At 70.2% G+C, this 57,671-nt stretch carries 52 protein-coding genes and 1 pseudogene (1 of these 53 running past the window's edge); 29 read left to right on the top strand and 24 right to left on the bottom strand.

Annotated elements, in window-relative coordinates; translation table 11 throughout:
* The 7 genes from polA to IMZ11_RS07730 form a co-directional block, all read left to right on the top strand.
* Positions 1-2,092, top strand: partial view of a DNA polymerase I gene (polA, locus tag IMZ11_RS07760; RefSeq protein WP_228639020.1) — the 3' portion only. 587 nt of this gene lie to the left of the window's left edge; the window shows 2,092 of its 2,679 coding nt (coding positions 588-2,679); its start codon lies off the left edge, out of view; its stop codon occupies positions 2,090-2,092.
* A 95-nt stretch (positions 2,093-2,187) separates the two neighbouring features.
* Positions 2,188-3,258, top strand: a complete 1,071-nt coding sequence (locus IMZ11_RS07755; protein ID WP_228639018.1) for a polysaccharide deacetylase family protein — start codon at positions 2,188-2,190, stop codon at positions 3,256-3,258.
* A gap of 179 nt (positions 3,259-3,437) precedes the next feature.
* Positions 3,438-4,907 (top strand): 30S ribosomal protein S1, encoded by a 1,470-nt coding sequence (gene rpsA / locus IMZ11_RS07750; RefSeq protein WP_228639016.1) that lies wholly within the window; start codon positions 3,438-3,440, stop codon positions 4,905-4,907.
* Positions 4,908-5,041: 134 nt separating this feature from the next.
* The gene (locus IMZ11_RS07745) at positions 5,042-5,578 is read left to right on the top strand and encodes a GNAT family N-acetyltransferase (protein WP_228639014.1); all 537 of its coding nucleotides are present in this window, start codon (positions 5,042-5,044) and stop codon (positions 5,576-5,578) included.
* Between the two features lie 66 nt (positions 5,579-5,644).
* On the top strand, positions 5,645-6,241 hold the full coding sequence (coaE, locus tag IMZ11_RS07740; protein WP_228639012.1) for a dephospho-CoA kinase: 597 nt from the start codon (positions 5,645-5,647) through the stop codon (positions 6,239-6,241).
* Positions 6,242-6,372: 131 nt separating this feature from the next.
* Entirely contained in the window at positions 6,373-8,484 is a 2,112-nt protein-coding gene (uvrB, locus tag IMZ11_RS07735; RefSeq protein ID WP_061252416.1) for an excinuclease ABC subunit UvrB, read from the top strand.
* Between the two features lie 51 nt (positions 8,485-8,535).
* Complete coding sequence (locus IMZ11_RS07730; protein ID WP_228639010.1) at positions 8,536-9,126, top strand: hypothetical protein; 591 nt, start codon at positions 8,536-8,538, stop codon at positions 9,124-9,126.
* Positions 9,127-9,142: 16 nt separating this feature from the next.
* Here the strand turns inward: IMZ11_RS07730 and IMZ11_RS07725 are convergent, their stop codons facing one another.
* Complete coding sequence (locus IMZ11_RS07725; protein WP_061252417.1) at positions 9,143-9,748, bottom strand: DUF4126 domain-containing protein; 606 nt, start codon at positions 9,746-9,748, stop codon at positions 9,143-9,145.
* A 129-nt stretch (positions 9,749-9,877) separates the two neighbouring features.
* A complete protein-coding gene (locus IMZ11_RS07720; RefSeq protein ID WP_228639008.1) occupies positions 9,878-10,774 on the bottom strand; it encodes a hypothetical protein in 897 nt (298 codons plus the stop codon).
* Positions 10,775-10,808: 34 nt separating this feature from the next.
* Here IMZ11_RS07720 and IMZ11_RS07715 point away from each other — a divergent pair, with 34 nt between their 5' ends.
* Positions 10,809-12,773: a histidine kinase gene (locus IMZ11_RS07715; protein WP_228639005.1), complete on the top strand. Its 1,965-nt coding sequence runs from the start codon at positions 10,809-10,811 to the stop codon at positions 12,771-12,773.
* On the top strand, positions 12,770-13,435 hold the full coding sequence (locus tag IMZ11_RS07710; protein WP_228639003.1) for a response regulator transcription factor: 666 nt from the start codon (positions 12,770-12,772) through the stop codon (positions 13,433-13,435). The genes IMZ11_RS07715 and IMZ11_RS07710 overlap by 4 nt, the downstream gene beginning before the upstream one ends.
* Positions 13,436-13,600: 165 nt before the next feature.
* Here the strand turns inward: IMZ11_RS07710 and IMZ11_RS07705 are convergent, their stop codons facing one another.
* Entirely contained in the window at positions 13,601-14,728 is a 1,128-nt protein-coding gene (locus IMZ11_RS07705; protein ID WP_228639001.1) for a nitronate monooxygenase, read from the bottom strand.
* A 147-nt stretch (positions 14,729-14,875) separates the two neighbouring features.
* The gene (locus IMZ11_RS07700; RefSeq protein WP_228638999.1) at positions 14,876-15,616 is read right to left on the bottom strand and encodes an acyltransferase; all 741 of its coding nucleotides are present in this window, start codon (positions 15,614-15,616) and stop codon (positions 14,876-14,878) included.
* A gap of 146 nt (positions 15,617-15,762) precedes the next feature.
* On the opposite strand from IMZ11_RS07700, the gene IMZ11_RS07695 reads away from it, so the two are divergent.
* The 13 genes from IMZ11_RS07695 to IMZ11_RS07635 all read left to right on the top strand — a co-directional run bounded on the left by IMZ11_RS07695 (position 15,763) and on the right by IMZ11_RS07635 (position 29,386).
* Positions 15,763-17,433, top strand: a complete 1,671-nt coding sequence (locus IMZ11_RS07695) for a CTP synthase (RefSeq protein WP_228638997.1) — start codon at positions 15,763-15,765, stop codon at positions 17,431-17,433.
* On the top strand, positions 17,430-18,041 hold the full coding sequence (locus IMZ11_RS07690; protein ID WP_061252423.1) for an NUDIX hydrolase: 612 nt from the start codon (positions 17,430-17,432) through the stop codon (positions 18,039-18,041). The genes IMZ11_RS07695 and IMZ11_RS07690 overlap by 4 nt, the downstream gene beginning before the upstream one ends.
* Positions 18,042-18,058: 17 nt before the next feature.
* The gene (locus IMZ11_RS07685) at positions 18,059-19,009 is read left to right on the top strand and encodes a site-specific tyrosine recombinase XerD (protein ID WP_228639147.1); all 951 of its coding nucleotides are present in this window, start codon (positions 18,059-18,061) and stop codon (positions 19,007-19,009) included.
* Positions 19,010-19,162: 153 nt separating this feature from the next.
* Positions 19,163-20,005 carry an AAA family ATPase gene (locus IMZ11_RS07680; protein ID WP_308066767.1) on the top strand — a complete coding sequence of 281 codons (843 nt, stop codon included), beginning with the start codon at positions 19,163-19,165 and terminating at the stop codon, positions 20,003-20,005.
* Between the two features lie 69 nt (positions 20,006-20,074).
* Complete coding sequence (locus IMZ11_RS07675) at positions 20,075-20,899, top strand: segregation/condensation protein A (protein ID WP_061252426.1); 825 nt, start codon at positions 20,075-20,077, stop codon at positions 20,897-20,899.
* On the top strand, positions 20,886-21,473 hold the full coding sequence (scpB, locus tag IMZ11_RS07670) for an SMC-Scp complex subunit ScpB (RefSeq protein ID WP_228638993.1): 588 nt from the start codon (positions 20,886-20,888) through the stop codon (positions 21,471-21,473). Before IMZ11_RS07675 ends, scpB begins: the two co-directional genes overlap by 14 nt.
* An 872-nt stretch (positions 21,474-22,345) precedes the next feature.
* On the top strand, positions 22,346-23,320 hold the full coding sequence (locus IMZ11_RS07665) for a pseudouridine synthase (protein WP_228638991.1): 975 nt from the start codon (positions 22,346-22,348) through the stop codon (positions 23,318-23,320).
* A 71-nt stretch (positions 23,321-23,391) separates the two neighbouring features.
* The gene (gene aroH / locus IMZ11_RS07660; protein ID WP_061252428.1) at positions 23,392-23,751 is read left to right on the top strand and encodes a chorismate mutase; all 360 of its coding nucleotides are present in this window, start codon (positions 23,392-23,394) and stop codon (positions 23,749-23,751) included.
* A 207-nt stretch (positions 23,752-23,958) separates the two neighbouring features.
* Positions 23,959-25,050: a prephenate dehydrogenase gene (locus tag IMZ11_RS07655; protein WP_228638989.1), complete on the top strand. Its 1,092-nt coding sequence runs from the start codon at positions 23,959-23,961 to the stop codon at positions 25,048-25,050.
* A 201-nt stretch (positions 25,051-25,251) separates the two neighbouring features.
* Positions 25,252-25,899, top strand: coding sequence for a (d)CMP kinase (gene cmk, locus IMZ11_RS07650; RefSeq protein ID WP_228639142.1), 648 nt, complete (start codon positions 25,252-25,254; stop codon positions 25,897-25,899).
* 85 nt (positions 25,900-25,984) lie between these two features.
* Entirely contained in the window at positions 25,985-27,406 is a 1,422-nt protein-coding gene (gene der, locus IMZ11_RS07645; RefSeq protein WP_061252430.1) for a ribosome biogenesis GTPase Der, read from the top strand.
* A gap of 94 nt (positions 27,407-27,500) precedes the next feature.
* Positions 27,501-28,748: a sensor histidine kinase gene (locus IMZ11_RS07640; RefSeq protein WP_228638987.1), complete on the top strand. Its 1,248-nt coding sequence runs from the start codon at positions 27,501-27,503 to the stop codon at positions 28,746-28,748.
* Positions 28,739-29,386, top strand: coding sequence for a response regulator transcription factor (locus IMZ11_RS07635; protein WP_228638985.1), 648 nt, complete (start codon positions 28,739-28,741; stop codon positions 29,384-29,386). The genes IMZ11_RS07640 and IMZ11_RS07635 overlap by 10 nt, the downstream gene beginning before the upstream one ends.
* A gap of 16 nt (positions 29,387-29,402) precedes the next feature.
* On the opposite strand, the gene IMZ11_RS07630 is transcribed toward IMZ11_RS07635, so the two are convergent.
* The 12 genes from IMZ11_RS07630 to IMZ11_RS07575 form a co-directional block, all read right to left on the bottom strand.
* The gene (locus IMZ11_RS07630) at positions 29,403-31,307 is read right to left on the bottom strand and encodes a multicopper oxidase family protein (RefSeq protein ID WP_228638983.1); all 1,905 of its coding nucleotides are present in this window, start codon (positions 31,305-31,307) and stop codon (positions 29,403-29,405) included.
* Positions 31,304-31,771 (bottom strand): DUF6220 domain-containing protein, encoded by a 468-nt coding sequence (locus IMZ11_RS07625; protein ID WP_228638981.1) that lies wholly within the window; start codon positions 31,769-31,771, stop codon positions 31,304-31,306. Before IMZ11_RS07625 ends, IMZ11_RS07630 begins: the two co-directional genes overlap by 4 nt.
* A 156-nt stretch (positions 31,772-31,927) precedes the next feature.
* A complete protein-coding gene (locus tag IMZ11_RS07620) occupies positions 31,928-33,511 on the bottom strand; it encodes an MFS transporter (RefSeq protein WP_228638979.1) in 1,584 nt (527 codons plus the stop codon).
* A 4-nt stretch (positions 33,512-33,515) separates the two neighbouring features.
* Positions 33,516-34,187: an LppX_LprAFG lipoprotein gene (locus IMZ11_RS07615; RefSeq protein ID WP_228638977.1), complete on the bottom strand. Its 672-nt coding sequence runs from the start codon at positions 34,185-34,187 to the stop codon at positions 33,516-33,518.
* A 91-nt stretch (positions 34,188-34,278) separates the two neighbouring features.
* Positions 34,279-34,752 (bottom strand): MarR family winged helix-turn-helix transcriptional regulator, encoded by a 474-nt coding sequence (locus IMZ11_RS07610; RefSeq protein ID WP_228638975.1) that lies wholly within the window; start codon positions 34,750-34,752, stop codon positions 34,279-34,281.
* 43 nt (positions 34,753-34,795) lie between these two features.
* Complete coding sequence (locus tag IMZ11_RS07605; protein ID WP_228638973.1) at positions 34,796-35,461, bottom strand: 4'-phosphopantetheinyl transferase superfamily protein; 666 nt, start codon at positions 35,459-35,461, stop codon at positions 34,796-34,798.
* Positions 35,462-35,510: 49 nt separating this feature from the next.
* Entirely contained in the window at positions 35,511-36,902 is a 1,392-nt protein-coding gene (locus IMZ11_RS07600; protein ID WP_228638971.1) for an aminopeptidase P family protein, read from the bottom strand.
* 94 nt (positions 36,903-36,996) lie between these two features.
* A complete protein-coding gene (locus tag IMZ11_RS07595) occupies positions 36,997-38,259 on the bottom strand; it encodes an ABC transporter substrate-binding protein (protein WP_228638969.1) in 1,263 nt (420 codons plus the stop codon).
* Positions 38,260-38,303: 44 nt separating this feature from the next.
* Positions 38,304-39,443 carry a branched-chain amino acid ABC transporter permease gene (locus tag IMZ11_RS07590; RefSeq protein ID WP_228638967.1) on the bottom strand — a complete coding sequence of 380 codons (1,140 nt, stop codon included), beginning with the start codon at positions 39,441-39,443 and terminating at the stop codon, positions 38,304-38,306.
* Positions 39,436-40,326 carry a branched-chain amino acid ABC transporter permease gene (locus tag IMZ11_RS07585; protein ID WP_228638965.1) on the bottom strand — a complete coding sequence of 297 codons (891 nt, stop codon included), beginning with the start codon at positions 40,324-40,326 and terminating at the stop codon, positions 39,436-39,438. The genes IMZ11_RS07590 and IMZ11_RS07585 overlap by 8 nt, the downstream gene beginning before the upstream one ends.
* Positions 40,323-41,246 carry an ABC transporter ATP-binding protein gene (locus IMZ11_RS07580; RefSeq protein WP_228638964.1) on the bottom strand — a complete coding sequence of 308 codons (924 nt, stop codon included), beginning with the start codon at positions 41,244-41,246 and terminating at the stop codon, positions 40,323-40,325. The genes IMZ11_RS07585 and IMZ11_RS07580 overlap by 4 nt, the downstream gene beginning before the upstream one ends.
* Positions 41,243-42,091, bottom strand: a complete 849-nt coding sequence (locus IMZ11_RS07575; RefSeq protein ID WP_228638962.1) for an ABC transporter ATP-binding protein — start codon at positions 42,089-42,091, stop codon at positions 41,243-41,245. Before IMZ11_RS07575 ends, IMZ11_RS07580 begins: the two co-directional genes overlap by 4 nt.
* 186 nt (positions 42,092-42,277) lie before the next feature.
* Here IMZ11_RS07575 and IMZ11_RS07570 point away from each other — a divergent pair, with 186 nt between their 5' ends.
* Both IMZ11_RS07570 and IMZ11_RS07565 read left to right on the top strand, forming a co-directional pair.
* Entirely contained in the window at positions 42,278-43,477 is a 1,200-nt protein-coding gene (locus tag IMZ11_RS07570) for a CdaR family transcriptional regulator (RefSeq protein WP_228638960.1), read from the top strand.
* 91 nt (positions 43,478-43,568) lie between these two features.
* Positions 43,569-43,997, top strand: a complete 429-nt coding sequence (locus IMZ11_RS07565) for a CBS domain-containing protein (protein ID WP_228638958.1) — start codon at positions 43,569-43,571, stop codon at positions 43,995-43,997.
* A 101-nt stretch (positions 43,998-44,098) separates the two neighbouring features.
* On the opposite strand, the gene IMZ11_RS07560 is transcribed toward IMZ11_RS07565, so the two are convergent.
* Positions 44,099-47,440: a S8 family serine peptidase gene (locus IMZ11_RS07560; protein WP_228638956.1), complete on the bottom strand. Its 3,342-nt coding sequence runs from the start codon at positions 47,438-47,440 to the stop codon at positions 44,099-44,101.
* 242 nt (positions 47,441-47,682) lie between these two features.
* Between IMZ11_RS07560 and IMZ11_RS07555 the strand changes: the two genes are divergently transcribed.
* Positions 47,683-47,937: a Smr/MutS family protein gene (locus IMZ11_RS07555; protein WP_228638954.1), complete on the top strand. Its 255-nt coding sequence runs from the start codon at positions 47,683-47,685 to the stop codon at positions 47,935-47,937.
* A 136-nt stretch (positions 47,938-48,073) separates the two neighbouring features.
* Here IMZ11_RS07555 and IMZ11_RS07550 read toward each other — a convergent pair whose 3' ends face one another.
* The gene (locus IMZ11_RS07550) at positions 48,074-48,322 is read right to left on the bottom strand and encodes a transposase (RefSeq protein WP_374462248.1); all 249 of its coding nucleotides are present in this window, start codon (positions 48,320-48,322) and stop codon (positions 48,074-48,076) included.
* A gap of 737 nt (positions 48,323-49,059) precedes the next feature.
* Between IMZ11_RS07550 and IMZ11_RS07545 the strand changes: the two genes are divergently transcribed.
* The gene (locus IMZ11_RS07545) at positions 49,060-49,314 is read left to right on the top strand and encodes a hypothetical protein (protein WP_228638952.1); all 255 of its coding nucleotides are present in this window, start codon (positions 49,060-49,062) and stop codon (positions 49,312-49,314) included.
* 111 nt (positions 49,315-49,425) lie between these two features.
* Here the strand turns inward: IMZ11_RS07545 and IMZ11_RS07540 are convergent.
* From IMZ11_RS07540 to IMZ11_RS07530, 3 genes and pseudogenes are all read right to left on the bottom strand, one after another.
* A pseudogene (locus IMZ11_RS07540) lies at positions 49,426-50,109 on the bottom strand (helix-turn-helix domain-containing protein); the annotation flags it as partial.
* 70 nt (positions 50,110-50,179) lie between these two features.
* Positions 50,180-51,082: an alpha/beta fold hydrolase gene (locus IMZ11_RS07535; RefSeq protein ID WP_228638950.1), complete on the bottom strand. Its 903-nt coding sequence runs from the start codon at positions 51,080-51,082 to the stop codon at positions 50,180-50,182.
* On the bottom strand, positions 51,079-51,777 hold the full coding sequence (locus IMZ11_RS07530; protein ID WP_228638948.1) for a TetR/AcrR family transcriptional regulator: 699 nt from the start codon (positions 51,775-51,777) through the stop codon (positions 51,079-51,081). The genes IMZ11_RS07535 and IMZ11_RS07530 overlap by 4 nt, the downstream gene beginning before the upstream one ends.
* A gap of 221 nt (positions 51,778-51,998) precedes the next feature.
* Between IMZ11_RS07530 and IMZ11_RS07525 the strand changes: the two genes are divergently transcribed.
* The gene (locus tag IMZ11_RS07525) at positions 51,999-52,379 is read left to right on the top strand and encodes a hypothetical protein (protein ID WP_228638946.1); all 381 of its coding nucleotides are present in this window, start codon (positions 51,999-52,001) and stop codon (positions 52,377-52,379) included.
* Positions 52,380-52,613: 234 nt separating this feature from the next.
* Here the strand turns inward: IMZ11_RS07525 and IMZ11_RS07520 are convergent, their stop codons facing one another.
* The gene (locus tag IMZ11_RS07520) at positions 52,614-53,213 is read right to left on the bottom strand and encodes an SMI1/KNR4 family protein (protein WP_228638944.1); all 600 of its coding nucleotides are present in this window, start codon (positions 53,211-53,213) and stop codon (positions 52,614-52,616) included.
* A gap of 658 nt (positions 53,214-53,871) precedes the next feature.
* Here IMZ11_RS07520 and IMZ11_RS07515 point away from each other — a divergent pair.
* Positions 53,872-54,504 carry a hypothetical protein gene (locus IMZ11_RS07515; protein WP_228638942.1) on the top strand — a complete coding sequence of 211 codons (633 nt, stop codon included), beginning with the start codon at positions 53,872-53,874 and terminating at the stop codon, positions 54,502-54,504.
* A 164-nt stretch (positions 54,505-54,668) separates the two neighbouring features.
* Here IMZ11_RS07515 and IMZ11_RS07510 read toward each other — a convergent pair whose 3' ends face one another.
* On the bottom strand, positions 54,669-55,118 hold the full coding sequence (locus IMZ11_RS07510) for a hypothetical protein (protein WP_228638940.1): 450 nt from the start codon (positions 55,116-55,118) through the stop codon (positions 54,669-54,671).
* Between the two features lie 685 nt (positions 55,119-55,803).
* Entirely contained in the window at positions 55,804-56,079 is a 276-nt protein-coding gene (locus tag IMZ11_RS07505; RefSeq protein WP_228638938.1) for a hypothetical protein, read from the bottom strand.
* A 710-nt stretch (positions 56,080-56,789) separates the two neighbouring features.
* On the opposite strand from IMZ11_RS07505, the gene IMZ11_RS07500 reads away from it, so the two are divergent.
* Positions 56,790-57,617 (top strand): hypothetical protein, encoded by an 828-nt coding sequence (locus IMZ11_RS07500; protein WP_228638936.1) that lies wholly within the window; start codon positions 56,790-56,792, stop codon positions 57,615-57,617.
* Positions 57,618-57,671 lie beyond the last annotated feature (54 nt).

The following is a 57,671-nucleotide window of genomic DNA, read 5'->3' as shown; positions in this document are numbered from 1 at the left end:
GAGCGACAACCTGCCGAGCGTTCCCAGCGTGGGCGAGAAGACCGCGACCAAGTGGATCTCGGAGTACGGCTCGCTCGACGAGCTGGTCCGGCGGGCCGACGAGGTCAAGGGCAAGGTCGGCGAGAAGCTGCGCGAGCACCTCGGCCAGGTGATCCACAACCGGATGCTGACCGAGCTGCGGCGCGACGTCCCCCTCGATGCCGCCCCTGGCGAGCTGCTGATGGGCCAGTGGGACCGCGAGGAGATCAACAAGCTGCTCGACACCCTCCAGATCCGCGGCGAGCTGCGTGACCGGCTCTTCAAGACCCTCGGCACCGCCGAGCCCGAGGTGAGCGAGGGCTTCGAGGTCGAGGTGACCGTGCTCGGCCCCGGAGAGGTGGGCGCGTGGCTGGCCGCGCTGCCCGAGGGCCGTGCCGGTCTGGAGTTCCGCGGCGCGTACGGCAGCGGCACCGGGCGGCTGGACGCCATCGCCGTCTCCGGCGAGTCGGGCGCCGCCTACGTGGACCCCACCCAGCTCACGCCGGAGGACCAGGCGGCCCTCGGGGCGTGGCTGGCCGACGAGACGAAGCCGAAGGCCGTCCACGACGCGAAGGGGCCGCTGCTCGCCCTGTGGGACCTCGGCATGGACCTGCGCGGCCTGACCTGTGACACGGCGCTGGCGGCCTACCTGGCGATGCCGGGGCAGAGCTCGTTCCCGCTGAACGACCTCGTGCTGCGCTATCTCCATCGCGAGCTGCGCAGCGAGACCGGTGCCAACGGTCAGACCAGCCTGTTCGAGGAGGACGACGCCGCCGCGGCCGAGCTCGCCCTGCGGGCCCACGCCGTACGGGACCTCGCGGACGAGCTGGAGAAGCGCCTGTCGAGCCGGGGCGGCACCCGGCTGGTCACCGAGGTCGAGCTGCCCCTGCTGCGGGTGCTCGCGACGATGGAGCGGGCCGGCATCGCCGCCGACGGGCAGTACTTCGCGGCGCTGGAGGCCGAGTTCGGCGCGGCGGTGAAGCAGGCCGTCGAGGCGGCGCACGCGGCGGTGGGCGAGCAGTTCAACCTGGGCTCGCCCAAGCAGCTCCAGGAGATCCTCTTCGTCCGGCTGAACCTGCCCAAGACGAAGAAGACCAAGACGGGCTACACCACGGACGCCGACGCGCTGGCCTGGCTGGCCGGGCAGACCGAGCACGAGCTGCCGACGATCATGCTCAGGCACCGTGACCAGATGAAGCTGCGCACCACCGTCGAGGGCCTGATCAAGGAGATCGGCGACGACGGGCGGATCCACACCACGTTCAACCAGATCAAGGCGGCGACCGGGCGGCTCAGCTCCGAGAAGCCCAACCTGCAGAACGTGCCGATCCGCACCGCCGAGGGCCGCCGGATCCGCAAGGGGTTCGTCGTGGGCGAGGGCTACGAGACGCTGCTCACCGCCGACTACAGCCAGATCGAGCTGCGGATCATGGCGCACCTGTCCGGTGACGAGTCGCTGATCGCGGCCTTCGAGTCAGGTCACGACTTCCACCAGGCGACGGCCGCGCGGGTCTTCGACCTTCCGCCCGAGCAGGTGGACGCCGATCTGCGGGCCCGGATCAAGGCGATGAACTACGGCCTGGCGTACGGCCTGTCCGACTTCGGGTTGTCCGGCCAGCTCGGCATCCCGGTCTCGGAGGCGCGGGCGCTCAAGGACGAGTACTTCCAGGAGTTCGGCGGGGTCCGCGACTACCTGGAGGAGCTGGTCTCGCGGGCGCGCAAGGACGGCTACACCGAGACCATCCTCGGCCGCCGCCGCTACCTGCCGGATCTCACCAGCGACAACCGGCAGCGCCGCGAGATGGCGGAGCGGATGGCGCTGAACGCGCCGATCCAGGGCTCGGCCGCCGACGTGATCAAGGTCGCGATGCTCGACGTCCAGAAGGCGATCGAGGGCATGCGCTCCCGCATGCTGCTCCAGGTCCATGACGAACTCGTCTTCGAGGTCGCCCCGGGCGAGTTGGAGGAGCTCAAGAGCGCGGTCGTCGGGCAGATGTGCGCGGCGTTCGAGTTCCGCGTGCCGCTCGACGTGTCCGTGGGCGTCGGCCCGACCTGGGAGGACGCCGGCCACTGACGGGTGGCGGGATCCTCCGCCGGTATGCCGTGATTCATCAGGAAGTAGAGCACAGATGACCTTCTGCAAAATTCGGGCAGTAAGGTCAAATGACTGTGCGAAAAATTGCTCGGGCGACGTTGGTCGCCAATGCGGCGGTGATCGCGGTGGGTCTGGTGGCGTTGACGCTGCTGCCCTCCGCGGGCGATGACGAGTCCGGAGACAGGAGGGTTTCGGCCAGAGCGGCGCCGGAGGCGCCGAGTCACACGCCGCCGCCGGTCACCGCGACGGTGGAGTCGGCCCGCGCGGTCGGGGCCAACGAGCTCGGCCTGGTGCCGGTGATCATGTACCACCGGCTGCTGAAGAAGCGCATCGCCTCGATCGACCGGACGCCCTCCCAGCTCCGGTCCGAGCTGGAGAAGCTGGCCAAGTCCGGCTACGTGCCCATCACGGCGGCCGAGTTCGTGACCGGGAAGATCGACATCCCCGCGGGCGCGCATCCGGTCGTGCTCACCTTCGACGACGGCCACCCCTCGCACTTCGCGTTCGACGCGAACGGGATGCCCAAGAAGGACACCGCGGTGGGGATCATCTACGAGGTCGCGGCGAAATATCCCGATTTCCGGCCGGCCGCGACCTTCTGGGTGAACCGGGCCCCGTTCGGCCTGCCCGACCGGGCGCGGCAGGAGGCGGCGGTGAAGTGGCTGGTCGATCACGGATTCGAGGTGGCCAACCACACCTACTCGCACCCCGACCTGCGCCGGCTGTCCAAGGGGGGCGTCGGTGAGCAGATCGTCCGGCAGGAGCGGCTGCTGAAGAAGCTCGGCGCCCCGCCGTCCCTCACCCTCGCCCTGCCGTACGGCTCCCGCCCGAGGAAGCCCAAGACGGCACGAGAGGGCAAGTGGGACGGCACCCCGTACCGGTTCGAGGGGGTCTTCCTCGCCGGGGCGGAGCCCTCGGTTCCGCCGTTCGCGAAAAGCTTTGACCGTTCCGCGATCTGGCGCATCCAGTCCAACGGAAAGAAGGGGGAGTGCCGCCGCTGGTGTTCGGCCTACTGGCTGGGTTGGCTGGACAAGCATCCGGGGGAGCGGTACACGTCCGATGGGGATCCTGAGCACATCTCCATACCGAAGAGGCTTCGAGGTAATATCATTTCAAAGGCGGCGAAAAGGGTCATCGCTTACTAGCATCGCGGCCGGATTGACCTGGGACGCGTCGTCTCATATGCTGATCGCTGCGCCGTGGGCTCGCGTGCGCCTCGGACGGAGCGGGCTCGCGCTCGATCACCATCACCGTGGTTGAACGGAAACAAGCCCATCGCGCCTCGGTCACAACGACATCTGTCCGGTTCGGAGCAATTCCACACATGACGAGCAGCACTGAGGCCACCTCGAGCACCCCGCAGGTAGCGGTCAACGACATCGGTTCCGAGGAGGCCTTCCTCGCCGCGATCGACGAGACCATCAAGTACTTCAACGACGGCGACATCGTTGAGGGCACCGTTGTCAAGGTCGATCGAGACGAGGTCTTGCTCGACATCGGTTACAAGACCGAGGGTGTCATCCCTTCGCGTGAGCTCTCGATCAAGCACGATGTCGATCCTGCCGACGTCGTCGAAGTCGGCGAGCACGTCGAGGCCCTTGTCCTCCAGAAGGAGGACAAGGAAGGCCGCCTCATCCTGTCCAAGAAGCGCGCTCAGTACGAGCGGGCCTGGGGCACGATCGAGAAGATCAAGGACGAGGACGGCATCGTCACCGGCACGGTCATCGAGGTCGTCAAGGGTGGTCTCATCCTCGACATCGGCCTCCGCGGCTTCCTGCCGGCCTCCCTGGTCGAGATGCGCCGCGTCCGCGACCTGCAGCCGTACGTCGGCCGCGAGCTCGAGGCGAAGATCATAGAGCTGGACAAGAACCGCAACAACGTGGTCCTGTCCCGCCGTGCCTGGCTGGAGCAGACCCAGTCCGAGGTTCGCCAGACGTTCCTCAACACCCTGCAGAAGGGTCAGGTCCGCAAGGGCGTCGTGTCCTCGATCGTCAACTTCGGTGCGTTCGTGGACCTCGGCGGCGTCGACGGACTGGTGCACGTCTCCGAGCTCTCCTGGAAGCACATCGACCACCCGTCCGAGGTCGTCGAGGTCGGCCAGGAGGTCACGGTCGAGGTTCTCGACGTCGACATGGAGCGCGAGCGCGTCTCCCTCTCGCTCAAGGCGACGCAGGAAGACCCGTGGCAGCAGTTCGCCCGCACCCACCAGATCGGCCAGGTCGTCCCGGGTCGCGTCACCAAGCTGGTGCCGTTCGGTGCGTTCGTCCGCGTCGAGGAGGGCATCGAGGGCCTGGTCCACATCTCCGAGCTGGCCGAGCGCCACGTGGAGATCCCGGAGCAGGTCGTGCAGGTCGGCGACGAGATCTTCGTCAAGATCATCGACATCGACCTGGACCGCCGCCGCATCTCCCTCTCGCTGAAGCAGGCGAACGAGGGCGCGATGGGCGCCGACGTCGAGTTCGACCCCACGCTGTACGGCATGGCGGCGACCTACGACGACCAGGGCAACTACATCTACCCCGAGGGCTTCGACGCCGAGACCGGCGAGTGGCTCGAGGGCTTCGACAAGCAGCGCGAGGAGTGGGAGCGGCAGTACGCCGAGGCCCAGGCTCGCTTCGAGGCCCACAAGTCGCAGGTCGAGAAGGCTCGCCAGGAGGAGGCGGAGGCCAGCGAGGCCGCTCCGTCGTCCTACTCCGGCGAGACCTCCACCCCGACCCAGACCGGTGGTGGCGCGCTCGCCTCCGACGAGGCGCTCGCCGCCCTGCGCGAGAAGCTGGCCGGCGGCCAGAGCTGACCGCTCGGGATGTGAAGTAAGCACGGGAAGGCCCCGCTTCGGCGGGGCCTTCTCGCGTTCTCCTCCTTCTCTCGCGTTTCCCGCCGTCTTCTCCGTGATCTTCTTCACCGCCCCGCTGCCGATAGGGTGACGGCGTGGCGGACATCGAGAGGGCGTCGGCCGCCGACGCCGGGGAGATCCTCACCCTGCAACGCGCGGCGTACGTGACCGAGGCCCAGATGTACGGCGATCCCTTCATCGCCCCCCTCGTCGAGTCGTTCGAACAGCTCCGCAAGGTGATCGAGACCGGCGTGGTGCTCAAGGCCGTCGAGGGCACGCGCATCGTCGGCTCCGTGCGCGGACGGATGCCTGACGGAGCCCAGGACGGCGGTGCGGGGCGGGGACCCACGAGAAGGTCGGAGCACGAGATGGGTGGGCGGCCCGGCCGTGCGTGCCTCGTGGGCCGCCTCGTGGTCGCTCCGGACCGGCAGGGGATGGGCATCGGCACCGCCCTGCTCGAGGCTCTCCACGCGGCGGTGCCCGAGGCCGCCGCGTTCGACCTCTTCACCGGGCACCTGTCGGAGGGCAACCTGCGGCTCTATCGCCGCCTGGGGTACCGGGAGACCCGCAGGGAGCGCGTCCAGGATCACCTCACCCTGATCCACTTGCGGCGCGAGGCGATCTCCCGATAAATCGCCATTCTTTGCCCAATGCGGGGCCGCCTGCCGGAGGCGGAAGGCTCCCGATAGGCTGCGGGCGTGGTGAAGGTGGGCCTCACGGGCGGCATCGGGTCGGGTAAGAGCGAGGTCTCCAGGCGCCTCGCGGAGTACGGGGCGGTCGTCATCGACGCCGACAAGATCGCGCGTGAGGTGGTGGAGCCCGGAACCGAGGGGCTCAAGGAGATCGTCGAGGCGTTCGGCGAGACCGTGCTCCGCCCGGACGGCGGTCTCGACCGCGAGAGGCTCGGTTCCATCGTCTTCGCGGACGCGGGGAAGCTGGCCGTGCTCAACGGGATCGTCCACCCCAGGGTCGGCGAACGGGTGAGTGAACTCCAGGAGGCCGCGTCCGAGGACGCGATCGTGGTCTACGACGTCCCGCTGCTCGCGGAGAACAACCTCGCGTCGATGTACGACGTCGTCGTCGTCGTGGACGCGTCCGACGAGATCCGCCTGGATCGCCTCACGCGATGCCGCGGCATGTCCGAGCGGGACGCGCGGGCGCGCATCGCCGCGCAGGCCGCCAGGGAGGACCGGCTGAAGATCGCCGATGTGGTGATCGGTAACGAGGGCCCTCTTGAGGATCTCGACGCCCGGGTGGCCGAGCTCTGGGAGGACCTGCGGGCCAGGGCCGTGTAGCCCTCCCAAGGCGGCGTAGCCCCTGCCCGGGGCCATGTGAGGGCCGGGTGAGGGCCGCCCGCGCGGTGGTCGGCGGGGAAGGCCCGGCTCGGGTACGGAAATGTCGGTGGCCCGGCGTAGGTTATGCAGACGTGAGGCCCGTAACCGACTTGCAGCGTAAAGTGGCGCCCTTCGAGGTGGTCACCGACATGACGCCCTCCGGCGACCAACCGTCCGCGATCGCGGACCTGGAGCGCCGGGTCAAGGCGGGAGACAAGGACAACGTCCTGCTGGGTGCCACCGGCACCGGCAAGACCGCGACGGTCGCCTGGCTGATCGAGCGTCTGCAGCGCCCGGCGCTGGTCATGCAGCCGAACAAGACGCTCGCCGCGCAGTTCGCCAACGAGCTGCGCGAGATGTTGCCGAACAACGCCGTCGAATATTTCGTGTCGTATTACGACTACTACCAGCCCGAGGCGTACGTTCCGCAGAGCGACACCTACATCGAGAAGGACTCCTCGATCAACGAGGAGGTCGAGCGGCTGCGTCACTCGGCGACCAACTCGCTGCTGACCCGCCGTGACACCGTCGTGGTGGCCTCGGTGTCGTGCATCTACGGCCTGGGCACCCCGCAGGAGTACGTCGACCGCATGGTCCGGCTCAAGGTCGGCCAGGAGATCGAGCGCGACCAGCTCCTGCGCAAGCTCGTCGACATGCAGTACGCGCGCAACGACCTGTCCTTCACGCGGGGCACGTTCCGGGTGCGCGGCGACACGATCGAGATCATCCCGCAGTACGAGGAGCTCGCCGTCCGCATCGAGATGTTCGGCGACGAGATCGAGAAGCTCGCCACACTGCACCCGCTGACCGGCGAGGTGATCACCGAGGACCCGGAGCTGTACATCTTCCCGGCCTCGCACTACGTCGCGGGTCCCGAGCGGATGGAGCGGGCCGTCCGCGACATCGAGGCGGAGCTGGCCGAGTCCCTCAGCCGGATGGAGCAGCAGGGCAAGCTGCTGGAGGCCCAGCGGCTGCGGATGCGCACGACCTACGACATCGAGATGATGCGCCAGATCGGCACCTGCTCCGGCATCGAGAACTACTCCCGCCACATCGACGGGCGGGGGCCGGGGACCGCTCCGCACACCCTGCTCGACTACTTCCCCGAGGACTTCCTGCTCGTCCTGGACGAGTCGCACCAGACCGTGCCGCAGATCGGCGCGATGTACGAGGGAGACGCCTCGCGCAAGCGCACCCTCGTCGAGCACGGGTTCCGGCTGCCGTCCGCGATGGACAACCGCCCGCTCAAGTGGGAGGAGTTCCTGGAGCGGATCGGGCAGACCGTCTACCTGTCCGCCACGCCGGGGCCGTACGAGCTGGGCCGCAGCAAGGGCGACGTGGTCGAGCAGGTCATCCGCCCGACCGGGCTGGTCGACCCCGAGGTCGTCGTCAAGCCGACCAAGGGCCAGATCGACGACCTGATGCACGAGATCCGGGTGCGCACGGAGAAGGACGAGCGGGTCCTGGTCACCACCCTGACCAAGAAGATGGCGGAGGACCTCACCGACTACCTCCTGGAGAACGGCATCCGCGTGCGTTACCTGCACAGCGAGGTCGACACCCTCAGGCGGATCGAGCTGCTGCGCGAGCTGCGCATGGGCGAGTTCGACGTGCTGGTCGGCATCAACCTGCTCCGTGAGGGCCTCGACCTGCCCGAGGTGTCCCTGGTGGCCATCCTGGACGCCGACAAGGAGGGATTCCTGCGCTCGGAGACCTCGCTGATCCAGACGATCGGCCGCGCCGCGCGAAACGTGTCCGGCCAGGTCCACATGTACGCCGACAAGGTCACCCCGAGCATGGAGCGGGCCATCGAGGAGACCAACCGGCGGCGGGCCAAGCAGATGGCCTACAACTCCGCGAACGGGCTCGACCCCCAGCCGCTGCGCAAGAAGATCGCCGACATCCTGGACAGCCTCGCCAGGGAGGACGCCGACACGGCCCAACTGCTCGGCGGCGGAGGGCGCCAGCAGTCGCGCGGCAAGGCGCCGGTGCCCGGGCTCGCGTCCCGCACGGCCGGCCAGCACGCCAAGGCGATCGTCGGGGAGATGCCCCGGTCCCAGCTGGAGGCCCTGGTCGAGTCCCTCACCGAGCAGATGCACACGGCGGCCGCCGACCTGCAGTTCGAGGTCGCGGCCCGGCTGCGCGACGAGATCAAGGAGCTCAAGCGCGAGCTTCGCGACATGCGCGAAGCCGGGGTGAAATGACCGATCCGATACGGTACGTCCGCAGGTGATCTACAGGACGGGGTGACGGACATGCGGCCGGCGGTGGGTGAGCGGCTCCGGCGTTGCTCGGCGTGCGGCTGTTGGGAGTACGGCGGGGCTCCGGACTGCGCGCGGTGCCGGGTGCTGGTCGACGAGATCGTGGACGACGGCTGGCGGGAGTTCGTCTCCCGGGAGTTCGGCATGATCACGCCCAAGGAGGAGCTCGGCATCGCCGCGATGGTCGTGGACGAGCCCGACCGGCACGACTGGCGGGTGGTGGACGCCGCCATGGACCGGCTGGTCTGCGCCGACTGCGGGAGCAGCCTGGGCGGGGGGCCGGTCGGCTGCCCCACCTGTGACCGGTCTCACGGCTTCCGCTATTCGGCCGTCGAGACCGACCGCCCCGGCGTCCACTGGGGCAACGAGCACGCCATCCGGGTCAGCGTCTCGATCGTCCGCAACCCGCACCGCACCTCGGCTGCCGATCTGCTGGGCCGCCGGGCGGCGCTGGCGCCCGCGCTGGCCGGTCACCACTTCACGACGGAGGCCGCCCAGCGTATGGGCGCGCTGATCAAGAAGGGCGCGACGTACGCGGAGCTGGCCCGTCTCTTCGACTTCCTGGCGGACACGGCCGACCTCTGAGCGCGTCCGAGCGCTCTCAGGTCGGCTCCGCCGTACGGGCGGCCCTGCGCGAGGCGCGATACCGGCGGACGCGACGGGTGAGGCGCCAGCCGACGAAGGCCAGCACCGCGACCGCCACGACGACCAGCACCGGCAGGAAGATCGCGATGAGGCTCATGCCGAGCGCGCCCGCGTCCTCCACCGTGCTGACGACAGGGGCGCCCACCCCGGCGGTGGTGACGTTCACGACCGGGCGGGCGCTCGCCTTCACGGCGTGGACCGCGAGGGCGACGGCGATGCCGAGGATCCAGCCGACGGCGGGATGCTCGGCCATCCAGGCCGAGTTGTCCAGCTCCGCCGCGGCGGTGGTGGCGCTGAAGACCACGCCGCCGGACGCGGGACGCACGGCGGTCTGGATGATGTCGTTGACGTGATCGACGACCGGCACCTTGTCGAGCACGATCTCCGCGACCAGCAGCACGCCGATGATGAGCAGCACCCAGCCGTTCGAGAGCCACTCGTAGCCCTGCGGGAGCCGTACGGCGTCGGTGAAGTGGGCGACCAGCCCGACGACCATCAGCGGGATGTAGGCGTTGAGCCCCGCGGCGGTGGACAGGCCGAGCCCGGTGAGTGCGGCGAACATCACCCCTCCAACGAACGCGCCCGCGTGTCAGTGCCTGAGGGAGCGCGCGATCCCCGCAGGAGGCCATCAAAGCAGCGATCCCGGCGGTCCGCACCCGCCGGGTTCGCCGAAACGGCCGCCTCACGTCCCTCACGTGCGCACGTGCGACGAGGCGGGGCGAGGGGCCGCAGACATGGCGGGCAGGTCGAAGTCGTCGTTCCGCATGCGCAGCAACGCGTACGACGCCCCGGCGAAGCCGACGGCGGCGACCAGCAGGCCGGCGCCCTGGGCGACGTGGCCGGGCAGGAACGGGTGGGTGCAGCCCCCCACGGCGAGGGCGATGCCCATCCACGCGGGGGCGACGCGGCTGCGCCACAGTGCGAGACCCAGCAGGAGCAGGCCGATGACGATGCCCACGATGAACAGCAGGCCCGCCACCTGCTGCACCGGATCGTTCTCCACCACGTCGTCGGAGAGCTTGGTCATGACGCCCACGTCGAGCCCCTCGCGGACGGTGTAGTAGGCGAGCGGATCCCCACCGATGATCAGGGCGATCCCGGAGAAGGAGCCCAGCAGAGAGATGAAGGCGCCGAACGAGGTGAGTCGCGGGGCGCCGCGACGGGCCGCCCAGGCGACCGCGAACGTCGCGGCCGGGAGTCCGACGACGAAGACGGCGCCGACCAGCCTGAGGACGCCGATGAGCTGCTGGTGGGCCGTGTACGCGGTCACGGTGTCGGCGAAGGACGACCCTCCGTCGACCGGGTTGAGCAGGTAGTAGACGGCCTGCGCGAGCATGGGAAGCGGAGCGATGACCGCGAGCAGGATGCGCCAGAAGCCGCGTACGTCGCGCGGCGGCGTGGCACGCGACGGGCCGCTGGTCGTCGCCGGGTCGGGTCGGGTGCCGGGTTCCATGGGGTCCTCCGAATGTGGGGTGGTCTGGTCCTTCCTGCGGATCCGAGGGTGACCGGCGCGCGCCCCCGCCGTCGTGGGTGCGGCCCCCCATCCCGGTCCCGCGTACTCCCAGGCGAGATAGGAGCGCGCACCCATGGCCGCCGGGGTCGGGGGACCAGATGATGGGTCCATGCCAGGGAAGCGGACCGCGCCTGTCGCCGTCGTCGCGGTAACGGGAGTCGTGGTCGTCGCGACATGGGTGTCGTGGTTCGCCGGTGGTCTCACCGTGGGCGACGCGGCGGAGTCGTACCTGTTGACCAACAGTGCGATGTCGGTGACGTTCACCGCGTTCGGCTCGCTTGTGCTGGCACACCGGCCGCGACATCGGGTCGGGCTGCTCTTCGTCGCGTACGGCGCCTGCTACACCGTGAGCGTGGCGTGCCTGGGTGTGTTGTCGGGTGCGTTCACGCTGTCACCCGGCTGGGAACGCACGATCAACCTGATCGGCATCACCGCCTGGATCCCGGCGCCGGTGGTCTGCCTGCCTCTGATCCTGCAGCTGTTCCCCTACGGTCGCCCGCTGTCCCCCAGGTGGCGGCCGCTGGCCGTGGTGACCGTCGCGCTGACCCTGCTGGCGCCGACCGTGACACTGCAGCCCGGCGGGGACAGCGGTGAGTCGACGGCCGACCAGGGCCCGCTGCTGCCCGACGCGGTCGAACGTGTCATAGCGACCCTGATGCCCGTGTTCGTCGCCCTCACGGGGCTGGTGCTGCTGGGGAGCATCGTCGCGCTCGGGCTTCGCGCGTACCGGTCGCGGGGTGCGGAGCGGCTGCAGGTGATGTGGCTGCTGTGGGCGGTGGTCCTGTTCGTGGCGCTGAACCTGCAGCGGATCGTCACCACCGACGGGCCGATCCTGTTCCTGTTCACCCTGCCGCTGATCCCCGCGGCGGCCACGGTGGCGATCGTGCGCCACCAGCTCTACGACATCCGGCTGATCGTCAACCGGTCCCTGGTGTACGGCCTCCTCACGCTGGGCGTGGTCGGGGCGTATCTGGGCATCGTCGCGGGACTCGCCCCGCTGGCCCGCGACCGGCTGTCGGCGAGCCCGCTGGTCGCCACCGCGATGATCGCGGTGGCGTTCGCGCCGGCCCGTTCAGCCGTGCAGTCCCTCGTGGACCGGCTCATGTACGGCCGGCGGCATGACCCGGCCGAGGCCGCCGCCCGGGTCGGGGTCCGTCTCGGCACGGGCCTGGAGGGTGTGCTGCGGGCGGTGTGCGAGGCGCTGCGCCTGCCCTACGCCGCGATCAGCTCCGACGGCCGCCTCATCTCGGCGTACGGCCGGCCCACGACGGCCTGGCACACGGTGGCGATCGAGGTGGCGGAGGGGGAGCCGGCGGACCTGCTCGTCGGCCTGCGCGCGGGGGAGACGCGGCTCTCGGCCGCCGACCGGCGGGCTCTCGACCTGCTGGCCGCCCCCGTCGGCCTCGCCCTCCAGTCGGTGCGCCTGTCCGAGCGGCTGCGCGAGTCGCGCACGCAGATCGTGGCCGCCCGTGAGGAGGAGCGCCGGCGGCTGCGCCGCGACCTGCACGACGGCCTGGGCAGCGCGCTGACCGCGGTCACTCTCAAGGCCGACGCCGCGCACAACCTGCGGCAGAGCGATCCGGACCGGTGCGGGCGGTTGCTGCTCGACCTGCGCGCCGACCTGACCGACGCGATCGCGGACATCAGGCGGCTCGTCTACGATCTGCGCCCGCCCGACCTCGACGAGCTGGGGCTGGCCGGGGCGCTGCGCCAGCGCGCCCAGCAGTCCTGGCATCGTGACCAGGCCGGGTTCGTGGTCACCGTCGACATCCCCGACGACCTGCCGCCGCTGCCCGCGGCCGTGGAGGTCGCCGCGTACCGTATCGCCACCGAGGCGGTCACCAACGCCCTCCGGCACGGGCACGCGAGCACGTGCAGTGTCTCGCTGCGCGCCGACCACGCCCTGCACCTCGAAGTGCGTGACGACGGCACCGCCGCCGGCGGCGAGTGGTCCCACGGTGTGGGGCTGCGCTCCATGCACGAGCGCGCCGCCGAACTCGGCGGTACCCTCACCGCCGGTCCCACCAACCGGGGTGGACGCGTCCACGTCCTGCTACCACTGGAGCACGCATGAGCGCCGACGGCCCCATCCGCATCGTCGTGGTCGACGACCATCCGCTCATGCGCGAGGGGTTACGCGCCCTCGTCGCGTCACTGCCCGACGTCGAGGTCGTGGGCGAGGCCGGTGACGGTGAGGCCGCCCGCCGTGAGGCCCAGCTCACCCAGCCCGATGTCGTGATCATGGACCTTCACATGCCCGGGACCAACGGGGTGGAGGCGACGCGGGCGATCCTGCGGACCACGCCCGCGACGCGGGTGCTCGTGCTGACCATGTTCGAGGACGACGACTCGGTCTTCGGGGCGATGCGGGCCGGCGCCTCCGGCTACCTCGTCAAGGGCGCCCAGCAGGACGAGATCGTCCGGGCGATCCGCTCCGTCGCCGCGGGACACGCCGTCTTCGGCCCGAGCGTGGCGCGCCGGATCATCGACTTCTTCGCGGGGGCGGCGCGCGCCGCCCCGGCCGCCGAGCCCTTTCCCGAGCTCACCGCGCGCGAGCGCGAGGTCCTCGACCTGATCGCCGCGGGTCACACCAACCCCGCTATCGCCCGCCACCTCGTCATCAGCGTCAAGACCGTCAGCAACCACATCTCCGCGATCTTCGCCAAGCTTCAGGTCGCCGACCGGGCCGAGGCCATCATCCGGGCCCGGCAGGCCGGTCTCGGCAACAAACCATGAGCGCGCGACGCGACCGGCGATGTCGCACATGACGCGGCATCGTGCCGCAGTGCTGCGTCCCGGTGTCGTGTCCCGGTGTCGTGGCGCGTGTCGCTGTCGCTGTCGTGGTCCGTGGTGTCGTGTCGTGACCCATTGCCGTGCCGTGGTCCGTCGTGTCCGGGGGAGTCAGGCGTCGGTGATGCCGCGGAGCCTCTCGACCGCGTCGCCGTACCCCTTGATCATCTCGTAGACGACCTGGCGGGCCGGTTTGACCTGGTTCATCTGCCCGACGACCTGGCCGACGAAGTAGTTGGCCAACTCGCGCGCGCCCGGGTTGCCGGACTCGGCGGCCTGACCCACCTGGGCCATCGCGGCCTCGGCCAGCAGGAGTTGCAGCGGCATCCCCAGCGGCCCCGGGCTCTCCGGGGCACCGTCCCACTCCTCGGTCCAGGCGGACCTGAGCTGGCGGGCGGGCTTGCCGGTACGCGAGCGGGATCTGACGGTGTCCCGCGACGTCGCGGCGAGCATCTTGCGCTTGACGACCGGTGGCGTCTCTGCCTCGTCCGTGGTGAGCCACACCGAGCCGCACCACACCCCCTCGGCGCCGAGGGCGAGCGCGGCGGCCACCTGCCGCCCCTCGGCGATGCCGCCCGCCGCGAGCACGGGCACCGGGGCCACGGCGTCCACGACCTGGGGGACCAGGACCATCGTGGACACCTCACCGGTGTGCCCGCCCGCCTCGGTGCCCTGCGCGACGATGATGTCGGCTCCCGCGGCGACCTGGCGCGTGGCGTGCTCGACGGTGCCGACCAGGGCCGCGACCGGCACCCCGGCCGCCCGTGCCCGGTCCACCATCGCCGGGGGCGGCGGCCCGAGGGCGCTGGCGATCAGCCCGATGGGGTGCGTGAGCGCGACGTCGATCAGGCCGGTCGCGCCTTCCGGCGTGACCCTGCGCCCGGCCTCGTCCGCGCCGGGCTCCATGGGGCCGCCCGGGAGGCCGAGGCCGTACTTCCGGAACAGGTGGGCGAGGAAGTCGCGGTGCCTCTCGGGCACCAGGTCCAGCAGGCGCGCGCCGGGATCGGCGGCCCCGGCGTCGATCTTGCCGGGGACCAGCACGTCCACTCCGTACGGCCGGCCGTTCACCTGGGCGTCGATCCAGGACAGCTCCTGGTCCAGCCGCTCCGGCGAGTACGCGACGGCGCCGAGCACGCCGAACCCGCCCGCGTTGGTCACGGCGGCCACGACGTCGCGGCAGTGGCTGAACGCGAACAACGGGAAGTCGATGCCGAGCCGTTCGGTGAGGCTGGTGCGCATGCCGCGAACCTACGCCCCAGAACGACGTTCGGTCTAGGGTGCGAACCGCCGCGCCGTACACCGGAGGACGGCTCAGGAGCCGCCACGTTATACGGCTGGGACGGCTCAGGAACGGCCGCGCCGTACGCCGGAGGACGGCTCAGCCGCTCACTCGTGCGGGGCCAGATGCCGTATGGGCCGATCGTCCCGCCGCTCCGCCTCGTCCGGCCGTTCCGTGGCGCCCGGTACCGCCGCCGTGTCCGGTACTGCCGCCGTGCCGCCGGGGCGCGGCGCGGTCCAGCCCTCGTCCGGGTCGTACCTGCGCACGATCTTGGCGGGCACCCCGGCGATGACCGAATGGTCCGGGAACTCGCCGCGCACCACGGCGCCCCCGGCGACCACGGACTGGCGGCCGATCCGGGTGCCGGGCAGGATGATCGCCCCGGTGCCCAGCCACGAGCCCGAGCCGATCGAGACCGGGTTGTTGCGCGGCCACTGCCGCCCGATGGGCATCTCGGGGTCGTCGTAGACGTGGTTCTGGTCGGTGATGTACACGTACGGTCCGGTGAAGACGTCCTCGCCGATGTCGATCGACTGGTGCCCCACGATGTGGCTGCCCCTGCCGATGGAGCAGCCGCGGCCGATCCTGACGATGGAGTCCGGTCCGAGGTCGACGCCCGGTCCCATGCCCGCCGAGATCGACACGCGCTCGCCGACCAACGTGTGGTCGCCGATCTCGATCCACGCCTCGCCGAAGATCGCGCCGAGCGGGAAGGACAGGCACGCGCCGTCGCCGAGACGCCGGAACCGATAGCCCGCGGGGGAGAGGGGGCTGACGGCCCCGGCCTCCCTCGCGTATGCCCAGCCACGGTGGAGCAAGCGGCCGACGGCGCGCTTCACGATCGACATAACGGGACAAGTTACTCCTCGGTCGAAGTGCGGGCTATGGCGGGTTCGTGCACGTAGCGGACAAGGTTTGTTATTCTGAGAGCCCGTGGGCATGGAGGCCGCCCCATCTGGACGGCCGGGGATCACAACGACCACGGGAGCCACTCTTGCGCAGCGCCGCACATACCAAGCATCTGTTCGTCACCGGCGGCGTCGCCTCCAGTTTGGGCAAGGGGCTCACCGCCTCCAGCCTCGGACGCCTCCTCAAACTTCGTGGCCTGCGGGTCACCATGCAGAAGCTCGACCCCTACCTCAACGTGGATCCGGGCACGATGAACCCGTTCCAGCACGGTGAGGTGTTCGTCACAGACGACGGGGCGGAGACCGACCTCGACGTCGGCCACTACGAGCGGTTCCTCGACACCGAGCTGCACGGCTCGGCCAACGTCACGACCGGCCAGGTCTACTCCAACGTGATCGCCAAGGAGCGGCGCGGCGAGTACCTCGGCGACACCGTCCAGGTCATCCCGCACATCACGAACGAGATCAAGGACCGGATCCGCGGCATGGCGGGGCCGGACGTCGACGTGGTCATCACCGAGGTGGGCGGCACAGTCGGCGACATCGAGTCGCTCCCCTTCCTCGAGGCCGTCCGCCAGGTCCGCCACGAGGTGGGCCGCGACAACGTCTTCTTCCTCCACGTCTCGCTGCTGCCGTACATCGGCCCGAGCGGCGAGCTCAAGACCAAGCCGACCCAGCACTCGGTGGCGGCGCTGCGCAGCATAGGCATCCAGCCCGACGCGATCGTGCTGCGGTCCGACCGCCCGGTCACCAATGCGATCAAGCGAAAGATCAGCCTCATGTGCGACGTGGACGAGGACGCCGTCGTCTCCGCCGTGGACGCCCCGTCGATCTACGACATCCCGAAGGTCCTGCACGCCGAGGGCCTCGACGCGTACGTCGTGCGCAGGCTCGGCCTGCCGTTCCGCGACGTGGACTGGGTCCAGTGGGACCAGCTCCTGCGCCGGGTGCACCGCCCCGCCAAGGAGGTCACGATCGCCCTGGTCGGCAAGTACATCGACCTGCCCGACGCGTACCTGTCGGTCACCGAGGCGCTGCGCGCCGGCGGCTTCGCCAACGACGCCAGGGTCAACATCCGCTGGGTCAAGAGCGACGACTGCGAGTCCCCCGAGGGGGCCGCGCGGGAGCTCGACGGCGTCGACGGCGTGCTGATCCCGGGCGGGTTCGGCGTACGCGGCATCGAGGGCAAGGTCGGCGCGATCCGGCACGCCCGCGAGAACACCGTCCCGCTGCTCGGCATCTGCCTGGGCATGCAGTGCATGGTGATCGAGGCGGCGCGCAACCTGGCCGGCGTCGAGGACGCGGGGAGCACCGAGTTCGACCCGGAGACGTCCGCCGCCGTGATCTCCACGATGGCCGACCAGGAGGACGTCGTCTCCGGCGAGCGCGACATGGGCGGCACGATGCGGCTCGGTCTCTACCCGGCCAAGCTGTCCGAGGGCTCGCTCGCCCGCCAGCTGTACGGCAAGGCCAAGGTGGAGGAGCGCCACCGGCACCGCTACGAGGTCAACAACTCCTTCAGGGAGCGCCTGGAGAAGGTCGGCATGGTGTTCTCCGGCCTCTCGCCGGACGGCCGCCTCGTCGAGTACGCCGAGCTCGCCACCGACCAGCACCCCTTCTTCATCGGCACCCAGGCGCACCCCGAGTTCCGCTCGCGGCCGACCCGTCCGCACCCGCTGTTCAAGGGCCTGATCGGCGCCGCCCTCGCGTACGCCGACGCCCGTGGGACCGCGGTGAAGGCGGGCAGGACCAAGTGAGGGTCGAAGACGTCGCGGAGTCCTGGGAGGTCACGGACTCCAAGGAGCGGTTCGCCGCTCGCGTGATCTCCGTACGGACCGACACGGTGCGGATGCCCGGCGACGAGACGGCCGATCGCGACTATGTCGTCCACCCCGGTTCTGTGGCGGTCCTCGCCATCGACGAGGACGACAAGGTGCTGATGATCCGCCAGTACCGCCACCCGGTGCGGCGCCTGCTCTGGGAGGTGCCCGCCGGGATCAGGGACGTGCCGGGCGAGCCGCTGGTGGACTGCGCCGCACGCGAGCTGGCCGAGGAGGCCGGCTACCGGGCGCGCACGTGGCACACGCTGCTCGACATCTACACCTCGCCCGGGATGTGTGACGAGCGCATCCGGATCTTCCTGGCCCGGGACCTGTCTCCGATCCCGGAGGAGGAGAACGACTACGTCCACCGGCACGAGGAGATCGGCATGCCGGTGGAGTGGATTCCCCTGCAGGAGGCCGTGGAGAAGGCGATGGCGGGAATGATCCACAATTCCCCGGCCATCGCCGGTATCCTCGCCGCGTACGCCGCTTCCGCCGACGGCTTCAAGGGGCTCCGGCCCGCCGACGCGCCGGAAGCCTGAGTCCGTAGGGGGACGTCCTGAGCGAGACGGAGGCCGTGCTGTCCAGCTACCTCGCCCATCTGGCGGTGGAGCGGGGCCTGGCCGCCAACACGCTCGCCTCCTATCGGCGTGACCTGCGACGTTATGTGGACCATCTCCGGTCGCGTGGACTCGACACGTTCGCCGATGTGGCCGAGTCCGACGTCGTCGCCTTCCTGGCCGCGTTGCGGGAGGGCGACGACGAGCACCCGGCGTTGGTCGCCAGCTCGGCCGCGCGGGCCGTGTCGGCCGTGCGCGGCCTGCACAGGTTCGCGCTGCGCGAGGGGGTGGCCGGCCACGACCCGGCGCACGAGGTCCGCCCCCCGCGCCAGCTCCGCAGGCTCCCCAAGGCGATCACGGTCGCCGAGGTCGAGCGGCTCATCGCCGCCTCGGGCCCCGAGGACTCCCCGCTGGCCCTGCGCAACCGGGCGCTCCTGGAGGTCCTGTACGGCACGGGCGCCCGCATCTCGGAGGCGGTGGGCCTCGCGGTGGACGACGTGTCGTTCAGTGGGAGGTCCGGCGGCTCCTCGGGAGGCGAGGAGGACCAGGTCCGCCTGCGCGGCAAGGGGGGACGGTCCAGGATCGTCCCCATCGGGCAGTTCGCCCGCCAGGCGCTCGACGCGTACATGGTCAGGGCGCGGCCCCAGATCGCCGCGCACGGCCGCGGGACCCCGGGGCTGTTCCTCAACGCCAGGGGCGGCAGGCTGACCCGTCAGGGTGCCTGGGAGGTCCTGCAACAAGCCGCGGAAAGAGCCGGTCTTTCCGGAGTTTCACCACATATGTTGCGGCATTCGTTCGCAACACATCTCCTTGACGGCGGAGCTGACGTTAGGGTTGTCCAGGAGTTGCTCGGCCATGCCTCGGTGACCACCACCCAGGTGTACACGTTGGTCACGGTCGACAAGCTCCGTGAGGTTTACGCGGCCACGCATCCCCGTGCACTGCGTTGAAAAGGCGGCCGAATATCGCCCGGAAGGGCGCGGCGCCTTGCCGCATACGTGCCAAGCCTTTAAATTCGGTCGAGTTCGTGACCGTCAGGGAGGTTCAACAAGGTGACTGCGACCACCGATGCGACGTGGACCGCGGGGACCCCCGGCGGTGAGATCGGGCCCACCGGCCGACCCCGTCCGGTCTTCCCGGACCCCGCCCGGCCCGAGAACCACGGTCCCGCGCGCATCGTCGCGATGGTCAACCAGAAGGGCGGCGTCGGCAAGACGACGACCACGATCAACCTGGGGGCGGCGCTCGCCGAGGTGGGCCAGCGGGTCCTCCTCGTGGACTTCGATCCGCAGGGCGCGCTGTCGGTGGGGCTCGGCATCGATCCCCGGCCGCTGGAGCTGACGATCTACGACCTCCTCATGGAGGAGCCCGACGTCACCGCCGAGGACGTGCTGCTCAACACCACGGTCGAGGGCATGGACCTGCTGCCGAGCAACATCTTCCTGTCCGGCGCGGAGATCAGGCTCGTCAACGAGGTCGCCAGGGAGTACGCCCTGCAGCGCTCGCTCGAACCCCTGCTGCCGCACTACGACATCTGCCTCATCGACTGCCAGCCGTCCCTCGGCCTGCTCACCGTCAACGCGCTGACCTGCGCGCACAGCGTGATGATCCCGCTGGAGTGCGAGTTCTTCGCCCTCCGCGGCGTCGCCCTGCTGATGGAGTCGATCGGCAAGGTCCAGGAGCGTCTCAACAAGAACCTCGAGATCGACGGCCTGCTCGCGACGATGTACGACCCGCGCACGCTGCACGCCAGGGAAGTCCTCCAGACGATCATGCAGGGCTTCGGCGACAAGGTCTTCCACACGGTCATCAACCGGACCGTCCGCTTCCCCGACGCGACACTCGCGGGCGAGCCGATCACCCAGTTCGACCCCGGCTCCATGGGAGCCACCGCGTACCGCGAACTGGCCCGCGAGCTGCTCGCCAGGTGGCCCGCCCGCGTCTGACGGCCCGGCGCTGCCCACCGTCCCGTTGTCCTGCTGATCCGTTCACGGGGAGCGACGGTGTACGGGACAATGGGCGGCGTGACCGAGCAGCCCGCCACCGCGTTCCAGGTGCACCTGGACGTCTTCGAGGGCCCCTTCGATCTGCTGCTCGGGCTGATCGCCAAGCACAAACTGGACATCACCGAGGTGTCCCTGCACAAGGTCACCGACGAGTTCATCGCCTACATCCGCTCCCGGGGCCCGGAGTGGGATCTGGACCAGACGAGCCACTTCCTGCTCGTCGCGGCGACGCTCCTGGACCTCAAGGCGGCCCGGCTGCTGCCCACCGGCGAGGTCGAGGACGAGGAGGACCTCGCCCTGCTGGAGGCGCGTGACCTGCTGTTCGCCCGGCTCCTGCAGTACCGCGCGTACAAGGAGGTCGCCAAGATCTTCTCCGGCCGCATGGCCGAGGAGGCGCTGCGCTTCCCCCGCGTGGTCCCGATGGAGCAGCGGTTCGCCAACCTGCTGCCGGAGCTGATCATCGGCATCGGGCCGGACCGGCTCGCCAAGATCGCCGTCAAGGTCTTCACACCGAAGGCTCCGCCGTCCGTCTCCGTGCACCACATGTACCAACCGCTCGCCAGCGTCCGCGAACAGGCCGCTATCCTTGTCGAGCGGCTCAGGCTGGCCCGCACGGCCACCTTCCGGTCGCTGACCGCCGACTGCGCGGGCACGTTCGAGGTCGTCGCGCGTTTCCTGGCCGTCCTGGAGCTGTTCAGGGAGGCCGCTGTCTCCTTCGAGCAGCTGGAGCCTCTGGGCGATCTGTACGTGACCTGGACCGGCGCCGCCGACGGGGACGTGACCGTCGGCGACGACTACGACGAGGGCAAGAAGGCCGCCGATGAGTCCGAGTGAGTCCGAGCACGTCGACGACACGACGATCACGGTCCGGCCCGATCTCAGGTCCGCGATCGAGGCCATCCTCCTCGTGGTGGACGAGCCGGTCGCCGAGGTGACGCTCGCACAGGTCCTGGAACGCCCGACCGGAGAGGTGGCCGCGGTCCTGCGTGACCTCTCGGCGGAATACACCGCCGCCGGGAGGGGTTTTGACCTCCGGGAGGTCGGCGGAGGCTGGCGCTTCTACACCCGGGCGGACTACGCCCAGGTGGTCGAGCGCTTCGTCCGGGACGGCCAGCAGGCGCGGCTCACGCAGGCCGCACTGGAGACCCTCGCCGTGGTCGCCTACCGCCAACCGGTCAGCCGGGCCAGGGTGGCGGCGGTCCGCGGCGTCAACAGCGACGGCGTCATGCGGACGCTGGTGGCGCGCGGCCTCGTGGAAGAGGCCGGCACCGATCCGGAGAGCCAGGCCGTGCTCTACCGGACGACGAGTTACTTCCTGGAGAGGCTGGGCCTGCGAGACCTCGGCGAACTGCCGGAGCTCGCCCCCTTCCTCCCCGACGACGTGGAAACCCTAGAGGAGCAGAAGTAGTGGACAGCAGGCGTACCCCGTCCGGTGATGGACGCGGTCGGAGCCGGAGCACCGGCGGGCGCGACACGCGAGGCGGGTCACAGGGCGGATCCCAGGGCGGATCGCGCGGTGGATCCCAGGGCGGATTCCGGGCCGGTCGAGGTGGCGGGTTCCGTTCCCAGGAACCCCGTTCTGACAGATACGGCGACCGCGAGCGCCGGTACGACGACCGAGGAGGCTCCTCCCGGTCGAGTGACCGCGCGGCCGACAGAGGAGCCGACAGAGGAGCCGACCGTGGGGCCGGCAGAGGAGCGGACCGCAGGGGCGACCGCGGATTCGACCGTGGGCCCGACCGTGGGCCCGACCGTGGGTTCGATCGTGGGGCCGACCGTGGAGGCTCCCGCGAGTTCAGCCGCGACCGGGGCCCCGCCGGATCCGACCGGGGCGAGCGCGGATCCTTCCGGGCCGGGCGGAACGGTTCCGCCGGCGGATACGGCAGGCCGGCCGGCGACCGGAGCCGGGACGGCGACCGCTTCCGTGACTCTCGCGGTGGTGACTCCCGCGGTGGTGACGTCCGGGGCAGGGACTCGCGCGACCGTGACTCTCGTGACTTCCGGGACTCGCGTGACTCTCGTGGCTCGCGTGATCGCGACTTCCGCGACCGGGACTCCCGGGGCGGCGACGTCCGGGGCAGGGACTCCCGGGGCGGCGACTTCCGCGACCGTGGTCCCCGTGACTCGCGTGACTCCCGTGGTTCCGGTGACCGCGACTTCCGCGAGCGCGGTTCGGGCGACCGCGACGGCCGTACGTCCGGCGCCGGCTCCCGGGGCCGGTACGGCAGGCCCGAGGGCGGAGGCCGCAGGGACGGCGAGCGCCGTGAGCGCCGTGACGAGGTGCAGACCATCGGGCGCGTCGGCGGCGGCGACAGGGGCGGTTCCCGTGGCCGGTTCGGCAGGGACAGCTCCCGGCGCGAGCTGCGCGGCGGCCCGCGGAACGACTTCAGGAACGGCCCGGCGGGCGGTCGCGCGGGCGGTCGTGACGGAGCCCCCGGCGAGAACCCGTTCAAGAGCGCCAGGCAGCCCCGCCGGGACCCGGACTTCTACGAGCCCGGCTACACCGACGAGCGCGACACCACCGAGGTGCCGGGCGGCGTCCGGCTGCAGAAGGTCCTCGCGCAGGCGGGGGTGGCGAGCCGCCGCGCCTGCGAGGAGATGATCGGCGACGGCCGGGTCACGGTCGACGGCCAGGTGGTCCGCCGCTTCGGCGCGCGGGTCGATCCGGCCAAGCAGGTCATCCACGTGGACGGCAAGCGCATCCCGACCGCGGCCGACCTCGTCTACTACGCGTTCAACAAGCCGATCGGCGTGGTGAGCACGATGGAGGACCCCGAGGGCAGGCCCTGCCTGCAGGACTACGTCCAGGATCTCGCGCCGCGCCTGTTCCACGTCGGACGGCTGGACACCGAGACCGAGGGCCTGCTGCTGTTCACCAACGACGGCGAGCTCGCCCACCGGCTGACCCACCCCAGCTACGGCGTCCAGAAGAAGTACTGGGCGAAGGTCCCCGGACCGGTCCCGCGTGACCTCCACCGGGTGCTGCGCAAGGGTGTCGAGCTGGAGGACGGCCTGGCCAAGGTGGACGAGTTCCACGTGGTTCAGGAGCACGCCCAGCAGGCGCTGGTCGAGATCGTCCTGCACGAGGGGCGCAAGCACATCGTGCGGCGGCTGCTCGAGGAGACCGGCCACCGGGTGATCGACCTGGCCCGCATCGAGTTCGGCCCGGTGAAGCTGGGCCGGCTGAAGCCGGGCACGGTGCGCACGCTCACCCTGCAGGAGGTCGGCGAGCTGTACGCGGCGGTCGGCCTGTAGCCTGTCCGGACGACAGACGGCGGCAGCGGCGCCCCGTGGAATCAGGCGTGGTGGAACGAGAAGGGGACGACATGGTGCGGGCGGTCCGGGGAGCCATCCAGGTCGACGGCAACGATCGCGCGTCGATCCTCGCCGGGACGACGGAGCTGGTGACCGAGGTGATGGCGCGCAACAAGCTCACCACCGACGACGTCATCAGCGTGATCTTCACGGCCACACCCGACCTGACGGCGGAGTTCCCCGCCCTCGCGGCCAGGAAGCTGGGTTTCCACGACGTGCCGCTGCTGTGCGCGAGTGAGATCGACGTGCCGGGTGCCCTGCCGAGAGTGGTCCGGTTGATGGCCCACGTGGCCACCGACCGGCCCCGGCAGGAGATCCAGCACGTCTATCTCCGGGGCGCGGTCGCCCTCAGGGTGGACATCGCCCAGTAGACCGCCCGGCGAGCCGGTACGGCCTGTCCGGGGCCCCCGAGGGGCGCGAAAGCCCCTCGGGTGAAGTGAGCACCATAAGTTGGGCCAAGTATCACAGCCGGGTGAGACGGCGCGTAACGCCTCGGGTACGACGAGCCTGGCAAGAAGGACCTGGTAGGAGCGTCCGGAGAGCGGACGCCTCACGACACGGCACGGTAGGGCAGCACCATGACTCCCATCCAGGACGGCACGATCGGCAGCGTCGTCGTTGTCGGCACCGGTTTGATCGGCACCTCCGTCGCGCTGGCCCTCCGCCAGCGCGGCGTGCGGGTCTACCTCGCCGACCGCGACGCGGGCGCCGTACGGCTGGCGCGGGAGCTCGGCGCGGGGGAGGAGTGGACGCCCGGCGCGACCGCGGACCTCGCCGTCATCGCCGTGCCGCCGCAGTTCGTCGCCCGCCAGCTGCTCGACCTCCAGAAGAACGGCGCCGCCCGGTGCTACACCGACGTGGCGAGCGTCAAGGCGCTTCCCGTGGCCCAGGCGGAGGAGCTCGGGTGTGACCTGGCCTCCTTCGTGCCGGGACACCCCCTGGCGGGGCGGGAGCGGTCGGGTCCGGCGGCCGCGCGGGCCGACCTTTTCCTTGGCCGCCCCTGGGCCCTGTGCCCCATCGCGGAGACGTCGGCGGAAGCCGTACAGACCGTGCGTGAGCTGGTCGCCCTCTGCGGCGGGAACGCCGTCACAGTGGAGGCCGCGGAGCACGACCGCGCGGTGGCCGTCATCTCCCACGCGCCGCACGTGACCGCGGCGGCCGTGGCCGCGCGGCTGGCCGAGGCGTCGGAGACGGCGCTCGGGTTGTCCGGCCAGGGCGTACGCGACGTCACGCGCATCGCCGCGGGCGACCCGTCGCTGTGGACCGGCATCCTGTCCGGCAACGCCGTACCCGTCGCCGAGGTGCTCGAGTTCGTGGCGGCCGACCTGGCCACGGCCGCGCGGTCGTTGCGCGCCTTCGCGGGCGAGGGCACGGCCGTCGCCGAGGTGACCGACCTGCTCGCCCGCGGCGTCGTGGGCACCGGCCGGATCCCCGGCAAGCACGGCGGCCCGGCCCGCACCTATACGGTCGTCCAGGTCGTGATCGGCGACCGGCCGGGCGAGCTGGCCCGGCTGGTGCAGGCCGCGGGGGAGACCGGGGTCAACATCGAGGACATCCGCCTGGAGCACGCGCCGGGGCTGCCCCTCGGCGCCGCCGAGCTGTACGTCCAGCCGGAGGCGGCGGACGGGCTCGCCGAGGCGCTGCGCGAGCGCGGCTGGCAGGTGCCCTGAGGGCGGACGCCCGGAGCCTCCTCGCCGGGTGAGGGGCCCGATGCCGTCAGCGGTGGCAGGGCCGTGCCCTGATCGCCGGCGGCGCTGTCCGATGCGCGGGGGATCGGCGAGTGCCGGTACTCTCGGGGGCGGACAACGTCGGAGTGCATCTTGACGCGCTCTTGAGGCAGAGGAGCGATCGTGTCGGGTCTGGTCGTCGCGATGGACGGGCCTTCGGGGTCGGGCAAGTCGAGCGCGTCACGCGGGGTCGCGCGGGCTCTGGGGGTGCGTTACCTCGACACCGGAGCGATGTACCGCGCGGTCACCTGGTGGATGCTCCAGCGGGGCGTCGACCTGGCCGATCCGGGGGCGATCGCGAGCCGGTCGGGTGAGCCCGAGCTGGTCATGAGCACCGACCCCGACGCCCCGGGCGTCACCGTGGACGGCGTGGACGCCAATGGGCCGATCCGCACCGAGGAGGTGACGCGGGCCGTCTCGGCGGTGAGCGCAGTCCCCGAGGTGCGCGCCCGCCTGGTGAACCTCCAGCGGGAGATCATCGCCGGCTCGCTGGCCTCCGGCGGCATCGTGGTGGAGGGGCGGGACATCGGCACCGTGGTCGCCCCGGACGCACAGGTCAAGGTCTTCCTGACCGCGAGCGCCGACGCCCGCGCGCGGCGGCGTACGGCCGAGCTGTCCGGTACGACCGTCGCGGCACAGAAGGCCGAGATGGCGCGGCGGGACACGCTCGACTCGACCCGCCAGGCGGACCCGCTGGCGATGGCGGCGGACGCGGTCGAGCTGGACACGACGCCGCTGGACCTCGACGAGGTGATCGCCGAGGTGCTGCGGCTGGTCAAGGAACGAGCCTGAGTTCGGGAAGGGCCGGGGCACCCGGTCTCGAAGGGCCGACGGGCAAGAAGCGAACCTGATCCTCTCCGGATCGGGAGAGGAAGCGATGAGCAGGGACGTGACGGGGGAGTACGGGGACGAGGCCGGCTGGATCGAGGCCGAGCTCGCCGATCTCGCCGGGGACGAGGCCGAGGAGACGCCCGACACCGGGCCGCTGCCGGTCGTGGCCGTTGTGGGCCGCCCCAACGTGGGCAAGTCCACGCTGGTCAACCGCATCATCGGCCGCCGCGAGGCGGTCGTCGAGGACGTGCCGGGCGTGACGCGGGACCGGGTCACCTACGAGGCGACCTGGCGGGGCCGCAGGTTCACCCTGGTGGACACCGGTGGCTGGGACCCGGACGCCACGGGCATGGCGCTGCGGATCGCCGAGCAGGCGCAGATCGCGGCCGAGCTGGCCGACGTGATCCTGTTCGTCGTGGACGCGAGCGTCGGAGTGACCGACTCGGACGAGGCCGTCGGCGCGGTGCTGCGCCGTTCCGGCAAGCCCGTGGTGCTGGCCGCCAACAAGGTCGACAACCAGCTCATGGAGCTGGAGGCGACTGGGCTGTGGTCGCTCGGGCTGGGCGAGCCGTACCCCGTGTCGGCGCTGCACGGCCGCGCCAGCGGCGACCTGCTCGACATCGTGCTGGACGCGCTGCCCGAGACGCCGCCGCAGACGTTCGGCGTGCGCAGCGGCCCGCGCCGTGTGGCGCTGCTGGGCAAGCCCAACGTCGGCAAGTCCTCCCTGCTGAACAAGGTGGCGGGCGAGGAGCGGGTCCTGGTCGACCCGATGGCGGGCACCACCCGCGACCCGGTCGACGAGCTGGTCGAGCTGGGCGGCCGGACGTACCGCTTCGTCGACACCGCGGGCATCCGTCGCCGCGACCGTGAGCTGAAGGGCGCCGACTTCTACGCGGCGATGCGCACGCGGGCCGCGCTCGAGCGGTCGGAGGTCGCGATCGTGCTGATCGACGCCTCCGACGTGCTGACGGAGCAGGACCTGCGCATCATCAGCCTGGTGATCGAGTCCGGCCGGTGCATGGTGGTCGCGTTCAACAAGTGGGACCTGGTCGACGAGGACCGGCGCTACTACCTGGAGAAGGAGATCGACCGGCAGCTCGTCCGCACGCCGTGGGCGCTGCGGGTCAACATCTCCGCCAAGACGGGCAGGCACGTCGAGAAGCTCACCCCGGCGATCGAGCGCGCGCTCGACTCCTGGGGGACGCGGGTGCCGACCGCCCGGCTCAACCAGTTCCTCACCGAGCTGGTCCAGGCGACGCCGCCCCCGGTGCGCGGCGGCAAGCAGCCGAAGATCCTGTTCGCGACCCAGGCGTCCACCGAGCCGCCGAAGTTCGTGCTGTTCACCTCGGGTTTCCTGGAGGAGACCTACCGCCGGTTCATCGAGCGCCGGATCCGCGAGGAGTTCGGTTTCGCCGGGTCCCCGATCGAGGTCACGATGAAGATCAGGGAGAAGCGCAAGGGCAAGTGACCCGCCGGCGGTTCCGATGGTAGGGCTGACCCCACCATCGGAACGCTGGTGGGCAGGCTCGATCGCGCGAGCGGGAAAACCTAGTTTGATTGGCATGCGACGACTACTGCGCCGCCTGACGGCTGACACGACCTATCTGCTGCTGGGTCTTCCCCTCGCGCTCATCGCCTTCTGCCTGTTGTCCGTCGGCCTGTCGGCCGGCGTCGGACTGGTGGTCGTCTGGATCGGCGTCCCGTTGCTCGCCCTGACCCTGCTCGGGGCGCGGGGCCTCGGTGACATCGAGCGGGTGCGGGTCCGCGGCGTTCTCGACAAGCCCCTGTCCCGGCCCCGCTACCCGGAGGCGCCGGCGGGGGCCGGATGGGTGCGCCGCGTGGTGACCCCGCTCCTCAGTGGCCAGTCCTGGCTCGACGTGCTGCACGGATTCGTGGTCTTCCCCGTCGCGACGTTGACGTTCTGCGTGGCCGTGACGTGGTGGGCGGCGACGGCGTTCGGGCTGCTGTACCCGCTCTACGGATGGATCACCTCCAACATCCCGGGTAACCAGCAGCTGCCCGAGCTGATCGGCCTCGGCAGCGGATACGTCGTCGACACCACTTTCTACTTCTTCCTCGGCCTGGTCTTCGCGGTCACGCTCGTGCCGGTCATCCGGGGGTGTGCCGTCATGCAGGCCTCGCTGGGCAGGGCCCTGCTGACCGGGGTGGCGGAGCTGCACGAGCGCATCGAGGGGCTCACCGAGGGGCGCAACGCCGCCGTCCACGCGGAGGCCGACGCGCTGCGTCGGCTGGAGCGCGACATCCACGACGGGCCGCAGCAGCGTCTCGTGCACCTCGCGATGGAGCTGTCCAGGGCGCAGCGGGAGCTGCAGCGGGACGCGTCCGCGGCGCACGACACGATCGGGCAGGCGATCACCGCGACCCGGGAGACCCTCGACGAGCTGCGCGCGCTGTCGCGGGGCATCGCCCCGCCGATCCTCGCCGACCGGGGGCTCGCCCCCGCGCTGGCCGCCCTCGCGGGCCGCTGCACCGTGCCGGTGGAGCTCGACGTCCAGGTCGCCGAGCGGTTCCCCGCGCTGGTGGAGAACACCGTCTACTTCCTGACCGCCGAGGCGCTCACGAACGTGGCCAAGCACAGCCGGGCCACGTCGTGCTCGGTGACCCTGACCAGGATCGGGGACTCCCTTCTGCTCACCATCGGCGACGACGGGGTCGGCGGCGCGCACGTCGCGAAGGGACACGGCCTGGCCGGCCTCGCCGACCGGGTTCGCGTGGTCGAGGGTGAGCTGACCGTAAATTCGCCGGCCGGTGGGCCGACGCTGATCGTCGCGGAGGTGCCGTGCGGGTAGTCGTGGCCGATGACGCCGTCCTGATCCGGGAGGGCCTGGTCCGTCTTCTTGAGGAGTTCGGCTGCGAGGTGGTGGCGGCGGTCGGCACGGGCGATGAGCTCGTGCGGGCCGTCGTCGCCCTCCGCCCGGACGTCTCCGTGGTGGACGTGCGCATGCCGCCGACCTTCACCGACGAGGGGTTGCGGGCCGCCGTCGAGACCCGGGAGAAGGTCCCGGGCGCGCCCGTGCTGATCCTGTCCCAGTACGTCGAGGTCTCCTACGCCGACGACCTGCTGGCCGACGCCCGAGGCGCGGTCGGCTACCTGCTCAAGGACCGGGTGGTCGACGTCGAGGAGTTCATGGACGGGCTGCGCCGGGTCGCGGGGGGCGGTACGGTCTTCGATCCCCAGGTGGTCGCCCAGTTGATGGTGCGCCGCCGCAGGGACGACCCGCTGACCTCGCTCACCCCGCGCGAGCGCGAGGTGCTCGGCCTGATGGCGGAGGGCAGGTCCAACCCCGCCATCAGCCGCCACCTGGTCGTCACGGAGGGCGCGGTCGAGAAGCACATCACCGGCATCTTCCAGAAGCTCGGCCTGCACGCGCAGGACGCCGACCAGCACCGCCGTGTCCTGGCGGTGCTGGCCTACCTGCGCTCCTGACCGCGCGCGGCCGGCGTCACGCGGGATGGTTCTCCGCGGGTCCGCCCACGTCGAACGGCGTGGTGATGTTCTCGTAGGCGAGATGGAACTCCATCCCCTGGACGGCGTGGGCCAGATCGTGGCAGTGGGACATCCACAGGCCGGGGTTGTCGGCCACCAGCACGACCTCCCAGACCTCGCCGGGCTCCACGTCGAAGGTGTCCATCCGCAGGCCGTTCGCGGGCACCCCGTTCCTGGACAGCACCTGGACGTGGTGGCCGTGCGGATGCATGGGATGGGTGTCCCCGCTCCGGTTGACCACGGTGATCCTGATCGTCTCGCCTTCGCGTACGACGGGAGTCGGGATGTGCGGCCAGGCCTTGCCGTTCACGGTGTATCCCAGCTTCGGCACCCCGTCGACCATCGCGAGGGTCCGGTCCAGCACCCAGGTGATGCGCCGGTCGGCCCGTCCGGGCACCGGAGCGCGTGAGCCGTACGTGGTGATGTCGAGCGGCGGGCCGGAGGCGGGCGGGGGCTGGGCCGTGGCCGGGGTGCCTCCGCCGTCGACCAGCAGGCTGGGACGGCCGTCCGCGGACAGCAGGACCGGGCCGTCCGGCATGGTGAACGCCAGGTCGTAGCGCCCGCCCGCGGCCAGGCGGATCCGCCGCCCGGTCAGTTCCGTCGCTCCCGGCACGTCGCCGCCGTCCACTGCCGCGACCGTGAACGGGACGCCGGCCAGCCCGACGGTCCGCGGCAGGGTGTCGGTGTTGACCACGCGGAGCCGTACGGGCGTGCCCGGCCGGTGAGAGGAGGTCGCGAGCAGGTCGGTGGGGGCGGCGCCGTCGAGGGACGTCGTGACCCGGCCGCCGAAGGTGTGCAGCGCGACCGTGTGATCCCCGGCCGGGGGAGTGGCGGACGCCCCGGCCGGATCGACGACGAGCAGCCCGAACAGGCCGCGCGCCACGGCGACGCTGGAGTTCTGGTGGCTGTGGTACCAGTACGTGCCGGCGTCGTCCGCGCGGAACCGGTAGGTGTGGGATCCGCCCGGCCGGACCGCGTCCTGGGTCACTCCGGGGACGCCGTCCTCACCGGAGGGCACGTCGTAGCCGTGCCAGTGGATCGTGACCCCCTGGTCCGCCAGCTCGTTGCGCAGGGTCACCTCGACCAGGTCGCCCTGCCGTACGCGCAGGACCGGGCCGGGGACCTGGCCGTTGAACGACCACGCGTCCAGTGACTGCCCGGAGGGCAGCCGGACGGTCGCGGCCTTCGCCGTCAGGGTGAACCGGCGCGCGTCCTCGCCCTTGGGGCCGATCAGCCGGTCGACGGGCGTCCCGGCGGCCGAGGTTCCGTGCCCGTCGTGCAGGTGGCCGCCGGACCAGCCCGCGGTGACCGCCCAGACGAAGGCGATCAGAAGCACTGTCACGCCCGCGACCTGCCAGAGGTTCACCGCGCGCCCGCGCCACAGGATCCGCCAGGTGATCGCGGAGGCTCCGGTGAAGAGCGTCAGGACGGCGACGGTGTCGGACACGGTCACCGGATAGGACACGATGACGCCGCAGGCGATGCCCGCCACCGCACCGTACGCCGCCACGAGCGGCGGGAACGCGGCGAGCGCGGAGGGGGCGCCGCGCAGCAGCCTGGGCAGGCTCACCACGCCGGTGGCCAGCCCGGGAAGCACGACGAGGGGCAGGGCCAGGGTGACCTTCTCGGCGACGAACCACCAGCCGACCTGGGCGAGGAGGATCGTCACGAGGACCCTGAGGCCGGTCATGACGATCGCCGCGGCGCACAGCGCCGCGGCGGCCAGGGAGGTACGGCGGACCGCACCGGCGTCGCCGGGCTGCCGGGCGGCGGCGAGGGCGAACCCTCCCGCGGCGCCCCACAGCCCGGCGACCAGGACGAACAGGATCTGATCGAGGGCGATCAGCGGGGCGGTGCTCACCCGCCGGTGGTCACCCGCGCGGTGGCGGGAGTCGCGGCGGCGACGCCCTTCGCCAGCGCGTGGGCCCTGCGGAGCAGGACGAAGGCCGCCCACAGGATGGCCACGCCGTCGAGGGCGTGGAAGCCGAGGACGACGAGGCCGGCCGTGGTGGTCTCGTTCTCCGCGGCGCCGGCCATCTCGGCGAGCGAGAAGATGACGAAGAGCTGGACCGCCACCAGCAGGAACGGCGTGATCGACAGCCAGATCAGCCGGCCTCCCACCCGGGCGATGGCCGCGACGATGGTGGTCAGCAGCGACAGGATCGGGATGACCAGCTCGCCGTTCAGGACGTGATACTCGATCATCGCGCCCTCGGCCCCGGGAGCCGGGACAGGGCGCTCGAACGCGCCGAACGTGGAGAGGTAGAACTGGGCGAGCACGGAGATCAGCAGGACCACCGTGAACCCGTAGAAGACCTTGCGCATGGGGGCTCCCTCAGACGTGTGGAATGGCCCCGGAGGTTGGTGACGGGGCGGTTCGCGCACAGCCTGCACTCTCGGGTGTCCCGGCCGCATGGGACGCGGGTCCCCTTTGTTCGGGAAGTCGCCCCGTCGGACAACGGTCAGGTCGTCACCGGGCGGTCACGGCAGGGCGGTGGCGCCCCGGCGGGGCAGGAGGAAGGCGGTCAGCGCGCCCACGGCGCAGAGCACGGCGGTGATCAGGAAGATCTCGGAGTACTCCGTGTGGAGGGCGGCGTGCACCTTGGCGGTGTACTCCGCGAGCCGCCGGGCGTACTCGGCCGCCTCCACCCCGATCGGGAGCGGTGTGTCCAGGTCGGCGGTGAGCGACTGGAACCGGTGGAACCCCCACGCCGAGAGCGCGGCCACGCCGAGCAGCATGCCCATCATCCTGGCCACGACGATCGCCGCCGACGCCACGCCGTGCTGTACGGCGGGCACCACCCGCAGCACCGCCGAGGACACCGGCGCGATGACGAGGCCGAGCCCCAGCCCGGCGACGACGAGGTCGACGTCCATCCGCGCTCCCGCGGAGGCGAGGTCGAGGGGCCACTGGGAGATCCGGGCGTAACCGACGGCGGCGACGGCGAGCCCGGCCACCGCGACCGCCCGCTCGCCGAACCTCCTGGCGAGCAGGCCGCCGAGGAGCGCGGCGACGGCCAGCGCGACGAGGAACCGGGTGAGCACGAGCGCGCCGCCGACGGTGTCCAGGCCCAGCAGCGTCTGCGCGGTGAACTGCACGTCCACCAGGGTGACCAGCAGCGCGGCCCCGGCGAGGAAGCTGACCGCGAGCGTCGCGAGGAGGGGGCGCCGTGTCGCGGACGGCAGGTCGAGCAGCCGGACCGGGGAGCGAACCTCCCAGACGACGAACGCCGCCGCCGCGACCAGCCCGGCCACGACGCAGGGCACGCCCCACGGGGGGAGCACCGACGTGTCCGGCGACGGGTTGTACAGGCCCGCCACGAGCAGTCCCAGCGCCACCGCGAGGAGCACGCCGCCCACGACGTCGATCCTGGCCCCGCCGTACGGCCCGCGCCTGGCGGGGACGCCCCGATGCACGGCCGCCGCCGCGAGCGCCGCCAGGGGGATGTTGACCCAGAAGATGAGCCGCCACCCGCCGGTCGGCAGGCCCAGCCAGGCCGTCCCGGCGGGGATCACCGAGGCGAGGGCCACGCCGTAGAGCGGGCCGAGGACGCTGCCGAGCTCCTGGGCCGCGCCCACCGCGCCGAGCGCCACGGGGCGGGCACGTTCGTCCCACAGGTCGCCGATGAGCGCCATCGTGATCGGGAGCAGCGCGCCCCCCGCGACGCCCTGGATCGCACGGCCCGCGACCAGCATGGGCACGCCGTCCGCCAGCGCCGTGAGAAGCGACCCCCCGGCGAATCCGGCCAGGCAGGCGTGGATCAGGGGGCGCCGGCCGTACCGGTCGGACAGGCCGCCGAGGAGCGGCATCGCGGCGACGTAGCCGAGCAGGAAGCCGGTCACGATGGGCGTCGCCCGCTCCAGGTGGTTCAGCGGGACGCCGGCGTCCCTGGCGACGTCGATGAGCACGGTGACCACGACGTACGCGTCGAGCGCGGCGAGCAGGACGGCGGTGCCGCCGACGCCGAGCGCCACCCGGCGGGCCGCGGGCGCACCGGCGGGCGCACCAGAGGGCGGGGTCGCGGGCTCGGGAGCGGGCTCGGAGGCGCGGGAGGGTGAGGACATGCCGTCAGGACACCGGCGGCGTGATCGTCACGGGGGCGTCGTAATCAGCGAGGTTCACGAGGACCTTGCCCCCGGTGAGCGGGAGCTCCATCTTGACCAGCCTGCTGGTGGCCTTGTCGATCCAGACGGTGCCGTTGACGCCCTGGTTCACCCCGGGGATCAGCTTGGCCAGGATCTGCTGGGACAGCGTGACCGGGACCCGATAGGCGTCGGCGCCCGCGACCTTCTCCACGGCCTCGGCGCGGGGATCGGTGGCGCTGCTCAGCAGGGCGGGCACCCCGGTCAGCACGGCCGAGGGGTCGTAGATCGCGGCGAGCTCCTCCCGGGTCATCCGCTGGAAGCCGCCGGTCGGGCCCTTGAAGTGGACCGCGTCACCGGCCAGGACGAACTCCAGCTCCTGAAGGGACCCCATGATGTCGATCTGGAGGCTGCCCTTCGCGTCGCCCTCCTTGGTCAGGCTGCCCTCGGCGTGTTTGACCGACACGGCCGGCTTGCCCTCGGTGTCGATCGTGAACGCGACCGTCTTGACCGCCGCCATCGCCGTGGCGGCCTTCTTCATCAGGTCGGGACCGTCGGGCAGGCCGGCCTCGCTCGTCCCGCTGCACGCCGGCACCAGAAGGACGGCCAGGACGAGCCAGACGGCGCTTGCCAGGCGTCTGGTCAGGAGTCTTGTCACACGCGGATCGTAGCGATCGGCACCCGCCGTGAGCAGGGTCGTGACGTATCGGTTTGGAACCACAGCCCGGGGCGGGCGTCCCACGGCGTGGTCAGGCGCTCTTTCCGGCGCGCACGCGCTGGAGATGGTCCACGATCGGGCGGTAGATCGCTTCGAGGGCGGCGACCTGGTCGGCGGTGAGCCGGTCGATGAAGTGGCGGCGCACGCCCTCGACGTGGTCTCCCGCGACGCGCTGGATGGTCTCCCAGCCCCGGCCGGTGAGTACGGCGAACGTGCCGCGGCGGTCGTCCTCGCAGTGCTCCCTGGTCACCAGCCCGGCGTCCTCCATGCGCGCGATCTGGTGGGAGAGCCTGCTGCGCGACTGCACGGTCGCGTCGGCGAGGTCGCTCATCCGCATCCGGCGCCGCGGGCTCTCGGAGAGGTGCACCAGGATCTCGTAGTCGTTCAGCGACAGGCCGGCCTCGTGCAGCTCGCGGTCGAGCTGGTGGGACAGCAGCCGGTGTGCGGCCAGGTGCGTGCGCCAGGCCCGCTGCTCCTGAGGGCTGAGCCAGCGAGGGTCGTCCATGACGACCAGCATAAGATCGCGTCCGTACGGCCGGAGTATCCGCTCAGGCCCTGGCGGCGTAGGTCCTGCCACCCAGGAGCCGCAGCCGGGCCGGGCTGTCGGTGATGGCGCTCGCGATGACCGTGCCCGCGGTCCATTCGAGCAGGTGCCTGCCCTGCCACTCCAGGGTGGCGTGGCCCGGATCGGGCGGCAGGCTGGACAGGTCGGCCTCGCGCAGCCGGTCGAGGGTGAGCTCGCCCCGCTTCACGAGGGCCTCCTTGCGGACCCACTGCCGGATGAGCTTGCGGTTGTCCCGCCCCACCAGGGCCGCCTCGGCGGGGGTGAGCGCGAGGGCGGCGAGACCCTGGTCGGCCGGGCCGCCCGTCGCGTGTTCCGCGTCCACGCCCACGCGGCCGTGTCCCACGGCCGCGCAGACGTATCCCGGGGTGTGGGCCAGGCTCACGGACAGGTCGGGCTCCTCGGCCAGCGACGGCCGCCCGTGCGGCTTGCCGCACTGGTCGCAGCGCTGCACCAGCGTGAGCACGCAGGCCCGGGTGCCGAGGAACTCGGCGGCGCAGTGCCGTACGAGGAGGTGGGCGGCGACGAAGTCGAGCCGGTCCTGCTCGCGGGTGAAACGCTCGGCCCGGGACCGCTCGACCTCGGTCAGCGTGCCCCCGACCATGTCGAGCACCTCGTCGGTGTGGCCGGCGAAGATCAGGGGGGCTCGCACGGTGACACCTTATTCGAGCATTGTGACCATCGCGTAAATTGCGGGTGGCTCAGCCGAGCAGCTCCGCCATCCACTCCTCGATCGCGTCGGGGTGCCTGGGCAGTCCATCGGACATGAGGCGCGCGCCGTCGGCGGTGATGACGAGGTCGTCCTCGATGCGCACCCCGATGCCGCGCAGCTCCGGCGGCAGGGTGAGGTCGTCGGGCTGGAGGTAGAGGCCGGGCTCCACGGTCAGCACCTGGCCCTCTTCGAGTACGCCGTCGAGATAGGCGTCCGCGCGCGCGGCGGCGCAGTCGTGCACGTCGAGGCCGAGCATGTGCCCGCTGCTGCAGAGCGTGTAGCGGCGATGGAGCCCGCTGTCGACGTCGGGGTCGGCCAGGACGCCCCAGTCGTGCAGACCCTCGGCGATCACGGTCATCGCCGCCCGGTGGAAGTCGCGGAACCGCGCGCCCGGCCGGAGCGTGGCGATCGCCGCGTCCTGTGCCGCCAGGACGAGCTCGTACACCTGCCGCTGCAACGGGCTGAACCGGCCGGACAGTGGCAGCGTGCGGGTGATGTCGGCGGTGTAGAGGTTGTCGCTCTCGACGCCCGCGTCCATGAGCAGCAGCTCATCGGGGTTCAGCCGCCCGTCGTTGCGGATCCAGTGGAGCACGCAGGCGTGCGCGCCCGAGGCCACGATCGACTGGTAGCCGACCGCGTTGCCCTCCAGCCGGGAGCGCAGCCCGAAGACCCCTTCGGCGTACCGCTCGCCGCGCGGGTGGGCGATCGCGGCGGGCAGCGCGCGGACCACGTCCTCGAAGCCGCGGGCGGTGGCGTCCACCGCGTGCTGCAGTTCCGCGATCTCCCACTCGTCCTTGACGAGCCGCATCTGCGACAGGAACTGGGCGAACTCGCCGTCGCCGTCCTGCGGGGACACCAGGGCGTCGACCGAGGCGTCCACCCCGCGCAGCACCCGGGCGGGCCCGCCGAGCGCGTCGGCCAGCCGGTCGATGTGGACGCACTCGATCTGGTAGAGCTGCTCCGCCTCGGCCAGGTCGGGGCGGCGGCCCACCCAGAACTCGCCGTACCGACGGTCGCGGTAGAACTCCTGCCCCTCCGAGCGGGGCGAGCGCGGGCGCAGGAAGAGCCGGGCCGCTCCGGAGGGGTCGACGACCAGGACGTCGTCCGGCTGCTGGGCGCCCGTGAGGTACGCGAACGCGCTGTGCGTCCGGAACCTGTAGTCGTCGTCGTTGCTGCGGACCTTGAGCGTGCCGGAGGGGATGACCAGCCGCTCCCCGGGGAAGCGCGCGGCGAGCGCGGCGCGCCGCTTGGCGGTGTACGCGGCGAGCGGCAGCGGCTCCACGTCCGACCGGCTGGTGTCGGCCCAGCCGGTCGTCATGAACTGCGCGAGGGCCTCGGTGATCGGAAGGTCGTGGCTTCCGGTGTTGAGCGTGTCCGTCATCGTGTGTCTCCGGCGGCGGTAATAGTGGTATTTCACACATTACTGCTTCGGTGCCCGAGTATCACCAGCGTACGCCCTGGACGGTAGTGACAGGTCAGCCCACGGGGACGGGATACTCCTCGGCCAGACCGGAGACCGCCGCCTCTTTGTAGATCACCGCGCCGCCGACCGCCTCCTTGTCCGGCTTGACGATGTACGTGGCGCGGGTGGCGGGCCTGTCGATCAGGGAGAAGTCCATCGTGGTGCCGTAGCCGCCGTCCCAGGTGCCCCTGGCGCGGTGGGCGGTCAGGATGCCCTCCCTGGTCAGGTCCTTGGCCTCGCACGCCTTCTTCAGCGCCTCGCCGACGATGGCCGCCGCCGGGTAGCCCGCGGAGACTCCGCTGTCCAGGGCCTCCCCGGGATACTTCGCCTGGTACTCGGAGACGAGCTTGCGCATGGCGGGCAGCGGCGCGCTGATCGGCGCCCCTCCGGTCGCGACGTAGAAGTCCTTGAGCAGCGCGGGAGCCGCGGGGGTCGCCAGCAGTTGCGGGGAGTAGGCCGAGTTGCTGCCCAGGAACGGCACGTCCATCCCCTTGGCGAGCGCCACCCCGACCAGGGACGCCGCCTGCCGCGGGCCGACGGAGACCAGCACCGCCTTGACGCCCGCGGCCTTGAACGCGGCGACCTGGGCGCTCATGTCCTGGTCGGTCGGCTTGATCTTCTGCTCGACCACGGTCAGGCCGAGCTTCTTCGCGGCGTACACCGAGCCGTTGAGGGCGCTCTCGCCGTAGTCGCCCTCGAAGTACAGGTGGCCGATCTTGTCGCCCGCCGCGAGGCCCTTCTCCTTGACCAGGAAGTCCACGCCGTTGATCATGTCGATGTCGTACGTGGTGCCGGTGACCTGGACGGCCCTGGCGCCCAGCAGGTTGGTGGACCACGCCATGGGAATGGTCAGCAGCTTGTCGGTCTCGATGCGCGACTTGAGCGCCATCACCATCGGGGAGCCGATGAAGTGCGCGATCGCCGCCGACTTCGGCGCGATCTCGGTGTAGGCCGTGACCGCCTTCTGCGGGTCGTAGCCGTGGTCGCGTACGACCAGCTCGACCTTCCGGCCGCAGACCCCGCCCGCCGCGTTGAGCTGCTCGAAGTAGAGCTGCTGCGCCTGGGTGAGGGTCTTGCCGAACGACGCGTACGGGCCGGTCATGTCGGTCATGACGCCGACGGTGATCGTATCGGCGGTGACGCCGGGGCCGGTCGTGACGCCGTCGCCGCCGGCGGCCGAGGGTGCCGCGCCGCCGGTCGCCTTCTCGCTCGCGCAGGAGGTGACGGCCAGGGCGAGGATCGCCGCGGCCGCGACCGTGGACCTGAGGTTGCGCATGGGTCAGCTCCTTGTCGTTTCGGGTCATTTCGGGTCGGTTCGGGTCAGGTTGTTTCGGGCGACGTCGATTCGGGTGACGTCGTTTCGGGGGATGAGGGGGAGAATCGCCGCCGGGCGGACCCCGGAGAGAACCACCGGTGGCCGACGGAACGCGTACGGGAGGCCAGGCCCGCGAGGCCGCCGGGCAGGAAGAGGACGACGGCCACCACGGCCACGCCGTACAGGAGGCGGGCGGCCTCGGCGGGGGACAGCCCGCCCGTGCCGGGCTCGGACACCAGCGGCAGGGCGTCGCTGTACCGCGTCAGCACCTGGGGCAGGAGGGAGACGAACACCGCGCCGGCCACCGCTCCCGCGACCGAACCCAGGCCGCCGATCACGATCATCGCGAGATAGTCGAGGGACAGCAGCATGCCGAAGTACTCCGGCACGGTGCGCTGGAAGGCCAGCGCGAGCAGCACCCCGGCCAGGCCGGCGTACATCGATGACAGCAGGAACACGCCCGCGCGGTAACGCGCCACCGGCACGCCCATGACTCCGGCCGCGATCTCGTGGTCGCGGATGGTGTTCATGGCACGGCCCGGCCGTCCCCGCAGCACGCCCCTGGCGAACAGGGCCGCGCCCGCCAGTACGGCGAGGCTGAGGAACCACAGCCGCTCCAGCGCGCCGAACGGCACCCGCAGCACCACCAGTCCCGGCGAGTCGGCGAAGGCGAAGCCGAACAGCTCCAGCGGCGGCACGGCCCGGCCGTTGTAGCCGCCGGTGACCGGTGTCGCGTTGAACAGCACGTGCTGGCCGAAGAAGATCAGCGCGAGGGTGGCGATGCCGAGGTACTGGCCCTTGAGCCTGCCGCCGATGGGGCTGAGCAGACCGCCCGCGACCCCGGCCGCGAGGACCGCGAGCACGGCCGCCGCCGGCGTCGGCAGTCCGAGGCCGCCCAGCTCGCCCTCGGGTTCCGAGCCGAAGTAGACGTACGCGTACGCGCCGACCGCGAGGAAGAAGGCGTGCCCGAGCGACAATTGCCCGGTCGCGCCCGTCAGCAGGTTGAGGCCGATCGCGCCGACCGCGGCCGACATCGCGAACAGCCCGGCCTGCAGCCAGAAACCGTCCAGATAGAACGGCACGGCGAACGCGGCGGCGACGGCCGCGAGGCCCGTCAGGATTCTGAGGATCACGGTCCTAGACACGGGCGGGCTCCCTCGTGCCGAACAGCCCGGCGGGCCGGACGAGCAGGACGGCCAGCATCACCACGAACGGCGCGACGTCCCCGACGCCCCGGCCGAGGAAGGCGAGCTGGTTCTGGTAGCCGTTCATCAGCGCCTCCGTCAGGCCGACGATCAGCCCACCGGCCAGCGCGCCGGTGGTGGAGTCCAACCCGCCGAGGATCGCCGCCGGGAACGCCTTCATCGCGGCCAGACCGGTGCCGCGGTCCAGGCCGGGAGTGGGGAAGACGCACAGGAACAGCGCCGCCACCGCCGCCAGCGCCCCGGCGACCGCCCACGCGCTCAGCGAGACCCGGCCGAGCCGGACCCCCATGAGCGCCGCGGTCTCCGCGTCCTCGGCGGTGGCGCGCATCGTCACGCCCCATGCGGTGTACTTGAACGCCAGCAGGAACGCGGTGATCAGGGCGGCGGCGACGGCCAGCGCCACCAGGCGGGTCTCGGCGATCGACACCTCCCCGACGCGTAGCACCCGGTCACGCCAGGGGTCGCCCAGGGCCAGCACCTCGGTGCCGATCCGCCGGGTCAGCTCCGTGGTGAGCACGATGTCCACGCCGATCGTCACGATCGCGAGCACGCTCCGCACGGCCACGTTCGCCCGGCGGATCACCAGGAACTCCACCAGCGCGCCGACCAGGGCCGCGGTGGCGATCCCGGCGAGCAGCGCGAGCCAGAAGCCGAGCACCTCGTGCAGCCGGGCGATCACGTAGCCGCCGGCCAGGAGCAGCGACGCGTGCGCGAAGTTCACCACCTCGGTCGCCTTGAAGATGACGACGAAGCCGAGCGCGATGAGCGCGTAGACCGCGCCGACCGAGATCCCGTTGACCAGGAGCTCCAGAAAGGTGATCACGCGCTCTCCCTGCCGCCCGCGACACCCGGCGCCGTTCCCGTCGCCCCGTCCCTCGGCCTGTCTCGTCCGGTCTCTCGTGCTGCCTCTCGTGCTGTCCCTCGCGCCGCGTCTTCCGCGGGGTTCCGCGCGGCCGCGCCGAGATAGGCGCGGACGACCTCGGGGTCGTCCTGGACCCGCTCGGGAGGCCCGGTCGCGATGCGCCGCCCGAAGTCCAGGACGGTCACCGTGTCGGCCAGGCGCATGACCATCCCCATGTCGTGCTCGACCAGCAGGATCGAGATGCCGAGGCTCTCCCGGACCGCGACGATCAGTCCCGCCATGTCCCGGCGCTCGCCGCCGTTCATCCCCGCCACCGGCTCGTCGAGCAGCAGCAGGCGCGGCTCCACGCAGAGCGCGCGGGCCAGCTCCACCCGCTTGCGTACGCCGTACGGCAGGAGCCCGACGGGGCAGTCGAGCAGGTCGGCCAGCCCGGCGAAGGCGGCGATCTCGGCGACCCGGCCGGAATGCCTGGCGGCCTCCCCGCGGGCCGAGGGCAGCCGGAGCCCCGCCGCGACGAAACCGGCGCGGGTCAGCCGGTGCCGCCCGAGCATGAGGTTGTCGCGCACCGACAGGTGCGGGGAGAGCGCGATGTTCTGGAAGGTCCGCGCGATGCCGAGCGCGGCGACGCGGTGCGGGGGCAGGCCGGTCAGCTCGGCGTCGCCGAACCGGACGCTGCCCGAGGTCGCGCGGTAGACGCCCGACAGCACGTTGAAGCAGGTCGACTTGCCGGCGCCGTTGGGCCCGATGAGCGCGTGCACGCTGCCTGGCTGCACGGTGAAGCCGACGCCGTCGAGCGCGGTCAGCCCCGAGAACCGGACGGTGACGTCCCTGACCTCCAGGACGGGCGGCGCCGTACCGTCCGGTTGGTATGTTCCAGTCACGCCGACCACCTCGTCAGCGTTCGGCGTTCGGCGGGGGCGTCCGGAGTTCCCTGAGCGCTCGTGCCGCCGTCCGCGTCCGGGCCGATCCCCAGGTAGCGCCGCCGTACCTCGTCGTCACCCGCGAGGTCGCGCGCGGCGCCGGAGAGCGCCACCTCGCCGACCTCCAGGACGTACGCGTGCGAGGCCAGCGCGAGCGCGGTCGCGACGTTCTGCTCCACCAGCAGCACCGAGGTGCCCTGCGCGTTGATCTCCTGGATGGTCTCGGCGATCCTGGCCGCCATGATCGGCGCGAGGCCCAGGGTGGGCTCGTCGAGCAGGAGCAGTCGGGGCGCGGCCATCAGCGCCCGGCCGATGGCGAGCATCTGCTGCTCGCCTCCGGACATCAGCCCGGCCCGCTGCCGCGACCGCTCGGCCAGGATCGGGAAGAGCCCGAGCACCCGCTCGCGCGCCCGGGTGTTCGCCCCGCGGTCGCGCACACTGAGCGCGCCCGCCCGCAGGTTCTCCTCGACCGTCATCCTGGCGAAGATCCGCCGCCCCTCGGGCACCTGTACGACGCCGCGGGCCACCACGCCGGAGGGCTCGACCCCCGAGATCCGCTCGCCGTCGAACGTGACGTCGCCCGAGGCGATCCCGCCCCGGTGGAACCGCAGCGTGCCCGAGATCGCGCGGAGCAGCGTGGACTTGCCCGCGCCGTTGCCGCCGAGCACCGCGACGACGGCGCCGCGCGGTACGCGGAGCGAGATCCCGCGCAACGCCGCGACGGGGCCGTAACCCACCGCCAGATCCCTGACCGTCAACCCCGAGTCCCCGGTGGCGCCGGGGGACCCGGGGGCGTGGACATTCATGTATTCGCCTCCTGGGACGCCGATGAACGAACACAACCGAGGCGTCCCACCCGCGTCCAGAGCCCGGGGCGAAGTCGGGGCGCGCGCCCACGGCGGGAGGGGGGCGGTTGTGCACGAGCACAACGCCGTGTCACGAAAGAGAACAGAACCTTGTTCCGGTAGGTGTGCTCTTGGCACGATGGCGCGATGGGTAGCGGTAGCGCGGCCGCCGACGAGATCGGCAGGATCATGCGCCTGGCCGCGGGCGTGCTGCTCGACCGGCTTCCCGACCTCGCCGACGAGCTCGTGGGCAAGATGCGCGACGCGGACGAGGCGTACCGGCGGATGGTGCCCACCGACGACCACTGGCAGAGCGTCCACGACGCCATGCGCACCGGCATCGGCGCCATCCTGCTCCCGCCGGGGGAGCGCCGAGACGTCGCCCAGGCCGAGTGGACCGCCCGGCGCCGCGCCGAGCAGGGACTCCCGATCGACTCGCTGCTGCGGAGCTACCAGATGTCGGCGCAGGTGGTGTGGAACGCCCTGATCGACGTCGTCGCGGACAAGGAGCCGGAGAGCCTGCCCGTGCTGATCCGTGGCGCCACCCGGGTCTGGCACGCCATCGACCGGCAGGCCGTCGCCGCCGCCGAGACGTACCGCAGACGCGAGGCGGAGATGTTCGGCCGCACCGCCGAGCGGATCCAGTCCCTGCTCGACGCGCTGATCGAGGACCGCGCCGACGCCTCGCTCGCGCGTAGCGCCGCGGCCGCGCTCGACCTGCCGGAGCTCGGCCGCTACGCGGTCGTCATCACCCGGCTGCCCGGCCGTCACGACCACGGCGACTCCGCGACCCGGCCCACGACACTGGGCCCGATCCGGCTGTTGTGGCGGATGCGGCCCGACTACGAGGTCGCGGTCGCCCTGCTGCGCGACGCGGAGATGGAGGAGCTGGCCCGGGGGCTGCGCCCGCACGTCACCCGCCCGGCCGGGATCAGCCCGGTCGTCGAGGGACTGGCCGAACTGGGCCGGGCGCGCAGGCTCGCCGAGCTGGCGCTGCGTACCTGCGCGGGCGACGGGCCGGAGATCGCGCATCTGGAGGACCGGCTGCCCGCCGCGCTCGTCGTGAGCCAGCCCGAACTGGCCGGCCACCTCAGCGGCGCCGTGCTGCGGCCCGTCCTCGCCCTCGACCCCGCCGACCGCGAGGTGCTGCTCAGTACGCTGGAGGCGTGGCTTCGCTGCGAGGGCTCGGCGATGCGCGCCGCCGGGCGGCTCTACTGCCACCGGAACACGGTCTTCAACCGGATCAGGCGGATCGAGCAGCTCACCGGGCGGTCACTGGCCCGGCCGCTGGACGTCGTGGAACTCGCCCTCGCCCTGGACGCCGTACGGCTGCTGCCCGTCACCTGAGCCGCGCACGTGGGCGCCGCGCGCTTAGGTGGAACGCGGAGAGGGCAATGTTCAGGGAAAACCGAGCCGGGGCCGAGTCGAGGTGGTGTCGATGCTGATCAGAACGATTCTGCGGGGCAAGGGAACGGACGTGGCGACGGTGGCGCCGGACGCCACGGTCACCGAACTGCTCGCCGTGCTGGCGGAGCGGAACATCGGAGCCGTGGTCGTCTCGGAGGACGGTGCGACCATCACCGGCATCGTCTCCGAACGCGACGTCGTGCGCCGGTTGGCCGACCGCGGCGCCGCCGTCCTGGACCTCCCGGTCTCCGCGATCATGACGTCCGAGGTGCACACGTGCACACCGGAGGCGAATGTGGACGAGTTGCGCCGCACGATGACCAACCACCGGGTACGGCACGTCCCCGTGCTGCGTGAGGGCCGTCTCGCCGGCATCGTCAGCATCGGCGACGTGGTCAAGAGCACCATCGAGGAACTGGAGACGGAGAACGAGGCCCTGGTCGGATACATCCACAGCTGAACGATCGTCTTCCACGCGGGAAGGGGCCCGGCGGCGGACGCCGGGCCCCTCCTCGTCTCAACCTCTCTCGCGATCCGTCTCCGGATCGCTCGCCGGACCGCTCACTGGACTGTGATCTTGTCCACCTCCACGGTGATGCCGCGCACCTGCGGGGTCGACGTCGCCGTCGTCACCGTCCCGGTTCCGGTGGACGTGCCCTTGACCGTGAACGAGTAGGTCAGGGTTCCACCGGGCGCGCCGGGGGTGCTCGTGATCCGGTAGTCCTGCGTCGGAGGACCGGTGATCTGGCTGCCGGCGTTGCCGTCGGAGTTCTCCGCGCCCACGGTCAGGCCGTAGTCGTCACCCGGGTAGGGCGGCAGCGCGGTCGGGTTGTAGGCGAAGCTGATGTCCTCCGTGCCGTTGAGCCCGATCCACTGCTGGAAGACCTTCATGGCGCTGTCGCCGTACAGGTGGACGTGCCATTCGATGACGAGCCACCGGTTGACGCCGTCCGTCAGCGATCCCGCGTACACACCCGGCGCCCCGCCGCCGTCGAGGTCGGTCCAGTACGGCGCGAGCACGCCGTTGGGCGGTGTCGTGTCGGGAAGCGTCTGCGGGGCGAACTGGATGTCCGCCGAGCCGTTCGTACCTCCCGCGACCGTGTAGCCGTTGGACACGACTCCGAGCCGCGTGTACGTCTTGCCCGCGTAGACGAAGGCCGGGACGGTGAAGTTGATCGCCTCCTCGTCGCCGATCGGTGTGGGCGCGATGCCGAAGTTCGCCAGCGAGAGCCAGCCGCCCGCGGGGTTCGTTCCGGGCGCGATGCCCGGCTTGTCGGGCTGCCGTGCCGCCAGGGTGGTCTTCGCCGTGACGAGCCGGTTTCCGGTCTGCGTGGCGCCGGTGACCCCGGTGACGCTCAGCTTGGTGTTCAGCGTGCTGAGCGCGGTGACCTCGGCGTTCTCCAGGGTGTTGTTCTGTACCGACACCGTGCAGGTGGACGTGCCGGTGTTCTTCGCGATGGTGTCGGGCGAGCAGGTCTGGTCGATCGGGACCGCGCCCTCCTTGCGGTAGAACGCCACCGGCAGGTGCTGTGCCCGGTTGCCGTTGACCTGCTTGAGGTTCACCTGGCCGAAGTACTGCCCGTCGGGCAGGTCCGGCGCGGTGATGACGATGGTGATCTGCACGCTCTTGCCCGGTTTGACGGTGAACAGCGGCGGGAGCACCGCGATGTTCGCCCCGCTGACGGTGGTGCCGGTCGCGGTGTAGACCAGGTTCTTGTTCGTCGTGTTCACGAGCGTGCGCTTCGCGGTGATCACGCCCGGCATGGTCGGCGCGTTCACCGAGGGCAGGTTCAGGTCGATCCGGCCCATCGGGTCGGTCGCCGATGCCGCGTAGTTCGCCGCGGTCTCGTCCAGGGTCAGGGCGGCGTCACCGGCCTTCGACAGGTCGACGCGCCCGCCGCCGTAGTCGAACGGGTCGGCGGGCGTGGTGCGGTCCTGCTTGGTGACCTTCGTCGTGGCCGTCGTCTCCAGCGCCGACTTGATCTGGCCCGGTGTCCAGTCCGGGTGCAGCGCCGCCATGAGCGCGCCGGCGCCCGCCACGTGCGGCGACGACATCGACGTCCCCGCGATCGCCTGGAACAGGTTGCCGGGCGGGCCCTCGAGCTCCGACTCCGGGGTCGGGGTCGTGCCGGCGAGGATGTGCAGGCCGGGCGCGGTCACGTCCGGCTTGAGGAAGTCGCCTCCGGGGCCGCGCGAGGAGAACGTCGTGATCGCGTCGCCCTGCCACGTCGCCTTCTCACCCTGGGTGAAGCTCGCCGTCGCGCCCGGGTGGGCACTCAGGAAGCCCAGCAGGGCGTCGGTCTCCGGCTTGTCGATGTGGACCGTCGGCACCCAGTGGTTGTCCGTCATGACGTCCAGCGCGGACGAGTTGTAGAGGATCATCCCGGCGGCGCCGCCCTTTTTGACCTGGGCGCTCTTCAGCACCCGGTTCGGGCCGCGTTCACAGGCGACGATCTTCCCGGTGAACAGCCCGGCGGGCGGCGTGCCGACGCACAACGCGTCGTTGTACGGCGGAGCCGAGGCCAGCACGATCGGCAGCGGCGTCGCCGCGCCCGCGGTGACCGACGCCCCCTTGATCGTGGCGGTCGCGCCACCGCCGGAAAGGGTGATCGTCGACTGGAAGGTCCGCGACTGGGTCGAGGCGGCCACGGTCGTCACCCACGGGCTGCGGTGGTCGGTCGTACCCGCGCCCGGTCCGGCGTTGCCCGCCGAGGCGGACACGAACACACCCGCCGCGTACGCGTCGAGGAACGCCAGCTCCACCGGGTCGCTGTACGGATCGGACCCGCCCGAGATCGAGAAGTTGATCACGCGGACGCCGTCCGCGATGGCCTGGGCGACCGCGGCGGCCGAGTCGGACTGGTAGCACCCTTCGGCGCCGCAGACCTTGTAGACGGCCACGTGGGCGGCCGGTGCGATGCCGTGGATCGCGCCGCGGTCGATGCCGAGCGGGTTCGCGTGCTCGACCGGGCCGCCGGCCGAGGTGGTCGCCGTGTGCGTCCCGTGCCCGTTGGAGTCGCGGGCGCTGTCGCCGTACATCTCACCGCCCACCAGGGCGTTGTACGTGGCGAGGAAGGGCTGGCCGGAGATCAGCTTGTTGTTGCAGGCGAAGACGTCGGCCGCCGGGGTCAGCGGGTTGTCCCCGAAGTTGCAGGTACGCGGAGTGCCGTCGGCCTTGGCCGGGGGCGTGGGCAGGGTGCCCGGGTCGGCGAACGACGGGTGCTCGGGCCAGGCGCCCGAGTCGAGGATGCCGACGATGACGCCCTTGCCGGACGAGCTCGATCCGCCGAGCTGGTTGTATATCGTGTCGGCCCCCATGAAGGAGGCGCTGGAGTCGGTGAGGGGCTGCTCCCTCTTGTCCTCCTGCACGGCCGCGACCCCGGGGAGCTTCAGCAACTCGGCGGCCTTCTCACCGGGCAGGGTGAGCGCCACGCCGCCGTACACCGTGCGGAGCTTCTGGCCCACCTTGGCGCCGGGAACCTTCTTGGCCAGTTCGCCGAGGAACGCGTTCTCGATCCCCTCGATGTGCTTGGCGTACTTGGCGGCGTCGGCGCTCTTCACGTCGAGGGACTTGCCGGTGACCGCGGGGCTGGTCCCGGGCAGGCCCGGCAGGTCGCCCCGGTACGCCGCGAGGGAGTCGTAGTCCAGCTTCACGACGACGTTCACCGGCGCCGCGGATCTCGATTTCAGCAGTGTGGGGTCGCTCTCGGCCAGCCGGCCGCTTGAGGACTTGGCGCCCTGGACCCGTTCACCGTCGGTGAGAGCGGTGGCGGACCATGAGGCGGTGGAACCGGGGGTGGGCTCCGCCGTCGCGGACGCCGCGGGGATCGTCGCCGCGACGAGGGCGAGACCGCCCGCGACGGCGGTCATGCGTAAGTAGGTGGACGGGGTCTTCCTTGACACGAACACCTCCATGGGGGCACTGCGGGGGACGCCGCCCGCAGCGTGAGGTGTCGTGCCGCCCTGAAGACACGGGAAGGTGCACGACCCTCCCCCGTTGGGCGACGAGTGAACGCCCACCTCCAGGAGGTGGGCGCACCTGACTCGGAGTCTAATCAGCGATCAAATTCGCGTATAGATCGCTATTTATGCTGACTTTATGTGGCTCTGTTGGGTGGAAGTTGACAAGCTCTACACTCGATCACGTGAAGCTCAAGCTTGATCTCCATGACATCTACAACAACAGCCGCGAGATCGACCGCGCGCTGAACGGGATCATCCGGGAGGCCGTGCGCGTCAAGGCCACCCAGGTCGAGATCATTCCGGGTAAGGGCTCCGGCCAGCTCAAGAAGAAGGTCCTCCGCTTCCTCGAGCAGAAGGAGATCAAGGCCCTCTACCACCGCATCGACAAGGACGCGAAGAACCACGGCCGCCTCTTCGTCTACTTCCAGTGGAAGTGAGCGCACGGCACGCCCGCCAGGCGTAAGACTCACCTCGGCGTGCCCGCGGGCACGACCAGGACACACGCCGACTCCTCGTTCGCCTGGGAGAAGAACGCGTCCATAGCCCTTCGGGTACGGTCCGCGGCATCGGGCATCAAGTGCGTGTACGTCCGCAGCGTGGATCCCGGATCTCCGTGCCCCAGGGTCGGGTGCGGTAGCCGTTGCGGGAGTCGGTCCGCTCGCCGCTGCGTTCGCGGTAGGAGGCGCCGCACAGGCTGTCGGCCTCGGCCGACATCAACGCCTCGGCCATGGTCTTCACCATGGATCGCAACAGATCCGGGTCGTCGGTCTCGATCTGCTTCGCCAGCCAGTCGGCATGGTTCACACCGTTGTTCGCGGCCATCGCTCTTTCCTTCGATCTTGACTTTGCAATCACGAAGGATCACGCGGTGGCCGTCTTCATTTCACGACGCCACGCCTCTACCAGCGGAAACTCTTACACCACTTCCGTGGACGCAACCCGGGCCGCCGGCATGGTTAGCGGCCCCCGCCAGCGCTCCACTACTACAGCTACCGCGCCCGGCCGCGCCGGTTGACGGCGATGACGGACCCTGTGGCGAGAAGTGGTGTCGGCTGCCAGCATGGGTGTGTGGCTGCGCAGTGTATCCATGAGATGGCGGTAGAGACATGTGGGCTCTGCCGGCCCAGACCGGGGCAGATAGATCTCCATGGCTCGGGCGGAGGCCACGGCGTCACCTCCGCCTTCGAGGACGAAATCGTGAGAGTGGAGTACATCGAGGGCGACGCCTACGGGCTGGTCCCATCAGATGGCGAGGTCTATTGCCAAGGGTCCGGCGATGTTCTTCACCACCGCGCTGAGTGTTCGTCGCTGGCGGGCACGTCGGCCGAGCGTCTTATGCGGTATCAGGACCGCGACGGCATGACCTGGTGGAATCTCATACAGGGCATCCCGTGGCATCAAGGACGGGGGATTGCACGCCGACGCGAGCGTGCTCGAGAACTTGGCCTCCTGAATGCTGAGGGCAAGCCAGTCAGCTCAACCTGCACTGAGTGTGTCTTGCGGCCCCGTGCTGCTGATCGGACACGTTAGGTCTTGGCGAGCAACCGCCAGATCAACACGTGGGATCGCTGGCCGACCTGGAAGAGGCAGGGTCGAACGAGACTGAGCGCCGGTTCCACCGGGCGATGGTCGAGATCTATCAGACCGCCATGCGGGATCTCGGGTACAACGCGACTCGCTTCATCCAGATGGTCTCAGAGCGCGGGGGTCTCGGCACCGCGCGGCAACTCTTGTGGAGTGACCAGATTTCGGATGGTTTCGAGACCCTTCGGAGCCATGTCGCCTTGACCTTACTGGGGAAGCACATGTCCTGAAGGAAGAGTTCGCAGAGCTCTTCACTGATGCAGACAAGCAACGCGCGCGGGACAGGCTGGACCTGCTTCGGTGAGCCGCCTCCGAGGGCACATCTAGGTGTACTGATCGGGCTCGATGGTGACGCCGCGCTGGGCGAACCAGTCGACGGCTCGGTGCAGCACGCCGGCGGCGGTGATGGCGGTTTCGTCGTCGTGGACCTCGGTGTACGCGAAGCGGGAGTAGTCGTCGAGGACGGTGTGGACGTAGGCGTAGCCGAGCTTTGGGCCGCCGTACTGGTTGCGTGGCTTGTCGGGGGTGCCGGCTCGGTTGCGGTCGCCTTGGCGGCGGCCGACGTAGCGCCAGCCGCCGCCGTTGGGGATGTTCCCGAGCTTCTTCACGTCGACGTGTACGAGCGATTCGGGGTGTGGGTGCTCGTAGCGTCGGATCGGTTCGCCCGTGGCGCGGTCCACGTGCGACAGCCGGTTGAGCCGCGCCGCGGCGAGGATGCGGTGGACGGTCGATGGCGCGATCCCGAGCCGCACGGCGAGCTGAACGGGCCCTTCCCGCAACCGCATTCGCAAGCTCACGCACCGCTTCGACACAGCCTCGGACGTCTTGTTCGGCGACGACTTCGGCCGGGACGAGCGGTCATGCATGGGCTCGCCAGCCAGGTAGCGGTCGACCCACCGCTTCACGGTCGGCCACGACACCTGGAACCGAGCGGCGACCTCACTGACCGGCCAACCGTCCTCGACGACGAGGCGAGCCACCTTCAGGCGGTGGCGCGGGGTCAGGGCTGCGTTTGGGTGGGGCATGGCGTCCCTTCGGTAGGTCGAGGGGCCCGCCAAGGGTGGCGGACCCCTCGGTGCGGTGATGCGGGTGCGATCAGTGGTTCCGCGCGCTCGGGCGCGTCGCAAGGGTGGTGATGAAGGTGGCGATCTCGTCGGGGTTCTCTTCGGCCATGAAGTGCCCGGATGCGGTCGGCTGGTAGGTCAGGTCCGGCGCCCAGGCCCGCCACAGCGATGCGGCGTCGAAGCCAAGCTGGGAGCCCCAGTCCTGCGAGATGACGCCAACCGGCATCGCGAGCTGCGCACCACGCTCACGGTTGGCTCGATCCATCTCGAGATCGATGCTCGCGGTGGCCCGGTAGTCGGCCACGATGGAGTCGATCGCGGCGACCGAGCTGTCGATGTAGTAGGCGCGCTCCTCATGGGTGAAAGTCGTGCCGCTGGGGTCCCATGCGTCCAGAAAGGAGCCGAAGAACTCCGGAGCGACTGCGCGGATCATCTTCTCGGGAAGCCCGATGGGCTGGGCCATCAGGTACAGGTGCCAGGCGACCTTGGCGTCGACTCCCTGCAGAACGGCCCACGTGTCGAGGGTGGGCAGGACGTCGAGGATCCCCAGGTAGTCCACGACGGCAGGGTGGTCCAAGCCTGCGCGGACGGCGACCAGTGCACCGCGGTCGTGCCCGACGAGCCCGAAGTGGTCCACGCCGAGGACGGACGCGACCGTCACGATGTCCTGAGCCATCGTGCGCTTGGAGTACGTGGCGGGGTCACTCCCGTCCGGCTTGTCGCTGTCGCCGTATCCGCGCAGGTCAGGGACGATAACCGTGTGGTCGTCGGCGAGCCGCGCCGCGACGTGGCACCACATGTAGTGGGTCTGCGGGAACCCATGCAGGAGGACCACGGCCGGCCCGCTCCCGCCGACGGCGACGTTGAGGTTGACGCCGTTGGTGCCGGGGATGGTCCGGTAGTCGAAGCCGCTGATCATCAGTCGGGTGGTCATGCGTTCTCCTTCGCCTCAGGCGCGGCGGTCTCATGGGCGGTGGGGGCCGGGTGGCCGGAGAAGATCCCGGCGGGCAGGGCGGACCGCCCACACGATGCCTTCAGGGCTGGGATGACGATGGTGTCGACGAGTGCGGACAGGTACTCCTCGTCGACTACGAGGTCGTTGACCCGTCGTAGCAGGAGGGCGGCACCGACCACCTCCTCGAATGCGAAAGGATCCGCGCCGTCGGGCAGCTCGCCGCGTGCGATCGCGGCGTCGATGACCTGTTGCGGCAGCCGAGCTCCTGTCGGGCCGACGGCGTTCTCGATGGCCTCGCACAGGTCCGGGTCCTCCAGACCCGCCTGCAAGAGCAGCATCGCGGTCTGACTGTCCGCAGCGCGCATGGTCTGGTCCAGGCGCCGACACAGGCTCAACACGTCCCCGCGCAGGGTGCCCGTGTCGATCGGCTCGCCGGCCTCGCGCTGTGCGGGCCCAGCCTTGACTGCAGCGATCACCATCTCCCGCTTGGACCCCCACCGTCGATACAGGCTCGCCTTGGATGTCTGGCACCGTCGGGCGACCTCCTCGAAGGACACCCCCTCGTAACCGGACTCCGCCAGCACCTCCAGTACGACAGCAGTGATCCGCTGATCCAGAGCTGCATCACGGGGACGGCCGCGCGCCGCCCCCTCAACACCATTTCGATACGTCACGCCCCGTATCGTAATACACAGGGCTGAACTCCATCAATCAACGTCTCCGGTCAGTACATCTAGGGCACACGCGCGTAAGAAGCGCTGTGAAACGACGAGGGACACTGCACAGCTAAAAGGCAGATCAGAAGCATGGCAGTGACATAGTCGCAGACCGCAAGCTCAGCGAGCTTACTTCCAGTGGAAGTGACTGTACGGCGCGCGGCTATACGGTGATCCACATGGATCCGCACTATCTGGCCGATGCCCGCCACATCTGGACGACCTATGTACCGCGGCGAGGACAGGCGGACACTGTACAGGGCGAGTTGCTTCGGGCAGTAGAGAAGCTCCGTGATGAGGCGCAGCGCAACGGCAATGTCAACTGGGACGAGCACCACGAGCGGCTCCTGGCCTATCTACGGACGAGACTCACCGCATCCAGGCTCTTCGATACGGCGACCTCTGCGATGCTGGTCGTAGATCTGGACCGCGTGGCCGACTACCAGCACCCGCTTACCGAGGACGCCCCTTTCGATCGCGTCGCCTGCCGCGTGGTGGACTGGTATCGCGCACATCCGGAGCCGGTACCGCACGAGCAAGATCCGCATCTCCAGCGTTGAATGGTTCCCGATTTAACCAGTCGGCGGCGCGGCCACCTGCAGCTCAGGATTCGAAGGCGCGGCCGGCCGGGGCACATTAGGGGCACACGCGCTCGGAAAACGCTGGCAAGCGATGACAACGAACAGAAGCGTTTTCGCAGGTCGACAGCGCTTCACCGCAGGTAGGAAGCGTGCGGAATTTGAACCCGGCGTACAGGCCGACTTATCCGCTCTATCGCTGCCCGAGCGCAGAAGTTAGTGCTGGAGGCTTCGAGCCCATCGGATGTACCAGTCGAGGAAGGGCACCGGTTCCGTCCATCCACTGTGTGGGAAGCCCCAGCGATCGTGCATGAGCCAGGGGGCGGATGGCCACCAGTACATTTTCTCGGCCCAACCCATCTCCGTCATCCACACTGTGCCAGCGAGGTCGCCGTTCATCGCCAGCATGCTGATCCACGTGCAGCCGTGGCCACAGAGGAACATGGTCCCTGGCATCGGCTTGTCGAACCTGAGGATGGGCTTGGTGCCCTCGGCCGCGAGCTGTGGCAGGCGGGACACGTCGGCGCGACTGATCGGGAAAGAAGCCGACAGGGAGACTGCGGCTTCCGGTTCCTCCGCGAACATTCGCTGCTCGCGCAGAGTCTCGTCGATGATCCACTCCAGATTGAGTACCGGGCCAGGCCGGAGGCCGGGTCCGAACTGGAGGAGGAACGAGCGGAGCTCCTCGGGCAGAGGCGCCCCCACGGTGCCTTCGAGTGCCTGTACTTCTTCCTCGGACAGGGCCGCGATACCCGACAGGTTGGTGAGTTGGGCGAGTTCGTCGCCCAGCTGGGCCAAGCTGACCTCTGATCGCATGCATCCTCCTCGCGCGCTACCGATGGAGTTTCAGTCAGGTTGGTGCGGCAGCGCATACAGTGAAGTGGTCTACACGCGGCGCAGGCATTGGACCGGGCTTGCTGTGCAGCAGCCGGGTACAGCAACGTCGCCTTACACGAGCACATCCCACCGGCCCTGAACTACCGATCGAACAGGGCGAAAAGCTCTCTACGTCGTGACTGGCCCCCGTTTGCAAGCAGGTAGTCACGGCTGATGCGCCAGCAGGGGCCCAGCATGCGCAGACCGCAAGCTCGGCGATCTTACTTCCAGTGGAAGTGACCGTACGGCACGCGGGGTCTTCCGGCTGCCCGGCTACGCCAAGGGAAAGTTGCGCGGGCCGCGCGCTGTCGAGCGTGTGGCCGGACTCCATGGCATGCGGTGCGGAAAGCCAGTCACAATCTCGGACAGAATGATCAGCGAACGGCAGATCGGGCTACCTGCGTCCATGGAAGAGGAAGCCGCCCCGCCCTCATTGGCCGACCTACGGGCCGAAGCCGTCCGCGAAGGAGGGGACATGACCGTCAGCGAGATCTGCCGGTGTTTCGATCAGCACAGAGTTCGTTCACCACACGTGGTGCGATTCCATGCCGAGCGTCAGGACACTACGTCTTCTGGGTGGCGACATCTACTTGAGCTTGTGGACGAAGCGGCGGCCGACGGCCGAGAGGTGTTCCGGCCGCTCGTTGAGCTCAGCCCGGCCGAACGGCGGCAGATCATCACCCTGCCGCCGGCCATCGCCAAGCTCACCGAGGTCAAACACCTGATGCTCTACGGCAGCAACCTGGTGCGGATCCCACCGGAGATCGGTGCGATGACCAACCTGGAGGAGTTCACCCCCTACACCTCGCATCGCTTGCACTGGTTCCCCTATGAGCTGACCAGGTGCCGACGACTGAAGGCCGGCACGGTCAGCACCCGTTCGCTGTACGGCAACGTCAAGATTCGACCGCCCTTTCCTCCGCTCCAGCCGGGTAGAGCGCCGATCCGGGACCTCGACATCAGCGACCTCGACCCCGAGGTATGGGGCACCGATGTGATCCGGGCATGTAGCGTCTGCGACCGGCCGATCGTCGAAGCCGGGCTCTACCAAGTGTGGATCTCCTCGCGGGTCGGCACCGACACGTTGCCTCTCTTGGTCAACGCCTGCTCGCCGGCCTGCGTCGACACCCTGCCCGCTCCTTCACACGGCTACCTGCCCACACCGCACCCCGGTCGCGCACAGTCAAGCGCCCCGCACCCTGGCGAAGGGTGGCGGGGCGCTCTGCTGTAGATCAGCAGGCCGGCTCCTATGGCAGCTGGCAGGTTCGTTCGCGGTCCTCCACTGGACGGCAAGAGACCGCTTCGTGGACCTTCAGGTTATGCGGATCGATACGCGTCGCTCCGCCGTTCCTCCTGCTGGTCTTTGATTGTGGTGACGGCGCAAGGCGCCGGTTTTCAGCCGCCGTTGACGCCGACGAGCTGGGCGAGGACGTCGGCCGGGATCTCGAAGCCCCGGTTCTCCCTGACCTCACGCTCCCGCCGCTGCTCCGGCTGGCTGATCCGGATGTTGTTGATCACGTGCTGGCGCTGGCGCTGGTGCTGGCGCTGCTCCTCGCGCTGGTGCTGACGGTTGCGGTTGTGGTTGCGGTTCCAGTTGCGGTTGTGGTTGCTGCTGACGCCACAGCTGGTGCAGCCGACCGCCGGCGCCACCGCGACCGGCTTCGCCACTACGACCGGCTTCGCCACCGGCTTCGCCACCGGGGCCGCCGGGGGGATGTAGCCGCCGGTCTGGATGACGGCGGCGCTCGCCGCAGTGACGGTGGTAGCGGCGCCCAGCGCGACCGCCCCACCGGTCAACGCGGCGCTCACGGCGAGCAGCCCGACGAGACTCTTGAACTTTGACATAGCGATTCTCCCCCGAAAAGGAATCGATTCCTCTAGACGCTCGGACATCTCCGCCATCCATGCCGAAGAATGCCCCGGATAACCCCCGATGGGGCCATTTCCGCATCGTGTGGATCTCCGGAACCGTGAGACGACAAACACCGCCATACCGTTCTTAGGCAGGTCTTGTCGTGTCATTGATCAGCAGGGGCCGGATCGCGGTCTGATCGTGATCTGGCCGGAGGGCGCACAGTGAGAGTCCTCGTGAGGAGTTTCCTTTCAGGCCCGGTATGCCTTGGCCACGCACGCGGGTCTGGTCGGCCGGCTGTCCGCTCTGCGTGTGGCCCGCTCCGAACGCAGCCGCCCGGAAATCTTCTGCTGGGCCTTGGCCGGACGGACGCGCATCACGTCCGCCGTCGGCGATCGTGGTATCGGTGGACCACACTGGCCATGCTGGCCCACGCCGTCCTTGTCGCGGTGGCCGCCTGCGAGCGAGCCAGGCGGCCACCGCGGTCTCCGAACCGGCTCCACTGACTCTGGGCGAGATCAGGGCCTGCTCGTTCGGCTGCTCACCAGGACTGATCGGACCGCGGCCGATGTGCTGAGCTGGTCCCGCCGGCGACGAGGCCATCAAGCCCGTGCCCGGATCAGCCACTACCGGTGACAGGCCGTTGACGAGGCATGATCAGGATCTACGGCTGGAGTACTAGCCGAGGTACTGGTGCAGGTCGTTCAGGTTGTTGCTCGGGTTGTAGGTGCAGTAGTACCGGAAGCCGAGGATGTTTTGCGACCTTTTGTAAGCCTCGGAGACGCAGGTGTTGCAGTTGCTGTAGCTCTTGATGAACCTGCTGGGTGGCGTTGCCTGCGTCGGCAGACGACAGGTGTTCGCGGCGAATGCCGGCGCCGGCGCGACGACGAGCGGGACCACGAACGCCGACGCGCACAGAGCTGCCGCCGCGAAGGCTTTCCTCGTCAGTGCCATGAATCCTCCTAGCAAGCGGTGATCACAGATTCTTCTTTCTCCGGGAGATGCTCAGGCGCGAGCACGGGATGCGACAACCTGGAAGCTTTCAGGGTCGGCCGGAAACGCATTTCGCAATCGGCTATCGACCGGCCGGCGAGTGCGGGCGCGGCCCGCTCATCGTCGGCCTCGTGTTCGTCGCGCTCCCCGCCATCGCTACTGCCGTACCCGAGATCGCCAGATGGCTGCGCCGAAAGAGGCGGCGGTGAGCCCGCTCCTCGACGATTCGGATCCGTGCGCCGGCCGGTGCGAGGACCGCCGCCGAGCCGTTCACGGAGAAGAGATAGGCGCGGGGAATCGTGGAAAGTCGACCGTTCTGGTGGCCAGTAAATTTCCTGTTATCAACCGATATTGCCACTTTTCAAACACGCTCTTATGTGCGAGTGGACAGTATTTCTGTGTCGGTGGCGAAAGCAGAGTCAGATGGTAATGGGGGTGGCGTGACGGTCGCATGACAGGCAGGATGAGGTAAGCGCTCGCAGTGCACATCTGGTCTTATCTCCCGAAGCGTCGTACGCCGGCAGGTCGGTTTTTCCCTGACCGATCGTCCACGGCGTATGAGGGAGCGAGGAAACGAGAGAGCGAGGAGCATGCTGCGCACATTCCGAAGGATCGCCGGACCCCTGGCCTTGGTCTGCTCGGCCGGCCTCGTAACAGTCGGAGCCTCGCCCGTGGCGGCGGCCAGCCTCGATTACAAGGAAAACTGCGCGGATTTGGTCGCGGAAGCGAGGGCGTTACGCGAGAAGATCCGCGTGCACAACGCTAATCCGCCTGCACAATCCAACGCGGGAGCCGTCGCCGCGTACAACGCCGAAGCGAGGGCTCTCAATGCCCAAAAAGGCCCGGTCGCCGCCCGGCTGCGGGCCTGTGCCGAGGCGTTTTTCCAGATGAAAGTCAACCATCCGCTGTCGACGGTTGTCACCCCCAGCAAGGACAAGCTCAGCAAGATCGCAACAGCGGCAGGGAAGTTGACCCTCGCACAGAAGCGAGCAGGTAGCCGATGGAATCCGGAAACCTATGACTTCCTCAAGTACGGGCCGGGAAAGCCGGGCATGACCACGCGATCGGACAGAAAACCGGTACCGCTTCCGTCGTCCATCAAGGCGGTCTATAAGGCGCTCGATGAAACTCGGCCCGACATACCCCGGACCTCGTACCTGCAAGGCATGCGGGCTCCCGCAATCGGGTCCGCCGACCCCGCATACCCCGGTCGGACGATTAATGGTGTGGCGTTCGATCACATCATTCCATTGAGGCGTCTGGTCACATTTCGTGACTTCCTGAAGCTCACCCCGCGGAACATGTATCTCGTCGCCAACTCTCCCGCTAATTCACAGTGGCTCTCCCGCGCGGCGAACAGCTCGAAGCAGTCCGGAAGCTCCTACTTCGTTTCGGGTGCGTCCCCCGCATGGTTGCAGGCGCAGGCGAAGCTCAGGGAGAAAGCCACGAAGGAAGTGCAGGAACTCATCGCCGCGCTCCTCAAGAGCCAGGGAGCCTGAACCGATGGACCCCCAGATGGACCCCCAGATGGAGCCCCCAGGCCCACCCTTCCC

The sequence above is a fragment of the Microtetraspora sp. AC03309 genome (genome assembly GCF_020826795.1).
Classification (GTDB): Bacteria; Actinomycetota; Actinomycetes; order Streptosporangiales; family Streptosporangiaceae; genus Microtetraspora; species Microtetraspora glauca.
Note: the sequence above shows the minus strand (reverse complement) of the source record. Positions and strands in the feature narration are given on the sequence as shown.

Coding starts and splice junctions, on each gene's coding strand:
- rpsA (WP_228639016.1), top strand. CDS start 3,438: ATGACGAGCAGCACTGAGGCCACCTCGAGCACCCCGCAGGTAGCGGTC.
- IMZ11_RS07730 (WP_228639010.1), top strand. CDS start 8,536: ATGCGGCCGGCGGTGGGTGAGCGGCTCCGGCGTTGCTCGGCGTGCGGC.
- IMZ11_RS07725 (WP_061252417.1), bottom strand. CDS start 9,748: ATGTTCGCCGCACTCACCGGGCTCGGCCTGTCCACCGCCGCGGGGCTC.
- IMZ11_RS07720 (WP_228639008.1), bottom strand. CDS start 10,774: ATGGGTGCGCGCTCCTATCTCGCCTGGGAGTACGCGGGACCGGGATGG.
- IMZ11_RS07715 (WP_228639005.1), top strand. CDS start 10,809: ATGCCAGGGAAGCGGACCGCGCCTGTCGCCGTCGTCGCGGTAACGGGA.
- IMZ11_RS07710 (WP_228639003.1), top strand. CDS start 12,770: ATGAGCGCCGACGGCCCCATCCGCATCGTCGTGGTCGACGACCATCCG.
- IMZ11_RS07705 (WP_228639001.1), bottom strand. CDS start 14,728: ATGCGCACCAGCCTCACCGAACGGCTCGGCATCGACTTCCCGTTGTTC.
- IMZ11_RS07700 (WP_228638999.1), bottom strand. CDS start 15,616: ATGTCGATCGTGAAGCGCGCCGTCGGCCGCTTGCTCCACCGTGGCTGG.
- IMZ11_RS07675 (WP_061252426.1), top strand. CDS start 20,075: ATGGGCGGCGTGACCGAGCAGCCCGCCACCGCGTTCCAGGTGCACCTG.
- scpB (WP_228638993.1), top strand. CDS start 20,886: ATGAGTCCGAGTGAGTCCGAGCACGTCGACGACACGACGATCACGGTC.
- aroH (WP_061252428.1), top strand. CDS start 23,392: ATGGTGCGGGCGGTCCGGGGAGCCATCCAGGTCGACGGCAACGATCGC.
- IMZ11_RS07655 (WP_228638989.1), top strand. CDS start 23,959: ATGACTCCCATCCAGGACGGCACGATCGGCAGCGTCGTCGTTGTCGGC.
- cmk (WP_228639142.1), top strand. CDS start 25,252: ATGGACGGGCCTTCGGGGTCGGGCAAGTCGAGCGCGTCACGCGGGGTC.
- der (WP_061252430.1), top strand. CDS start 25,985: ATGAGCAGGGACGTGACGGGGGAGTACGGGGACGAGGCCGGCTGGATC.
- IMZ11_RS07640 (WP_228638987.1), top strand. CDS start 27,501: ATGCGACGACTACTGCGCCGCCTGACGGCTGACACGACCTATCTGCTG.
- IMZ11_RS07625 (WP_228638981.1), bottom strand. CDS start 31,771: ATGCGCAAGGTCTTCTACGGGTTCACGGTGGTCCTGCTGATCTCCGTG.
- IMZ11_RS07620 (WP_228638979.1), bottom strand. CDS start 33,511: ATGTCCTCACCCTCCCGCGCCTCCGAGCCCGCTCCCGAGCCCGCGACC.
- IMZ11_RS07610 (WP_228638975.1), bottom strand. CDS start 34,752: ATGGACGACCCTCGCTGGCTCAGCCCTCAGGAGCAGCGGGCCTGGCGC.
- IMZ11_RS07600 (WP_228638971.1), bottom strand. CDS start 36,902: ATGACGGACACGCTCAACACCGGAAGCCACGACCTTCCGATCACCGAG.
- IMZ11_RS07595 (WP_228638969.1), bottom strand. CDS start 38,259: ATGCGCAACCTCAGGTCCACGGTCGCGGCCGCGGCGATCCTCGCCCTG.
- IMZ11_RS07575 (WP_228638962.1), bottom strand. CDS start 42,091: ATGAATGTCCACGCCCCCGGGTCCCCCGGCGCCACCGGGGACTCGGGG.
- IMZ11_RS07570 (WP_228638960.1), top strand. CDS start 42,278: ATGGGTAGCGGTAGCGCGGCCGCCGACGAGATCGGCAGGATCATGCGC.
- IMZ11_RS07565 (WP_228638958.1), top strand. CDS start 43,569: ATGCTGATCAGAACGATTCTGCGGGGCAAGGGAACGGACGTGGCGACG.
- IMZ11_RS07550 (WP_374462248.1), bottom strand. CDS start 48,322: ATGGCCGCGAACAACGGTGTGAACCATGCCGACTGGCTGGCGAAGCAG.
- IMZ11_RS07535 (WP_228638950.1), bottom strand. CDS start 51,082: ATGACCACCCGACTGATGATCAGCGGCTTCGACTACCGGACCATCCCC.
- IMZ11_RS07525 (WP_228638946.1), top strand. CDS start 51,999: ATGGATCCGCACTATCTGGCCGATGCCCGCCACATCTGGACGACCTAT.
- IMZ11_RS07520 (WP_228638944.1), bottom strand. CDS start 53,213: ATGCGATCAGAGGTCAGCTTGGCCCAGCTGGGCGACGAACTCGCCCAA.
- IMZ11_RS07510 (WP_228638940.1), bottom strand. CDS start 55,118: ATGTCAAAGTTCAAGAGTCTCGTCGGGCTGCTCGCCGTGAGCGCCGCG.
- IMZ11_RS07505 (WP_228638938.1), bottom strand. CDS start 56,079: ATGGCACTGACGAGGAAAGCCTTCGCGGCGGCAGCTCTGTGCGCGTCG.